This is a genomic window from Pseudomonas sp. K8 (genome assembly GCF_014889455.1).
In the GTDB taxonomy this organism is placed as follows: domain Bacteria; phylum Pseudomonadota; class Gammaproteobacteria; order Pseudomonadales; family Pseudomonadaceae; genus Aquipseudomonas; species Aquipseudomonas veronii.
Map to the genome: position 1 here is coordinate 1 of NZ_VJWO01000035.1, position 55,579 is coordinate 55,579.

Consider the following 55,579-nt stretch of genomic DNA (forward strand, 5'->3'; position numbering starts at 1 on the left):
GAGGTAGACTTTTTCGACTTTGGCGTCGGGACGCATCATGAGGTGCTGGCTCCGTAAAGAGATCGGGAGCACAGCATCAGGCTTCAATGGGCGGCTTTGAATGTGTAGGTGATGGATCGCTTACTTTCGATTCACCCCCCCCCTTCATTGACCAAGTGTTGAGCCCCCCACGTCATCCCGCCAAGAATGTTGAGTGTTATCAGGGATCAAGGCCCCTGCGGCCTGTGAGGGTTGTCCACTCACGCGGGACTGACGGCTCCTTACGACCAGGAGCTTGGGCATCTCATGATCCGGCCTCCTGGACACCGTTGCCGGTGGGCGGGTGGAGGTTGCGCTGGCTGACGAAACCAACGCCGCGAGATCCTGAGTCGGGTGAAGGCAGCTATGCGATGACCGGGGCATACCTGACTGTCAGTCAGGTGCAGTCCATTCCGTGGGCTGCGGCACCATCATCTGCATCGCTGTTGCTGGGAAAAATCAGGGACAGACCACGATTGATTTAGCGTCTATATATTTATTTGAGCCAGGAACCATGTCCTTTCCCCGAATTATTCTTGGTCCTAGTGGATGGAGACAGGCGTGAGGCCGATGGTTTTGAGGTCTTGGGGATTGGTCATTGGGCACCTCTGGGGAGGTGAATGGCCATGGCGTGCTGAATGGAAATGCAGATTTTTGGCTGGATAAAACGCTCATGTCAAAGTGAAAGCTGCCACGTTCGTTATCAGGCGAATGGGTGGCAGCTGTGCGCAGGTTGATAAACCGGATATACAGGAACCCGACAGGCCCGAAGGTCTCCCACACACAGTCGCCATTGCACGAAATTGCGGGCATAAAAAGGCGCCTGCATCTTGCCGGGGTATCAGTCCCGGTCGCTGATTTGGCAGCGACGGGATGAAGGAGAGCTTGATGTTTCTATGGCTGCAACCGTGAAAAATAAACATGTCCTCTTTTTCTATGGCTTTAATATGTTGGTGTTTAACTAAAGCTCTAGCTCGCTAAATTTAAAATTCCTGGGATATCCTGCTCCAGTTTGAGACTGTTTCCGTCATTTGTTATGTAGGACTTTAATATTTCATATCGAAGCTTATAGCTTAAGGGGTCATTCGTGCTTCGACTTGCATTGTTGTATGCAACAACAGCGGGATGATTTTTGCTGGCATTTCTGAAAGTTTCGAAACTGAGAATTTGATCGCGAAGGTTAACTATTCCTATATTGCGCGTTAGCCAATAATAAACGGGTATGACTCCAGAGCTTTTCAGGAGAGGATCGTTTTCTTTGAATATATGAAAGGCATCGGTCAGGCTTGATTTAACTCTTTCTGCACTGAGCGAAAATTCCGTTTCGGTCAATGCAGCTTCCAATGCAAAACGATCTAGGTTTATTTTTTTAGTTTCTACAAAGCCGCCGCGATGCTCAATTAATAGAAGTTTTGCTGCAACGTTTTCGCTTTGTTTACGAGTGTTAGAGAATGCAATAGATTTAGTCAAAAAATTAGTCTGTGAAATTTCACGTATTAACCTAGGAACCTCTCCAGTCATTGCGCTTCTGACTTCGGCGCCAGTTAATGGCTTGTTGCGGTTGAGGCGTACAAATAACTCATTAATCATATCTTCTCGGTTCGTAATCACCGACATGACGGTAATGTTAAAGTTTTCCACTCTCTGTGCGATTTTTGAATGTTTTTCTTTAAGCTTGAAATAATCCATTCCTGAAATATCTACAGGCTCATCACCTAGATAAACCATGTTTTTATTTAGCTTAAGTTTTCCATCTAGAAACTCAAATATCGCTTCAAAACGTTGCCGTCCGTCGATAACTGCATAAGGCTTTCCAGTTATATTTAAATTGCTGCTAACGTAGCTGAAGTCGGCAATATAAAATTTTGGAATGTCGTATCCGTTTATGATTGAGTCAATCAAATAGGCTTTGTCTGTTGAAGACCAAACACCGGGGCTGCGTTGGTATGGCGGAGATAGATCTAGTTGGTCTCGCTCTGAATGCCACCATGAAAGAGTAGTTGCTTGAAAAGGGCGAACAACGAACATAGACTTGCTCATTAGTTAAAATCCAAAGCTGGTTTTTATTTCAGATCCTAAGCCCGATAAATCGGGATATATGACCGAATGAGTATAGCCGATAGATAGTATTTTTTTAAATAGCTCTTGTTTTACTTGGTCGGCTACGATTAGGCAGGTAATGCAACTCTTTGCGTAGGTTGTGTTTTCCATGGCAGTAAGTCCCCGTCCGAATAGTGTGAAAGTCCCACGTTGAGCGACTATTCGTGGATTCGTATGATTTGAATAAATCGCAATCGGATCGGTCCTTGGTGCGAGGTCGTCAGTTAAGCTCTCAATAAATCTAACAGTTGCATTGTCTGCTGGATCGGGTATGCGAGGTAGGTTTATATTGTTCAGCGCTTGTTTCGTCCACTGTAAAGGATCTAATAGCCAAACACATGGGGTATTATTTCCTTTGGAACTCGATAGTGCAAAATATAATGCAATAAAAGGATTTTCAGACCAGTCGAGCAACCTGGTTGGTACACCAAAATGTTGGGCCATGAACATCCAGTCAAGTGGTGTGACCGGAGGCGCGCTCAAAAAAGGCGGACTGGTTTGTTTCAGTCTAGCTATAACTCGTCCCTCTAGCTCTATCGGATCTATGCTTCCATTCTTTACATCAGGATGTCGAAATAGCGATGGGGAAAGTCCGTGAGAGTAGTCCCCTGCTCCACGAAACCATCGAGGCCCCGGATTTTGCTCAATTGAAATTTCTATATGATTGAGGAACTCTGTTAAATTACTTATAACTTCTATTCGAACCATATATCATCCATTGATGGGCTACTTTCAAAAAAGTCACACTAGGTGTGTGCTAGTAATAATAATCACTCGGAATTATGTTATCACTCTGAGCCAAGAGTATACAAAACGCCATTACCCCGTCTACGACAACTTGGGTTTTTCGTAGAATGTCGGGCGCCTACTACCAGCTTTGGGTCTTGTAGGGCTTCCCTGCGCGGGAGAGGAAAGGGGACGGGCTCTGAGGAATCCCCACAAATCTATATCAAGTCGTTTGATTGGTTAACGAACAAGGTCAAGGAACGCAGCAAGCGAGTCAGGAGGGCTATGGGTAAGCCGCGTAGCAAGCGCAATCAAGACAAGGCCCATGTGCGACAACCCCCAACCCTACCAAACCCCAGAAACAGCAAAGCCCTCGCATCTCTGCGAGGGCTTCGTTTTGTGGAAATAGGGGTCAGACCACCATTATTGAAAACATGCTCTGACCCCTATTTTCACCGCCGAAGACGTCGCCGCCGGACCCGGTCGGCCACATGGGCGAGATCAGCGACATTGCCCAGGCGGTGGTTTACCTGGACAGCGCCAAGTTTGTCACCGGTAAAATCCTGCACGTGGATGGTGAGCAGAGCGCGGGTCACTAAGACCGGGTTTCCACACCGCGAAAAAACGAAGCCCTCGTAGCGATACGAGGGCTTTGTTGCATGAGCTGCAGGAAGGAAACCGGTTTGATCGCAGAAATCAGAAATCCCAGCGAGTGGTGACCATTACGTTGCGGGGGTCACCGTAGTAGGCGGTGTTATAGAAGCCGATGTTGGTGTAGTAGTACTTGTCGAACAGGTTGTTCACGTTAAGCGTCGCGGAGACGTTGTCGGTGATCTGGTATTTGGCCATTGCGTCAACCACCCAGTAAGCTTCCTGGGAGAACTCTTCGTAACGGCTCTTGCCACTGTTGTATACGTCTTGCCAGGCCTTGCCCTGCCAGCGTGCACCGCCGCCGATGGTCAGGCGGTCCAGAGCCCCTTTGAGTTTGTAGGAGGTAAAGAGGCTGACTTGGTCCTGGGGTTCCCAGGTCGAGACCTTGTCGCCATTCTCGTCGCGGATGATTTTGTGGGTATAACCAGCCTGTGCCTGCCAGCCAGGGGCCAGTTCGCCGGACAGCTCGGCCTCGAAGCCTTTGGTCTTGGCGGTAATGCCTTTGTAGGCATATGAAATGGCGGAGTTGGTCGGGTTGGCGTTGTACAGCGCATCTGCTTCTGCGCGGTTGGTTTCGTGCACTTCAAAGTAGGCCAGGCTGGTGTTCAACCCCCCGTTGAAGAACTCGCCCTTCACACCAATTTCGTAGTTCTTGCCTTCGTCAGGTTCAAGCAGCTTGTTCTCACTGTCGCGGTTATACACCTGCGGCATGAAGATTTCGCTGTAGCTGGCATACGCGGTGAAGTTGTCGTTCAGGTCGTAGGTGACGCCGGCGTAGGGCACGACCTTGCCGGTTTCAGTGGAATTGTTATCGCCTGTCAGCCAGTAGTTGGCTACGCGGCTGCCGAGGAAGACGTTCAAGTCATCCGTCAGGTTGAAGCGCGCGGCCATGTAGCCTGCGGTTTGCCGAGTGGTTTCATCAATGATTCTGGTCGGCTTGCCCCAATCCGGCTCTGCGAAGTTGCCGTCGAAGTTCCAGAAGTCGACGACGCGACCGTTGGCATGGATGGGGGAGCCATAGTCCTTGCCCCTCCATCGGGAGTTGGAGGCCGAGGCACCAATCACCAATTCGTGTTCACGGCCGCCCAGGCTGAATGGGCCACTGGCGTAGATGTCGCCAGAATCGGCACGGGTATGGCCGGTGAATTTGTTCGCATAGAGCGTCGACAGACCGCTTGCAGTGAATGGGCCCAGTTGGATCGCACCCATCGGTGCGTCATATCCAGTGAACTGGTGGGTATATTGGCCCTTCACGACCCAACCGTTCTCGAAATTGTGTTCCAGAGTGGAGAACACGCTCTGGGTGTATTGCTCCCAACTGCTCCACTTGGCGCCGTTGTTGAACGAGCGCTTTACATCGATGCGGTTACCGCTGCGGTCGAACAGGGGACGGCTACCCGACCAGCCAGAACCTTGAGGGTCGCTGTTCTGGTAGTCGAAGCCCACGGTCAGTAGAGTGTCTTCGTCGAGGTCTGTTTCCAGGGTACCGAAGTACACATTGGTCTTGCGCTCATAGCGGTCCACGAACGAATTCTTGTCCTGGTAAGCCGCCACGGCGCGGCCGCGCACGTTGCCGCTGTCGGTCAGCGGCCCGCTGACGTCGACCTGGGAACGGTAGTTGTCCCAGCTCCCCACACCCAGTTCCACACTGCCTTTGAACTCACGGGTAGGCTTTTTGCGGATTAGGTTAATGGTGGCCCCAGGCGCCCCGGCCCCCGTTAACAGGCCACTTGCCCCCTTGAGGATTTCCACGCGGTCGTAGATCGCCATGTCACTGAGGGTTTGCCCGGATGAATAGGCCGAGTTACGCAAGGTAGGGATGCCGTCGTATTGGAAGTTCTCGACCGAGAACCCTCGTGAGAAATAGTTGGTGCGCTCGCTGTCCAGGGTCGACAGGGTAATGCCTGGGGTATGGCGCATCACGTCATCGATGGAGTTAAGCGCGAAATCGTCCATGTGCTGACGGGTGATGACGCTGATTGACTGAGGTGTTTCACGCGGGGTCAGCACCATGCGGGTAGCCGTAGCGATGGTTCCTGGCGTGTAAGAGCCAGTGCCTTCGGTCACGGTTCCCAACTGGTTGGTAGTGACCTGCGTGGCCCCCAGTTCCAGGGCATCGTCGGTGCTGTTCGCGACCAGAACGTACCCGCCATTGCTCTGACGTTGCGCTTGCAGTCCACTGTTGGCGAGCAGGCGCGACAGCCCATCCTCGATGCTATATGAGCCTTTGAGCCCGGCCGTTGTGAGATGACGAGCCTGCTCGGTGTCGAACGAAATAGTAACCCCCGCTTGCACACCAAACTGGGCCAGGGCGGTACCCAACGGCCCGGGGGCGATCTGGTAAGCGCTTAGGCTTTGAGCCATGACCTGAACCGGCATTAGCGCCAGGCCAGACAGGCTGGCGAGGGAAGCGCCCAGTACGGCCAGGCGAACGGCGCGCGTCAGCAGCGTCGGGGTTTTGAGGGGAAGCGGGGGCATTCAGTGATCCTTCCGTTGTCATGGCAGAAACCCGCTATATCGCGGCTTATGTCATTGACGGATGAGAATCTAAATCAGCAAGGTTTACGGTTAAGATTCTGCGACGCAGGTTCACACCGGTTCAATGCTGGCCCAGTAACGCGTCAGGTAACGCACTTTTACCGGCAAGGATTTGCCCAGGTTTTCCAGCACTGTATCCGTATCATCGATGCGGAAGGCGCCCGAAATGCTCAACCCCTGAACCTCTGCGGCACAGCGCAACACGCCCGGGCGATAGCGCCCCAACTCCTCGATGAAGTCCCCTAGACGCCAGTCGTCCACGCTCAGCATTCCCTGCACCCAGGCGGTCGAACCCGCTGGCAGGGGGCGGGCGCTGCCCACCCGATCACGATCGAACGTGACCTGCTGGCCGGTTTCCAGGCGCAGCGCGTGATCGGCATGCCGCTGCGGGCTGACTTCAACCGCCGCCTCTAGCACACCGACCCGCGTTTGCTCGGGCAGTTGTCGCACACTGAACCGGGTGCCGAGCGCGCGCACGCCCCCTTGCGCGGTCTGAACCATGAAGGGGCGCTGGGCGGGATCCTTGGCGGTCTGCACAATAATTTCGCCACGGAGTAGCTGGATCAGCCGCTGTCTGGAGTCGAAATGGATGTCCAGTGCGGTGTCGGCGTTCAGTTCCAGTTGCGAGCCATCGTCCAGGCGCAGCGAGCGGCGTTCCCGGATGCCCGTGCGCTGTTGCGCCAGCATCGAGCGGTACGGCACCTGCTCAACGGCCAGCCATGAACCGCCGCCAACGGCCATCAGCATACCGAGCATTTTCAGTACGTCACGGCGTTGCGCTTGCGCTGCACCCAGGCCGGACAACGCCGCCTGCTGCGGCATCATCGCCCACTGCTGCTGAAGTTTTTCAACCCGCGACCAAGCGGCCGCATGTTCAGGACTGGATTGCATCCACGCCTGCCACGCCTGCGTGCGCGCTTCGCTGGCTGCACCGTCATTGAGCTGGACGTACCACGTGGCGGCCGCTTCCAGCGTCTCCAGGGTCAGGGGCGAGGACATCAGTTATCCACCAGCAACAGGCATTGGGTCATGGCGCGAATCAGATGATTCTTCACCGTGGTCACCGACACGCCGAACCGCTCGGCCGCCGCCACGTAGCTCAGCCCTTCGAGCTGCACCGCCAGGAAAATCTCCCGCGTGCGCTGGCCCAGCTCATCTAGCAGGCTATCGACCGCCATCAGCATCTCGATGATGGACAAGCGAATTTCCGGCGAAACATCCACCGGTTCCGGCCGCTGGGCCAACGCATACAAGTAAGCCTGCTCAATGGCGCGGCGACGGGATTTATCGATCAGCAGCGAACGGGCGATGGCGCTCAGATAACCACGGGGTTCGCGGATGGGCGCGTCATTGCGCGCCGTCATCACCCGCAGGAACGTGTCCTGGGCCAGGTCCGAAGCATCGGCGGCGTTGCCCAAACGCACACGCAACCAGCCTTTCAGCCAACTGTTGTGTTCGCTGTACAACCGATGAAGAGCCGAATGATCAAGCGCCGACATGAGAGAGACACCGAGGTATAAATGGTAATCGATCTCATTATCGTGATGGAGGGATTTTAATGCAAGGGACTTCCCATAGCACCCACTGAATGAAGTCCGTGGAAAACCTGATATCGCGGACAGGCACTCCACGTAAAAACGGGGTCAGACCCTTATTCCCCAGCCTCATCGGTGGGCGCTGGCCTGAATGACTCAAGAAGAGCTGAATACACACTCAGACTTCAGGGAAACAGGGGTCAGACCACCATTATTGAAAACATGCTCTGACCCCTATTTTCCTAATTTAGCCGTGAGCGCGAAACCGGTTGCCATCCAGCGGCTATAACTGGCGTAGGAACCCCGTCGATGGTTGGATCATCAGCGTAGGGTGAGACCCCCACACCCCTGCTTGAGGGTGTGTATATGAATATCAAGCGTACTTTCAAGGGCTGCCGGCAATGGTGGCCCTTTTCTTTATCTGTCACAAAAGTGTGTAGCGCTTGTATAGCTGGTCGCCGGGGGAAACGCTGTCCTGTCTTTTTTCATGGGGCTTGTTCACTCCCCATCAGGCGTCGTCTGCATTGTCTTCCATGATCGGCAGACCAATGCAACGATCAAATATCTGGATCAGCGGGCCATCGTCGCCATGAAATGACTGATGATTCGCTTTAATCCATTCTTGTTTGTCGACTTCCCACCAATTGATCTCGTAACCCGCGTTGATGATGATCCATTCGAACAGCATCCGCTGGGCTCGTCCGTTACCTTCTCGGAAGGGATGTGCGACGTTCAACGTACTGTAGGACTCGGCGACGGCTTTGAGCAGTAAGTCGCGTGAATAGCCTTCAAACCAGCCGTTGGACTCGACTTTTCGGAATTCTCTGGCGGCTTCCGGCTCTATGCGGTCAGGGACGCAGAACTGATTTCCACCTTTGCTGATCTTTACCGTCCGGATCTCGCCGGCCCAACTATAGATAGCCGAGAATAGGGTACGATGAATTTGTTTCAGAGTATCCAGGCTGTATGGCGGCTCTATGAACTCAAGCCGCTCTGCGGCAGCTTCGGTGAGATAGCGTTCGGCCTCGTTGAGGTCGTCCTCATCATGCAAATCAAGTAGGTTTTTGAGGGTACCTGTTCCCCGGTAACAGTAGGGATCCTGACCGACCCCGTATTTGTCATTACTACTCAAGCTTTGATTTGCCGAACGGCCATGAGCGCAGCTTCGCGAGTGGGAAGCTTGTGATCGTCATTTGGAGAGGTCGTAAAACCCTCGAGGCGCAAGCTGGCCGCGAAGTTGGATTTACGGTGTTTGGCGAAGTAGGCTTTTTTGGCTTGAAAACTCAGCTTTTCCACGTCTGCTCTCCACGGATGTGTGCCCGAGAGTATAGCTTATTCAACTAGCTGTTTGGCTCTGCATCAGCGCTACTCGTCGCCTTGGGAGATGCTCCCACCGAAGGCCGGGCTGGAAGGACATTTCGTCAGGCAAAAAAAAGCCTCGCATCGCTGCGAGGCTTTTTAATATGGTGCGGCACCAGACGAACGGTAGCTTTTGGCGAGGCCAGGTTTCCTGCGGGTTTAGACGTCGGTGGAAAATTTGGCGTACCCCGACCAGTAACTATAAATAAATCAGCTAGTTATGGCCTTCAGTGGAATCGAATCGGGATTGCTCCTATAGGATAATTAACATCCTTAATGCCCGGATAACGCTTCCTAAAATAATGTAATTTCAGTCTTCCAGATTCGCGCTGGAAGCGTTGTCTTATTTCTGCTCGAGATTTCTAGGCTGGCACAAGGCCATTTGGTATGATCGTGCCCTTGCGACTAACAAGGAAGTATGCAGCTGGATTTCACGAATGTTTATCTTGGGACAAGCGCACAGTTCTATAAAATTAAGAAAAAAATAACCAAAAAGAAAATATCTGAAGTATTTAAAGATATCTCTTCTGAGAAAATCGGTGGGTTCTTAATAAGAATTATCAAGGAAGAACTGGTTGTTAATCAAGAAGTTATTTTGTGTTCTGCAGTCGCCTATAAAATTGTTAGTGAACCCTCATTTTTGGATCAAACCGATATTCGTGAGGAGAAGTACGCGTTTGCCTTAATCGTAGAGTACGATTCAGCTGTAGCTATAATAAAGAAGCATGTTTCCTCGCTGGAGAAGAAGTTTTCCGAGTTCTTAGATGAGTTCGAGTATGAGAAATTTACAAATTTCCAAGGGCGAAACGACCCGGAGTATGAAAAAGTTACAATGAGTAACATGGCGATTTCGGATGCTGTCATTAGAAGCCGAGCGTATGAAGCCCGACGGCTAAATGGAATACTTTCGTCAAACTCATCAAGCCGTTCTATACCACAAAGTTTTAGAATAAAGGTGCAAGGGGATACGATTACTTTGACACCTAACGCGTCTAGAGTAACCCTGAGAGATAAACGATCTAATTTAAATGAAGTCGTAAGGTGGGTAATGGCCACGGTGCAGGAAATTAAAAATCTTGCAAACAAAAGCGAGTTCATTAATGGCTTTGCCTCACCTATTACGCTTGAGGAAATTGTCCAAAAAGGTTTCGAGCCTATCGCATTCTTTATTAATCTTGACGAATTAGATGAGCTAATCAGGTCCGGAAACTCCGCATCGGAAATAAAGGTTTTACGCGGTGGAGGTGAGGAGGCGATGTCCCCGCTTCAAATGAAGCGTCTATTCGATTGTTTCAAAACGCCGGCTAAGGTTGTGGCGGGAGGGACGATGGTTTTTAAAGGGAAAGAAGTTTCAGGCGCTGTAACTTTGCAAAAGCGGGTGGCTTCATTCAAATCAAAAATCACAGATAATATTTTGCTGTATATTGAAAATGAACAGTGCATGTCATTGACGAAATATATCAATACCCACAAGCCGTTTTCGATCATGTTTAATACTCCGAAGTATGCCTACTTCGGAAGAGACTGTTTCGAAGACAAGAAATTATTAAATAATTTGCCGGCGGTCTTATCTATTTTTAATCCTAACTACGATTTTTCTGGAGTTCGTAGTGAAAAGGAAAAGAATGAGGATAGAAGGTATCCACCAGGTATCGATAAATTTCCTGAGTTATCGTTGTTTCGGAAGGTTGAAGATTTAGTATGCCTGCCTGATGGGGTCACTGTATGCGACGATATGAATGACGAATGGGCTGACCATATTTTCTTTGAACCCAATGCTAATCCTCCGGCGATATCGTTCATACATTCAAAATTTGTTAAAGGTGAAAGTTACGGTGCAAGTAGCTTTCATGAAGTGGTTGCTCAAGGCCTAAAAAATATTGGACGCACATTCGCTGATACTATTGAATTTAGAGAAAAACATGATCGTGATTGGGCAGGTTTCTACGAAAACACTCAAATCACTAGAGTCAGAGGCGGAAAAAATTGGACAGATATTGAAAACGCATTAAACGCGATTACATCCAATCAAAACTCAGTGAGAAAAATAGTGTTGGCAACACCATTTTTAAAAAAGAGTGTATTGGAAACTCAATTTAATGAGTTGGCGCAAACAGGGACGTGTCGGCCGCATTATATTCAGTTGATCTGGCTGATCAATACTTTCATTGGTGCTTGTAAGGAATATGGTGTTCAACCTCATATTCTATGTAATCCATGAAATAAAAATATCTGAGAGGGATGCAGGTATGAAATATCAGTATAGTGAATTATCCCCGACGCAATTTGAGACTCTGGTAATTCACGTTTGTTATCGGCTGTTAGGTTTGGGCACTGAAACATTTTCTGATGGGCCAGATGGTGGGCGCGATTCCCGTTTTCACGGAGAAGCAGAATTGTTTCCAAGCAGATCAAAGCCGTGGAGCGGTTTAACTGTGATTCAAGCAAAACATACGCTGGCATACAATAAGAAATTTTCAGACCCTGACTTCTTTGGGGTCGCCTCGTCGGCTGTCAATGGTGAGATTTTAAAGATTAAGGGACTGATCGATAACGATGGTTTAAGTAATTATTTGCTTTTTTCAAATAGAAAGCTTCCAGGCAATGCGAATGAGGCCATCAAGAACTTTATCTCTTTTGAGACTGGCCTCGACAAACAGAATATTGGATTGGTTGGTATCGAGAGTTTTGAAAATTATTTGAAATTCTACCCCGACATTCCAGCTGCTGTCGGTTTAAACCCATTCGAGATGCCTTTGAACATAGAGCCAGATGACCTAGCTAGTATTATAGTAGGGCTTAGTAATGGCTTAGGAGGTATAACTAAACGCGACATATCTACCCGAATATTTAGAACTGATTTTGAAAGAAAGAATGAGATAAATAGTCTTTCTGATCAATATTCTAAGCTCATAAAAAGAAAAATTGAAGACATGTATCTCATCCAGGACTTCCTCGCGATGCCTGAAAACGATGATTTGCAGAGGCTATACTTAGGCGTATCAGAAGAACTGGCTGCGAAAATTATCGCTCTTCGAATCCCTGGTCAGAGTTTTGATGTTGTGCTAGAGAAGTTGATCGAACTGCTGTTGGAACGGGATGTTGAACTAAAAGGGAACAAACAGTTAACCAGATCTATGATGTATTATATGTATTATCATTGCGACATTGGAGATGATGATGTTGCTAATGCCTAATAAGAACTCTCATCCCGATCTCACTGTTCTGGCAGTGTCTGGTTTTTTATTGGGCTCCATTAAGAAGTCTAAATTTGAGAGCTATTCTGATTTGCTGGAAAAGCTTAATTCTTACGATGCTAGGGCAAATATTTTATTTAAACCGAGCTTGCAGTTGCTTTTTCTTTTGGGGTTGGTTGATTATCACCGTAAGTAGGGTTTTTAATAAGACCTTGAAATCGACAGATGCCCATAATTTAGGTAAAAGCAAACTGGCAGAACTTATTGATTTTTGTTTGTTGAAAGGGCGGCACAAGACTTTCTTCTTGTTTGATTTTTTTCCTGTGTTTGAAAAATATGAATTTTACATTGAGCTTAAGCTGAACTCCGGTGAGTTTTTAACTGTAAAACGCGGAGTATCAAAAAACACTCGAATTTTTTTAAGGAAACACTCAAAAGCTAAACAATGCTTTCGAGGTTTAGAAGATGCGCTCTGGGATTATAGTGATCTTGCAATCGACAAAGCACGCCTTGTTCTTGACTCCTACCTTAATCTCTTGGTTATTGATCCATGGAGTTATCGTGATGCTATCGCTTACTGTCTAAGAGGTCAGGATGATTACACGGATGTTTTTCAATTGGATAAGCATAGAGGGCAACATGTCTATTGGAAACCATATGTTGGACACCTTCTGGGATTTGACTCGCATTCGTTGAAGAGAAATTACTTGCTAAAGAGCGAGGTTGAGGCTCTGCGGGAGGAAATCGCTAAGCTAAAATCCGCTATAGGCTTGACTGCAGGCGATCAAGAAGAAACGATATTGAACCTGCTTGACGTGAAAAAGAATCAAGTTTCTGATTTGGAATGGCAGTTGGAGAATTTTAATTTTGATAGCACTGATGTGCTTTATATTGAAGAACTCGCGGATGGTATAAATTCACAGATAAGTGATCTTAATAATTTAAGATACTATCTTTCTGCACGGTTAAAGAAACTCAATAAGTCCTTGGCGTCGAGCGATGTTAAAATCGAGTTGGACAGTTTGTCTCAGCTTTTCGAGGAGTCGGGTGTTATATTTGATGGTCAGCTTAAGCGAACATTTGGGGAGCTGGTAGAGTTTAATCGTAAAATAACTATTGAGCGTCAAGGGTTTATTTTTCAGCAAATAGGGGAGCTGGAAAGCGAACTTGTTGAAATAGCTAGCTCTATTTCTGAGCTTAGTGAAGAACGCTCAAAGAAATTGGGGTATCTACGCTCGCAAGATGTTTTTTTAAAGTATCAAGAAGTGTCAGATCTTCTTTCTGAACAGAAGTCCTACATTTATGAGCTGAATCGAAGGTTGGAAGTGAACTCTTCTGTGAAAAGTATGGAGGCTGATTGTAGAAAGCTTATTCGAGAAAAAGATGAGGTTGTAGAGAAGATTAGGATGAATCGCGATTCGGTCATCCGGTCGAATGATGGAATCTATAAAGGGATCAAAGAGCATTTTGCGAACTTTGTAACGGAAGTATTAAATAAGGACGGAGTATTAATAACTGAGCAAAATGCTGAAGGGAATTTGGAATATTCGGCTGGTCTTTTAAATGGTCTAGGACGAATAACTGGAGAGAGTGATGGGCATAGCTACAGAAAAATGCTGTGTATAGGCTTTGATATCGCTGTCGCAATGGCGTATTCAAAAATGGAATTTGTGCGGTTCTTATATCATGATGGTGGGTTGGAGACACTTGACGATAGAAAGAAAATTGAGTTTATTGAGTACGTCCGAACAGCATCTAGTCTCTCTGGGATTCAGTATATTTTGACTACAATCGACTCCGACGTGCCAGATGGAGTTGTATTCTCGGAGTATGAACTAGCCCGCGTGCTACATGACGAAGGTAGTTCTGGCAGATTGTTTAATATACCTACTTGGTAGTTTGAGTTAGAGTTTTTTTGTATTATGGCCATTAAGGTCATTGATGCGATAATTTTTTCTGTCAGGGGGGGTAGTGTTTAAGACCCATTTTTTTCCTAGTCGACGAACTATCAGCCTCGAGGTTAGAAGGTAATAGTAATGGGAACCGGCTGTTTGTTGATTTAGAAACCAGGTGAGATGCTTGTGCTGCCACGTCCATGGATTATCTCGGTACCAGCGATCAGAGATCGCGGCTTGAATGGTCTTTGCTTGGCGTAGATGGCGCTGGCGTGTGGCATGCGACCCTGTCAGGACCCCCACCAGGAACAGCTCCATATCGAATGGTCTGATCATTGTCGACCACCAATGTAGGCCGATACCACGTCGATTCGACCATGCCCCAGTTCATAACTGATTTGTGAGCGTGCCTCTCGATCGAGTTGCAGATCTAGGTGGCTGCATCTGCCGCCGTTGATAGGCGCTAGGTGACAGGTGATCTGCTCATAGCGTTCGCATGCGTAAGCCGCGCGCAGTTCGTGGAAGCCTTTGAGGTTGTTCGTATGTAGGAAGTCTCGGACGGGTCGCACGACTCTCCGTTGGAAGTCGAAGTAGCTTTCGTTCGGTGCCAGCAGGTTGCAACTATCGTTGGGAGAGACCTGCTCGGCATAGCTGAGTGCTTCGTGGATTTGAACATTTACCTGAATCCAGCGAGGCGCAGATGCCCCCGAGCGTCCACCCTTGGTTCCATCCTGGATATTGATCTTGCCGTAATGTTTGGCTTCGCGCTTGAGGCGTGGTAGGTCGGCCAGAATCGCCTCGCGCAATCGCATGCCAGTGGCGCGTGCCAACTGCATAACGGCTGCGGCACGGGGATTCTGTTCGCAGAGCGCGTCGACGATCCGTTTCACCTGTTCGCGGTCTTGGCCTTGCGGCACTGAGCGACGAACACTGGCCCGCTGCATTCCCAACGCCTTGCTTGGGCTCGGTACTTTCACGGACTGATCACCGCGAAGCGCGGCCATGGTTCGGTTCACGCTGGACAATCGGTTTTGCGCGGTCGCGATGCCGATAGCTCCTTGTGCAACCTGCTGGCGTAAGTGTCCTGCGTAATCCAGTAAGGTCTGCCGATCAATCTGCTGCGCATCGTTAAATCCTGGTCCATCCTCCGACCGACACCACCGAACAAACGCCTGCCAGCGATCACTGTGCGCTTTGACCGTCCCGTAATGCCCACCGCCAAACAGATCTTTCAGCGCTTGCGGCCCCGCATAACTCAGTTGCCGTCCATAGCCAAAATTGCGCCCATCCCGTCTACCGACCAATGCCATGATCGAACTCCTCTCGAAGCCAAAACTTTTAAAACCTTCCCCACGTCATCCCGCCAAGAATGTTGAGTGTTATCAGGGATCAAGGCCCCTGCGACCTGTGAGGGTTGTCCACTAACGCGGGACTGACGGCTCCTTACGGCCGGGAGCTTGGGCATCTCATGATCTGGCCTCCTGAACACTTCCGAAGACGTGGCGGGTGGAGACTGCACTGGCTGACGAGACCGGCGCCGCGAGATCCTGAGTCGGGTGAAGGCAGTGATGCGATGACCGGGGCATGCCTGACTGTCAGTCAGGTACAGTCCATTCCTTGGGCTGCGGCACCATTATCTGCATCGCTGTTGCTGGTGACTTCGGTGTTTGTCACGCCGATTGTCACGAGGGGGAATGCCACAAAGCCTTGTACGAGTTGGGCTGCAGCAGCGGTAGGAGCGCCCGTCTCTTTCCGGGAGAAAGAGACGGGCGCAGGTTGGCGCAAGGAAATGGCCAAGCAGATAGGTTGCTGCAAGGCAGCTATGAAAGGGGGAAGTTGCCGCAGTGGGCACACTGGTAAAAGTAGGCATCCATCACATCGCTGTGAGCGTGCGAGCCGCCGGACGCTAATCGCACTTTGGGAGAACCACCACGGTGTGGCGTAGCCTTAAAGGTTCTGGCTACCTGGGTTGCTGTCAACGACAGCACTTGCCCGATCTTTTCTACGCCTGTGGATAATTTGGGTCAAGGCTCGAATTTTCGGGAACTCTGCAGCTGTGGATGAAATTATCCACCGGTGGAAATCAGTGGTTTTCCACAGACAGTTGCGTGGGCTTTAGATTTTTTAAATGAGGTCCATCCAAGCAGGGCGGCTTTGCAGCCCCGCTTGGATGGACCCGCGTGGAAGGGCGGACTGCGGTGATCTCATTGGCTTACCCACGTTTGGATGCGCCACGGCTATTTTGTAGGGCGGTAATGTTGTCACCGACCGGGTGAGCGAATTCGTGGGGCGTCACATGCCCATGGCGGTTGGCGTCGATGTAGTTGCTCCACCACGCCATGATCAGCCGGCGCTGCTCCAGAAATTCAGCTTTGTGGATATACGCGGCGCGCACACGGTTGCGTTCCTTGTGGCTCATTTGTCTTTCGATGGCTGCGTCGGTCCATAACCCGGACTCAAGCAGGGCGCTACAGGCCATGGTCCTGAAGCCGTGGCCGCACACGTCCTTGCTGGTGTCATAGCCGACGTTGCGGAGCATGGTGTTCACCGTGTTCTCGGATATGGGCTTCCAGTACTTGTGGTCGCCCGGTAGCACTAACTCTGAAAAGCGACTGAGGCTGCGCAGGCGCTCCAGTATTTCGATGACCTGCGGCGATAACGGAACCATTTGAATGTCGCCGTTCATCTTGGTCCCGCGCGTGGAGTTGCGTACCCCTTCAATCGGTGCGCGCGTATCGGGGATTTCCCACATTGCGCGTTGAAGGTCGAACTCACTCCATCGAGCGAAGCGCAGTTCGCTGGAGCGGACGAATACATGCAGAGTCAGCAGTACGGCAAGGCGCGTCAGCTCGCGGCCGTTGTAGTTGTCGATTCGGTGTAGCAGTTCGGGTAGGCGGTTGAGGGAGAGGGCCGGGCGATGGACTGTGCGCGGCGCGTGAATCGAGCCTGCCAGATCCAGTGCAGGATTCATGGTGATCTGCCGAGCCCTTTTGGCCCCGCGCATGATGGTGGATAAGTAGTTCTGTACCCGTAACGCCACATCCATGGTGCCGCGTTCCTTGATGCGCTGGGTGATCTCTAGCAGGTCATGGGTATCGAGTTCAGCGATGGGTCGTTGGCCGATCAGCGGGAAGACGTGGGTACGCAGTCGGCTCATCACGGTTTTTGCGTGTCCTTCGGTCCAGCGACGGGACATGTCGGCGTGCCACTCCAGAGCAACGGTTTCGAAAAGCAGTGCCGCTCGCTGGGCTACGATCTTGGCCTTCTTCTTTTCTTCCATTGGGTCGAGGTTGTCGAGCAGCAACGCCTTGGCTTCGTCTCGCTTACGTCGTGCGACGGAAAGGGTAACGATGGGGTAATTGCCGATGATGAGCGTACCTTCCTTGCCGCTGGGCTTGGTGTACTTCAAGCGCCAGGTCTTCACGCCATTGGGTTTGACGAAAAGGTACATGCCGCCGCCGTCGAACAGTTTGTAGGCGCGTTCGCGGGTTTTGGCCGTGCGGCATTGCAGGTCGCTGAGGGGGATCGCTAGACGTGGCATAGGGGTACGCGCTCCTGACCGGAAAATCGCAGTACCCCTAACATACCCTCGGGGAAGGGGGATTTTGTTGGATCCCGACAGAGGGTCCTGGAACGAAAAAACCCGCCAAAGGGCGGGTTTTCGGGGCTTCCAGAGCATTCAGTAGAATGCAATGGAGCCTAATGTGGTGCCGGCACCAGGAGTCGAACCCGGGACCTACTGATTACAAGTCAGCTGTGCTGATGAAGTAAATCATAGAGTTACGTAGTTTTTATGTACGTGAAGGGTAGGCTGCGAGCTGCATTAATCTAGGCCTGTCTACCTTATTGTACGTGGGCATGTAGCCAGATAGGCCCCCCCGGTGATATTGTTCTAGTACCATCCACAAAGCTAACGGAGTGCTTTGTGGATGGTACTGAAGCAAGAAGTTTTGCTCGGCACCTAGGGCATGAACCCTGGATCAAATGGCGACCTTCACGCCAAATCAGGATGAGTCAATCCCTCATGAATGAAAGATTCGACAACCCGCCCCTCGTTGAGCTCGTAGCTGAGCTCCGTTGGAAAAATCCTGCATCGCTGATGGCCATGCCACCAGGTTTTCCTGCTGGTTTTTCCTTTCCTGGAAGCAACGATTCTTTCGAGAAGCAACTCCCTACTGTTAACAGCGCTATGTCCGCGATTGGCTATGGCGCTTCTGAGCGTCTCATCCCCGAGGGTTTTCCAGCCCCGGCTGAGGCGCCAATCGTCAGGTACAGGTATAGCGCTCGTGGGGCGGTTGACTCAGGGCGCGAGCATTTGCCATCTACCTTGTTTCAGATTGGCACCGGTATCTTTACTGTGAACGCTGTTAAGCCCTACAAGTCTTGGGATGACTTCGCGCCAGTTGTAGAGCAGGGGGTCAGAATTCTGCTCGAATCCCAGCAAACTAAAGTGGAAGGCTATTCGCTCATACTTCGATATATCGATGCCTTCAAAAAGGACCTAACTGGTGATGCGAGCCATCTTCAGTTCCTTACGGACGTGTTTGGGTTCAAAATTGAAGTCCCGGAAATTCTTCGCGAAGTATCCAATACGGGCAGTGTTGCTTTGCCGGTTATGCAAATTACCGTTCCGCTCGCATTTGGCAGCTTGCAGCTTCAGATGGCAGAGGGTGAAATTGAAGGTAATAAAGGCTACATTTTGGAGAATGTTGTCGTGATTGAAGGGCTGGTTGGTGCAAACGTTCAGGAAATCATGGAAAGTTTTTCTAGCGCTCGCAATGTGATTCATAAAGTTTTTGTCGGGATCACAGAGCGGATAGCAGTAAAGATGAGCCCCATTGGAGGTGCGAAATGAGTGTTTACAGCACGAACATAAACTCTGCTAGATTTACCGCGGGCCAGACAGGTTATAGCCGCACATCCTCGCTGCCGAACATTATTAGTTCCGACCGCGGAGTGGTCCAAAAAAGCTATGATGCGTTGGGTCATGCTTGGGAACTAGTGAAGGCTGGTTGGCCGCTGCAAAGTCAGGTGCTCCCTAGCATCACAGTGCTTACAGATTATGCTTTCTCAGAGCGTATCAAAATGGTACATGCGCAGCCCAATCTAGAAGGCGTGTTAACCACGGAGATGGCTGCCAAGGCAGCGTGGATTGCATGGCTTAGCCAAAAGCTCGACGAGCGCTGCATTACTCGACTATCTCGTCTCGTCCGCTCGGAAGATGATTGGGATGGGGAGGGTTCTCGAGCAATGAGCGTTGCTGCTCTCGCAAACTTCTCGGCATTCATTGAGAGAGGCGTGCCCCTTAACAACAAGCCAAGCCTGTTTTTGGGCTCAGACGGGGAAATCGTAGCTAGTTGGCAGCTTGATAACGGTTCAACGCTAGACATGGCTTTTGGAGAGCAGCAGATCGAGTTGGCCACGGATGAGCACGATGAAATTTTTGCTGTCGATGATGCGAGAATATATAGCATCGTCGCCGAGCTCTGACCTCTATGAGTCTAGACGCGCAACCGGATGAGAAATATCCGGCACGGGAAGTGTTGCTGAGTGACAATGAAACGGTCATTCGAGCGATAGTAGAAGAAAAATGGGACGCAGAGACAAAACGAGGAGCTCCGTCCCTTTTTCAAGGCGCCAACGTGTCAGTGACACGAATTGATTTATTAGGTATTGCGCCTTCAATAAGCTTGGTCAAGGCTACGCTTGAAACTCCGGGAAGACCGGAGCGCGACGTGGCAGGAGTTGGTGAGATAAAGGTTTCGTTGTTAAAGCAGGTTGGCCTTGAAAAGCAGCCGGTCCTTAAGCCTGGAGACCCCATACACCTGCTGGTGTGGGAAGAGAAAACCCAAGCGAAGGGAGATCGTCCAGGTAATCCTCACCATGCTGAAATCGTGGCATACGCCGACAGTGAGCATACTAAGGGAAAAGAGAAGAAAATCACGCTTGGCTATAGCCGGATGCTTGCCAAAGCTGTGCATGTATACGCCATCGATAGTGCGGGAGCAGTTACCGGCGAGTCCCCGCCGTTAGACTGGACTAAAGCCGATGAGGCTCAGTAGTCAATCTGAAGACGGATTGACTAAGGGCAAACTCAGGTCGTATACATCCATCATAGATTCATCTTTGTGCCCTGATGCCTGCTGCTTGTCTGCCCTAGTGCCAACAGTGTCTGTAATGCCTTTGCGCTTAAAGTCGTGCATTCCGAACCGTTGTTCTTCTGTAAGTACCTTTTTTTCGATTGCCTGGCTGATCAGCCGCTGAAATGCGGTATCAAGGCCAGATTTCGACAGCGGTCCACCGCTAGCTGAAACAATCAGAAAGCGCTGTCCAGGCCGGAACGGTACTGGCTTCTTCATTCTCTCCCAAGTGCTGGTCCTCACAGCCTTAGCCGCATCCCAGGCCGCACGCAGTCGAGGCGTCCAACGGACAATATTGTCCCGGCTGCCCTTGCGGCGGTTAGTGAGCACGCCTTCGGCAAGTTCGTTCTCGTCAGTGAGCGTTATCGTCTCGATCCCGCGTAGCCGGCACAGGTACCCAATTTCCATCACATACCATAGGTAAGGTGAACACGCGCCTTTCTCGCCGCGCTTCAACTGGCCCTGTTGTTGCGCAAACTTAATTAGGTTCACCATCACGCTGGAGTCTGGCAGCCTGCGCTGCTTGCGTTCTTTCGGCGACTCAATGCCCTTGGCCGGGTTGTCCTTCACAAAACCACGGTTACGGCCCCACTGCATCACGCGGCGCAGGTAGCGCAGTGAGTGGGCGGCTTTGGAGGGGGTGCCATCCTGGGCTATCTTGTCGATGATGCGCTGGACCAGCGCCGGCGTAAATTTGAGCACCGCCAGTTCGCCCAGCGGTTTGCCAAGCTTCGTCGGAAACGCTAGAAGCACGTCGCGGGAGTAGACATAGTCGTCGTGGGTTTTATCGCTGAGGACCTTGTACTGGTCGCTCTTGTGGAACTCATCACAGAGGTATTGCAGGCTGTCGCGGTCTACGCCGTTGCGCTCCTCAATGAGGCGGTGAAGCTCTGAAAGCGTCACGTTGCCCGCGCAAAGGTTCTGCCGCTGTCGCCGCCCGGCCTCATTGAAATACAGGATGTACCAGCACCCAGCGCCCCTATGGTCGAAATACACCGAACGCGGCAAAGCCGTCTGGTCAATGTGCCCAGGGATGTTTGGATTGTGTTGGCGCTTTCGACCACGTTTCATACGATGTCCGCACTGTAGCTGTCGGTATCCACGGGTTTTAGCCCGCCCGCCTGGTTGATCAAATCCACCGTGGTCCATGGCCCCCTTCGCCCACTGAAAATTCGAATGCCTTGGGAGCGCAACGCTTTTTCAACGTCAGCCCGACGGCTATATCCGGTTACGCGTTGTAAGTCTTCAAACTCTAGTACACGGGCTGCGCTCATGCTGCCTCCACGGTTATTGGCTCCCAGGCCGACTCGCACAGCCCGTAGGCGCTGGAGCAGGCGGAGGCGTCAGTAGCAATCAGTAGGTCGTATTGGATGCCGCCTCGGGCTGTCTTGGACCATTCAACTGCCTGGCGAATGCTTGCGATCTCCATGACTTCAATGGCAGTCATGTCCGCGATAGAGCCTTTCGGATGCTTGGCATTTGATCCGGCAAAGAACGTGGCAGCACCGCGCTTGCTGGCCTGCTGGACGGTTCGCTCCCAGCGATCGATACGGTCAATCGCTTCAGGGAATCGAAGGGCAATTTCGCGTAACTCATCCTTGCGGCAGTTGATGCAGGGCATGCAGCCGACGCGCCCCATGCCCTGGGAATAAAGCGGATTTGGTTTGATACCCATGTAGCGGTGAGCTTCGAACACGGCTGGAATATCCCACTTTAAGATCGGCCGGTAGTTAAATAGGCCGTCACCAACTTCGTCGCACTCGGGCAAATATCGCCTGTTAAGCGATTCCTCTGCGCGCACACCCTGCCAGCTCAGAATCATGTCGCCGGCACCCATCAAAGGCATGACTACTTGTTCAAACATAGGGTCGCGTTTCAGCTCCATGGTGCAGAACTGGGCTTTGCGGCTAGGGAACCGGCCTTTCCAGATGCACAGGTCTAGGAACGGGTTACCGGTTGGGTGCAGCACGTCCAACGCTGCCAGCACTACCTCCTCTGCTATGCCTTGCGCCCGCCATTTCGATTCGATGAATCGGCGCTTGCCTTCGATACGCTGGGTGAAATCAGCACGCACGCGGGTTATGTTCGTGCGTGTAGCTTGTTCCAGGTAATCCAGGTACTCGTGGGTCTGTTGGTGCTCGTTGCCGGTGTCCGCGAAGACGGCCTGCAGATTGGGTGCCTCTAAGGCAATGGACCAGTAGCGTCGCCGTGCTGTCTTTGCCGCCGCTCACGCTGACGATGTTTTGCGTAGTCATTGGTGCACTCCCGAAGCAACGGCAACTTGCCAGGGTGGAGGTGCGTGCGGGACGATAGTACTTTCAAACGCGGCCAACTCTTTTTCGCGATATTTTGTAGCGTTACGCTTGAGTTGGATTAGCCTATCCACTTCCATTTTTTGAATAACTTTAAAGTCGCTACATGCTGCTAAAAAGCCCCCGATCAACGCTCCACACCGAGCAATCTCCTCTCTTGTAGTGGCGCTTCTCAGGTCTACCAACATTATGATTAGAAAGTACAAATCGCGGGTCGTTGGCCTGATAATATTTTTTTTGCGGACGCGATTGTTCCACTGTTCGGCCAGCAAAGGTTTGCAGTCCTCCTTCATGCTGTAGCGGATGTTGGTGGAGGCTCTGCATCGTTCGTGCTTGCATTCAATCCAATGGCCGCCGTCACCATCGTTTGCGAATTGAGCACTACTTCCGCAAAAGGGGCAGCGCAATAATGGAGCGATTTTCTGAGTATTCATTGATGCACCTCTCCTATTACATCCGAAACGATTGATGAGCGCGCGACGGCAGGAGCTTCTGCTCTGCGGGTTGTGCTCCGTCGGATTGGATCTCACACACGAATCTGTGTCGTTTCCGGTTGGGCGCAGTCAGCGCCTTGGTCAGACCTGGCACCACGTCGATGCATTGCTCGTAGGCGTGAGGTCCCTTCCAGCTATCAGCCTTCACCACCTGGCAGTCTGTACGGGTTGCGTCCACGCACAGGTACAGCAGTAGGAAAACGGTCATATTCCAACCTCCTGCTGGGCCACACTCAGCGCAATCGCCACCGGCTGCACCCAAACCGAAATGTTGCTGAGCATGAACGTCTCTCCCTCCTCGGAAAGCAGCAGCGTCATGCCGAACACGTCCGCCATTGCCCGTGCCGCCGCGCGCGGTACTGCGTTGCCAATCCGCTCCCGATGCTGGCCGTCGTTGATACCGTCCAGCCGGAAGACTCCCGCCTGTTCAATCTTCCGAACGCGCTGCATTCGCTCGATCTCATGGGCGGTCTGTGGATCTGCTGACCAGTGATCTTCTGGGTCAAACAGTGATTGCAGTGCGGCCAACTCCAGCGTGGTGAACGGCCGGTGCCAGGTCCCGTCGAGGCTGGTGATCATGCAGGTCAGCCGATCGTTGTGCGCCGGCATGCGCTGATCGGCAACTGACCAGCGGCCGTTATCGTGGCAAGCACTGGCGGATACGGCGCCGGCCGGTGCGCTGTATTCGACCACGCCGTAATGCCCGCCAGTCAGGTAAGCATCGCCCTTGTTGCGCGACATTCCTGGGCGAGGATCTGCGATCGATAACGCGCCGCTGGCGACCTGTTGCGAGCCAGTCACGGTCTTGGCGCTCTCGCACCAGGGCGTGATCCGCAGCTTTTGCGTGCTGGCATTCGGGTGCCATTGTTTGTAAGCGGGATCTGCCACGGCGAAAGCGCCTTGCCCGGTGGTACTGCCGGCGATGACGGTGCCGGCCGGCTTGCTGTAGTCGGTGACCAGGTACTTGCCGAAACCCTTGGACGGTTGCCGAGGGTCGGCCACGGCCTGCCCGCCAGAGCTCGGCCCGTGTCCTGCAGTGACCGTGCCGGCGGTTTGGTCATTGCCTACCACGCGGAACACATTATTGTGGCGCTCGCCGGTCATGCGCGGGTCAGCAACGCTGAGCGTCCCTTGCCCCGGGCTGCGCTGACCGGTTACGACACCGCAGTGGCGGTCATAGGGCAGCACGCCGAATTGGGTATACTCGAATTTATTGGTGGGTCGCGGATCTGCCACGGAAAACTTGCCGTTCATTGGGCGGCTCGCACCTGCAACCACCCCGGCTGTATCGTCCCAATCGACAACCCCGAGTACGCCGTTGTGGTAGTCAGGCACGATCACGAAGTCGCGCAGGTGCCCGTCCTCGATCGCAAAGCGACTCAGGCTGCGCCAATCCTTCCCTGCCTCGACCAAGGCCAGGCGTACCCATGTTTTCCACTGCAGCGCCGGCACGCGGTGCATCGGCCCAGCCTGATCGATATCGCCTGCCAGGGGCATGCGGCTCAGCACGTCACCGACGGCACGCAGGCTGCGTTTCTCTGGTTCGTACAGGAACGCCGGCACCTTCTCGACGTGCCTGGCCACCAGCAAGAAGCGCTTACGGCTCTGAGCCAATCCGCCAATTTCGCCACAGTCGTGGGTGGTTTCAGCCACCGCGTAGCCGTAGTGCCTTAGTAGCTTGGTGATCTGATCCAGCAAGTACCGGCCACGAGTGGCCAAGCGCGGTACGTTTTCGAACACGATCAGCGACACCGGGTTGTGCTTCCAGGCTTCGCACATCAGCCATACGCAACGCAACGTCAGCTCATTGAGCGCCCGGTATTTGGGCGTCTGGCTCATGGTCTCGGACAAAAGGCCCGAGGCACCCTTGCAGGGACTGCTGATGAACACTGCATCCGGATCTTCGTTTCCGGCAGCGCGGCGCAGATCCTCGGCGGTGGCTTCCTTCCAGCCGGCGGGAGGCTGCTGGCCGTGGTACGCCGTGAATTGCTCGCGTGTGAACAGGTCCATCAGCGTGCCAGGTACGCCGGTCATCATTTGGAAATCGCGTAACCCGGCGGGGTCGACGTCGACGCCGCCGAGGCAGCGCCATTCAGCTTGCACAGGTCCCAGGACCGGTTTGGAGTCGCTGAAACCAGCAGCGCCGCTGCCGAGGCCGCAGCAAAGATGGAAGTGGGTGAGGGTGCGCTTAAGCATGGGAGGTCTCCCGCGCGGCAAAGCAGCAATTCCCCGAAACATGCATATGCCCCACGACAGGCTGCGCGGGCGGGCGTCCCGAAGCGGTAAGCGTTGCATCACTGACCGCTGCCCCGCGCAGCTTTTCGTGGGGTATACGTGCCTCGGCAGTGGCGCTGGAAGGAGCAAGAATGCCTGCTGCTGCGCAGCAGAGACTGTTTGTTTCTGACGTGTCGACACCACTGGTGTTGCGGAGCAAAGCGGGCAGGGCGCTGGTGTTTTCCTGTTGGTTCTTCATGCCGCTTTCCTCCGATGTTCGACAGCGAGTTGGTCCATCAGGCGCTGGTGGTAGGTGAGTCGGGCTTCTGCGGCAGGCCATGGACGGATGATTTCGGCCATAGGTTGTATGCCGACCAAACAATCCCAGATAGCCGGATCGGTTGGCATGAGGTCGCGGCGTTCGGTGGCCAGCGCAATCAAGTCGGCCAGGTGAACGCATGCAGGAAGTTCTGCAGCAATGTCGAAGCGCTGGCACACGCGTTGCCATACCCAGTCTTCAAAGTCCTGGTATGCATGTATCCACTGCTTAAGTGGCTTGGTCATGTCGCCCAGGTACGCCTCTGGCGCGTCGTGGAGCAAGGCGGCGAGCTTGTGTTCTTCCGGCACCAGCTCGGCGACAATGCAGCTGTGTTGCGCCACGCTGTAGAATTCGCGGGTGTGCCCGTTGAAGCGGCAGAGGTGTGCCAGTGAGTGGGAGATGTCCCGGGGATCGATCATATCGGCGTCAGGCTCGAACAGATCAAAACGTTTGCCGGTGTGGGTGAGGATCCAGTTCATGCGGCCTCCTTCACGAGATCGGCCAGCAACAGGGCGTTGTCAGCTGCCTTATGCAATTCGCGGAGTGCGTCGTAACCGATCAGCGCTTTCAACTGCCGGTCGAACTCTTTGTTATGGCGAGTCATTACGCTCAGTTCCTTCATAGCCTTGGTGTACTGCTGTTGCAGTGTTCCAGCGGCCTGGGGCGTCAGACGCAGCATTGGGATTGGGCGGCTCATGCCGGATCCTCCTGGTGAAAAGAATCCAGCTCGTCGGCCATGCTCAATGCGTGGTCACGCAAAACGAGTGCTTGGGTGGCGTGGCTTTCGGATTGCAATGCGCGGAATGTATCGGCGGCGAGTTTGAGTTTTCCCGCGATGGCCGTCAGAATCTGACGGTCCTGGGGTTCCCTGATCAAAATCAGTTCCAGGCGTTCGCATCGGCGCGTGGCCTTTTCAAGAGCGGTAGCACTCGACGACTCGCCCTCCTCAATGCCCTCGATGTAGCCATTCGTGTGGCCATCGTCATAACCGTCAGCCCAGCCATCCTTCAAGCCGCCCCGATACCCGACCCAATACAAAATGGCGAGTGCGATTACGAAGGTGACCAGTGCGAAAACTTCAAAAAATGTCATGTGGTGTGCTCCTGTGGTGTCACTTAAGCTGGTGGTGGCAGCAGTATTGAAACGGGTTTATTCGTGATCAGGATCTGGTGGATCGGCCAGGCCACACATCAGCTTGGCTTGGTACGGCATGTAGCCTTCCTCGCGCAGATCGTCGTATAGGCGGTAGTCGGCGGCGAGATAGTTGCAGTGCCCGCAAAGTCGGTCGGGTGTTCTGTCCGCCGATAACTGTGCCCGGCACTGCCGGCAATAGTCTTGAAGTGACATGTCAGTTTTCCTCCGAATCGCTATGAGGTCTCGGCATGGCCTGGTCCGCCTGGTAAGCACGAATATCGATCAGCGCCGCGACATGCCTGATGTGTGCATAACGCAGAGCTTTACCGCTGAGATCCAAGGTGGTCACCGGCAACTGAATACGTCCGCTGTTGATTGCCTCGGTAAACGTCTTCTCGTTGATGTTTTTGAAGTAGTGCGCGTGTACCTTTTCCATGGGAATAAGCACATCGCCGAAGATGTGGTGCAGCATCTCGATGGTGGACGGATCTGGTGCGGGCAGCAGCCGGATTGGTTGCTGGCCGACGTTGGCGGTCATTTGGCCTCCAGGCTGGAGAGGTCATAGGCGTCGGCCCCCAGCTTGCAAAGGTCATAGGCGTTGTCTCGGAGAGCGCGCAGCACTTCCTCTGGGGAATTGCCGTACCCCGAAAGAATGGTCTTGCCGCTGTCAAACCCATGAGGGTTGTGGATGTAGACTGCAATTTTTGGGACTGCGCGATTAGACAGGCGGAACTCCGTGGTAACGGTGCTATTTGGATTCAGGGACACAACGTCCAACTGGTTTGCGAGTAGCAGTACAGCTGCATGCAGTTCTGGCAGGCTGGACAGCGTTGATGGGGGCGCATCAGCCGTTACCCCGGCCGCACTGCATACCAGGTGAGCGAAACCTTGGATCTGCTCAGCGGTTCGCTCGACGGCCTTTGTAGAAAGCAACTGGTTCAGCGCTTGATCAATCAGTTTGTGGTCCATGGCTTCTCTTCCTCTTAGGATGATTCCAGGCAATAAGGCAGTGTTTTTTCGTCAGATCGCGCAGGTGTTCCGGTACTTCGAGGAGCGCTGCATTGCGCTCCTCGCGTGTGCGCATGGCAACGATCTGGCGGGCATACTCGCGCGGCCATGCTTCTGGCTGTCTCATTACGCGACTTCTCGCGGGTCAGGCACGGCGGGTGGGGCTGGGCGCTCAATACCGATCTGCCTGGCCAGCCAGGAAATGCCAATGTCCGTCACGCGCGTGGTGCGCTTGTATTGCATGCCATACTTCTCGTGAAACCAGCGACTCTCACGGGTGACCAAAAAGTCTTTGGTAGTGGCAGGGTTGGTTGGCAGGTTGTGTTGATCCAGCAAGCCTTTGTCGCGCATGCGTTTCATCAGCTCGCGGTGACCCAAACCTAGGCGTTCGGCTACGCGTTTGAGGGATAAGCTCACGGCGGCACCTCATGCGGCGGCTGCGAGGCTATTGCGGTAGCCCTGCAGGAATTGATTGAGGTTTTCAGCCAACATTGCGTAGGCGCGCTGGTTGTCGGCGGGCAGGGTGAGTAGGCAGCCGGCGTCGTCGTCGATTTCGAGCTTGGCGATATAGCCGCCGCGTGGGTTGCGCTGGATCTGGAGCGAGGGCTCCAGTTCGTCAGCGATCAGATGGTAAATGCCGCGCCCACGTCGGATAGCCAGACGTAGGGTGGCCTCTATATCGCTGACAGCTTCATGTTCATCTACGTCGGGTACTCCGGTAGGGCTGCGGCCGTTGGCGATACCTTCGATAAAGCTCGCAACGCGTGTGGCGTTGTTTTTGCGGTGCTTATCGAGGGTGACTGACGTATTGAGCGTCCCGCAGATGCGCACCATCACCGTGATGCCGGCGGTGCACTGTTCGATCTCGACCTGAGCCGCTACGGATTGGCAGCCATCACACGAATGCAGGGTGTGATTGAACGTGCCGCTAAGGTTTACCTGAGCCTGGAGTCGAATGTAGGCGGCGTTGAGAGATAGTCTGCTCATGCTGCACGTCCTCCATCGTCAGGATCGAAGGGGGCAGGCTGCTGGCTTTTTGCGGCGAGCTTGGGTTTTTTGTTGTGAAGGATGACTATGCAGCCGGTGCTGGCTTGCAGCCGCTCAATCAGTTTTGGGTTGCTCGCGCACGCTGGGTGCACGTGTACGGTTGCTGTGGTGTGCATGGTGTTGCCTCACTCTGTGGTGGGAGAGTGAAGCGAATATCACACATTGAATTTTATCAATCAACACGATTTGTTATTTTTGAGATATTTTTTTTGCATTTGAGGTCAGCTCGATGTTTGAAGGTGGTGCGCTTTCGAGAGCAACCTATTGAATCCATTGTTTTTTAGCTATGTGTGGGGCGCTGCCGTATGTGAAGGGTTTTGCGAGCTTCATTCCAGGTGAGATACCCGGAGACATAATCAAATGGTTTGCTGAATTTTTGGAAGGGGCCACAAGAGGAACACAATTGCCCACCTCCTGCGGCTGAAAGGGGGTGGGTAGGTGATACCTAACTGTTTTGAAGGTGCTGGGGAATGGCTACCAATGCTACAAGGCGCCACCATGCCAAACGATGCGTCCGATTATCCTCAAGTGACCTATCTCGCTGTCGGTCGCGGGTTGGTCGGGATACTGCCTCTTATCCTCGTTGTCACTGCGTATGATCCAGCCACCAGTCAGACTTTGCACTAATCGCTTAATGATCAGTTCTCCGTCGGGCTTTAACATCGCAAAGATGCGCCGGTCTCTAGGCGTTACCTGGACGTCATCGATTAGAACCACGTCCTCGTCGCATATGGTCGGCTCCATGCTGTGACCTTTTGCGTAGATCACATGGAGGTTGCGCTCTTTTAAGGCCATACGTTGGAGCCAGTCACGCCTGAAGACCAAGCCGCCTTTAACTTCTACGTGGTCGTTTAAGTGGCCGCTGCCTGCAGACCCGTGGGCGGTGTACTGCGGGATCAATGCGTACTCATCGATCCTTGGAGAAACACCTACAGCCGAGCCATCTTCACCTTCGATGATGTGCATCAAAGGCTTATTTAGAGCTTCTGAAAGCGTGCGTAAATCGGCGAGGCTGGGCTCACGTTTATCCTTTTCATAGTTGGCGATTCGCCCCTGGCCATTTTGCCAGTCGCACGCGGCGGCTAAGCTTTTCTGGGTGTATTGAGCTTCGTTTCTATAGCGCGCAAGGCGCTGACCTAAAGTTTCCATATAGTAAAAATATCACGAATCGTTAAGAGAATTTAAAACTTAACGTATTGCAAAAATAACGTACCGTTGTTAATGTCTCTCGCAGTTCAACGCGGGGAATGGTCAATGAACAGAATTTCCACCCTACGAAGCGGTAAAGGGATCAAGCAAACGGCATTGGCTGAGGCTTTGGGGTGGTCTCAGAGCCGCCTGAGCAATTACGAGTCTGAGACACGCCTTCCTGGCTTAAGTGAGTGCCGTGCGATCACCAACGCACTCAATAAAATGGGTGTGGTGTGTGATCTGGATGATGTTTTTCCTCCAGATTTAGATTTATCTAAAGTGGCTTAGAAAAAAGGCGACCTAAAGGCCGCCCAGTTCCTCCCGGCACACACCACCACAGTGCTGTCGGGGCGCGATAAAAGTAGGCGGGCACACCACATGCTAAACCGCCTCCTTTTACCGCGCTGCCAAGGTACGGATACCTTGGGTTGCTGCCTCCTCCACCACAGATCAGGCAGCTGTTGCGCCAGGGGTGAGCGACGGATCGTTCGCCTCGGCACGGTGCCGGTTTTGATCTTGCGGATCTGACCGGCGTTTGGGCCCTTTCAAGCCACGCGGCAAATGTATCACCACTACATGCTGCGCGGCACTGGCAACTTGCAAGGATTAATGCCATGAGCCGAATTGCTTTGAATTCCCTTGATCGAGCGCGGCGGGAAGTCCTGCCCCTCGACTTGGCGCTTTACCACGCTGCCCGCGACTACCCCGGTGGCGCCGCCGCCATCGCTGTCACCACCGGCCGCAATCCCACCACCCTCCAACACAAACTTTCCCCAACCCACCCCAGCCATTCTGTAAATATTTACGAATTCAGCGAGATCCTTGAACTGACGAAGGACCGGCGCATTCTTGATGCGGTTCATGGCCTTGTCGGCGACACCATTTGGCAGGAACTGGCTGAGGCCTATACCAACGACATGCCAGAAACACTGACTACTGGCCTCGCTACTTACTTTAGACAGGTAGCGGACCTGGCCGACACGTGGGCAAGGAGCATCGGCGACGGCGTTGTCAGCGACAGCGAATTAGCTGAGATCCACCTGCAGGTGTTCTGTGGCATTCGCGGGCTTTTGGGGCTTTTCAATCGAGCCAGTTATGTCAACCAGGCAACACGGGGGCAGAGCGATGGCAAATCTTGCTGATCTGGCCAACGACCTGGTCGAGGAACGAATGGAGCGCGCACTGGCGACTAGAGATGCGTTGAGGGCTGAAATGGTCTGCCACTCTTTCCTGTACTGCGAAACGTGTGATGCCCCGATTCCATTAGCTCGACGAATTGCCCTGGAGGGTTGCACACAGTGCGTCAGTTGCCAAAATTACGATGAGGTTAGGAGGGCGCACAATGCTTGATGAGGTTCTTGGACAATTCGCTGATTACGGTCTGGAGCCAGAGCAACCACTGACTTTCGGCAAACTCACTCGCTGCAAGACTTCCCAGGACAAGGGTAAGGAAAAGAATGGTTGGTACGTGGCGCATGAGTACCACACCGAAAAGGGTGAAACGCTTATTTTCGGGAGTTTTGGTGACTGGCGCTCAGGTGAGACTCAGAAGATCAGGGTCAAGCCCGGGCGCATGTCTGTCGAAGAGCGCGAAGTTATGCGTGCACGGCAAGAAGATGCCAAACGCCGTGCTGCCGAGGTTGCGGCTAACGCGGCGCGTCGAGCGGCCAATCGTGCGTCGGGTTTGTTCAAACGTATGCCTGATAAGGGTAAAAGCGCTTATCTAGATCGAAAACACATTATTGGATTCAGAGTTCGTTATGCGTCGCGCACTGGGGCGGTGTTGGTCCCGATGTGCAATGTTCAGGACGATATTGTTGGGCTCCAGGTTATTTTCCCTTCCAAGCAGGAGGACACCGGACGCGACAAGATGTATTGGCCTGCAGGTATGTCTAAGGCGGGAGCCTTTCACTTAATCGGTGGGCATCCCGAACCGGGAGAGCCGTTGTTAATCTGCGAGGGGTATGCCACTGGCGCCAGCCTGCACATGGCAACCTCGATGGCAGTGGCGATAGCTTTTGACGCGGGCAATCTGCTCTCAGTAGCTAAGTCTATGCGTGCACGCTTTCCTGGGTGTCCACTGATTATCTGCCGCGATGACGATTGGAAAACCAAACGCCCAAATGGGACACCCTGGAACCCTGGTGAGGAAAAGGCCAACAACGCGGCTTTAGTTGTCGGTGGGCAGGTGGTTGCGCCGATTTTTTCCGGCGAACGTGAACTCAAGTGGACCGACTTCAACGATCTGCATGTTGCGGAAGGTCTTGAGGCCGTGCGCCGTCAGGTACTCGCCGTCGTAAAACCGCCTGCGGCAGGCGGCTGGAAGGACAGGTTGGCTCGCAGTGAGAGCGGGGCATTGATTGCGCACATGCAAAATGTGGAACTGATCCTCGGCAATGATGAGCGCTGGGCCGGGGTCATCGGTTTCTGCATGTTTAGTTCGAAGATCATCAAAATGCGTGCCGCGCCGTACGGCGGCGGTGTTGGCGAGTGGGCAGATATTGATGACGTGCGAGTAATGAAGTGGCTCGCCCAGCAGTACAACTTTAGGGTCAAGATGTCTCATGTCATGGAAGCAGTGAGTGTGGTTGCACACGATCATGCTTTTCACCCCGTGCGTGATTACTTGGGAAAGCTTGAATGGGACCGCGTGCCTCGGCTCGACAGTTGGTTAACTGACGTGCTGGGCGTCGCGCCAAGCGACTACAGTTCTAAGGTCGGTAGGCGCTGGCTGATTTCGGCGGTGGGACGAGTGATGTCTCCGGGCTGCAAGGCTGATTCTGTGATAATCCTCGAAGGTGCCCAAGGCGCTGGTAAGTCGACGGCGCTAGGCATTCTTGGCGGTCCGTGGTTCATGGATACGCCATTTGCGTTGGGCGATAAAGACGCCTTTCAGACCATTCGAGGTAAGTGGATCGTAGAACTCGGCGAGTTGGATAGCTTCAATAAGGCCGAGTCCACAAAGGCTAAACAATTCTTCTCAGCCTCAAATGATACCTATCGCGAAAGCTACGGCCGCAGATCTGTAGATGTGCCACGCCAGTGTGTTTTTGCGGGAACCACCAACCAGAGTGAGTACCTCAAGGACGCTACAGGTAACCGGCGTTACTGGCCGGTCGCTTGTACCAAAGTTGACCTAGACCTGATGCGTCAGATCCGCGATCAGCTTTGGGCCGAGGCCATGTTTTGCTACGAAGCCGGTGACATCTGGTGGGTTATTCGGGATGAAGCGCCGCTGTTCGCGGAGGAGCAGGAAGAGCGCTTTGTGGTGGATGAATGGGAGGGGCCGATTCTGACCTGGCTGGAGGAGTCACAGATTGGCGAGACGGCCACGGGCGCCGAGATTTTAAGCCAAGCGCTAAAGCTGGATTTCGGGCACTGGAACAAACCGGATCAAATTCGTGTGGGTGCGATTATGCAACGCTTGGGTTGGCTGCGTGTGCGCTTGCCGGCGCTAAGGAAAAGTGGGCGTCGGCCATGGGCTTACAAAAAGCCTGAAGGGTGGGGTAGCACGTCAGCCTTAGCGCAGGTTGGGGATGAGGAGCCTTGTTTCGATGATTAAGCGAATTGATGAAATGCTCAAGATCTGGGCGCAGGATCTGCATCAACTTTCTACTTTTACCGACAGTGGCTCTACCGGCGGCAACATAATCGCAATATTGATGGCATGTAAGGGCGAGTTGATACGTGGAACGCGGGGCAGTCGGGTGCTGCTGGATGAATCGGCGGATATTGAGCTGATCGTTAACAAACACTTGTCACCGGAGCTGGCGTTGGTGGTGGTGGAGCACTACTGCAACTTCGATAGTCTTCTCTCACAGAAGATGTTGCATTGTGGTTGTAGCGCGCCGACCTATTACCGCCGACTTCATGACGCCCATGTATGCATTGCCGGTTTGTTACTGGGGAAGGCAGCATGACTTCGATTTGCTCTGTCCTATTGGCCCGTTCGGTCCCATGCGTTTTTACCTCTAATGGACAGCTACAGGCCACGCGGTTAGCGGGTTGTCCCATAGTCCCATACAAATCACTACTCCCTTTGCATGTGTGCGTAGCGCGTCTGTACGTGCGCGTGCTTCGCGCACGCGTTTTATTCTTTTCTTTCTATAGGCGAGAAAAGGATAAAAAGAATGGGACTATGGGACGAGCCTTTAATTTAGGCTTTCTCAGCTGTCCCAAAGCGTTCAAAGTCTATGGGACATACGGGACACAGAACCAAAAGCGATAGCCGAATTAATGCGTTATCCCTGCGTTGTACCTGCTTCATACCTGCGTTGTACCCATATTGAACTGTGGCGTTAAAAACCTCTTGCTGCCATGATAATCCACCTGTAAAAAGTACCCATCTTCGATAGGTGCGACTGCAAAGAGCGGTACACACCACCACACAAAACCCGGCCCTCGCGCCGGGTTTTCGCGTTTATGAGGCCGGGAAATGACCAACGAACAGCAAGCGCTGGCAGAAATGCCGATCTGGTTAGTGATCGTCCTGGCCCTTGTGGGCGGTGTGTCGGGCGAGATGTGGCGAGCGGACAAGGAAGGGACGCGTGGCTGGGCATTGATCCGCCGATTGGCCCTTCGGTCCGGTGCCTGCGTGGTGTGCGGAGTATCGGCCATCATGCTGCTGTATGCGGCAGGCATGTCGATCTGGACCTCTGGCGCACTGGGATGCCTCACCGCCATGGCAGGCGCAGACGTAGCGATCGGGCTGTACGAGCGCTGGGCGGCCAAGCGCCTGGGGCTGCGTGAAGCACAAGCCAACGGTGAAGCTGGACCATAACCATCCAGAGGCAATGACCATGATGCGACTTGAGATGCGTGACAACATCGACAAGATCGTCAGGGAGATGCGTGGGCTTAGCAAGTCGAAGGTGCCGATAGCCGCTGCCAAAGCGCTGACCTTCACCGCCGAACGCGTTCAGGCAGCTGAGAAGGCCGAGCTTGAGCGAGTCTTCGATAGGCCCACACGGTGGACGCTCAACTCGGTCTTCAAGCGCAGTGCCACGACCAGCCGCCTGTTTGCCCGTGTATGGATCAAGGACGAAGCCAGCTCAGGCGTGCCCGCGTCCAAGTACCTGCCGGTGCACATTGACGGTGGCAACCGGCCACACAAGCGATTTGAGAAAGCGCTGATCCACTACGGCTTGATGCCAGCGGGCATGTACGCCGTCCCTGGTCGGCGCGCTAGGATGGATGGCAACGGCAACATCAGTCGCGGCCAGATCGTACAGATCCTGTCCGCACTCGGAGCAGCTGAGCGGGTGTCGGGCTTCATGGCCAACCGCACTCAACGCAGCCGGCGCCGTAACCGCAACGCACCGGACTATTTCGTGGGTCGACCTGGCAACGGCACCGGCCCTTTGGGTATCTGGCAGCGGATCGGCAACGGGGCACGGCCCATCCTGATTTTCGTCAAGCGCCCGACGTATCGGCGGCGCTTTGACTTCTACGGGGTAGCCAATCGCGTAGCGGAGGCCGAGTTCGAGCCGCTGTTCCGACGTGCCCTGGCACGGGAGATGGAGCGAGGCTAACCTCTTGTCGGCTTGTGCATTTCTCCTCAAAAAATGGCGATTTTTCAATGATTTGTCGGGGTTTTGGCTTGACAGGTCGACCTGCGACCCAAAATCAATGGGTCCTTCCAGGCAGCGGGGCCATCGGGGTAATTCGAACCCCGACTTTTTTGCAGATTCAACCCGACATGGGGGGTTCCGCTTCCCTCCCAGCAACAGGACCAGACCATGCCAACCCAACATGAAATCGCCGAGCACCTGGACATGAGCGAGCGAAATGCCCGCGATGTGCTCAAGGGCCTGACTCTGGATTGGCAAACGGCAAGCATGGACGAGATCCGAACAGCCTACATCCGCGATTTACGCGCGAAAGCCGCTGGGCGCGGGGGCAGCCAACTTGAGGAACTCAATAGAGCGCGGATCGATGACCTGCAGCAGAAGTCAGCCAACGGGCGGTTGGTGTATTACGAAAAACTGCGCTCATTGATTCCCTCCGGCGAGGCAGAGCGTGCGCTGTCTGACTGGGCCAGTTTCGCAAACCGGGAATACCTGGGCGGCCTTGAACGCATCATTCAGGAAATCGAGAACGTGCAGAAACTCACGGTTGATCGAACAGTGGTGGCCAAAGTTGCTGGACCTACGACCGAGCGAATTGCAGGCTACGCGCGAAAACTTGGCGCGGAGCTTGTCGGCAGCAGCGGGGAAATTCAACCCGCCGCGTGACATCCCGACCGCGCACTACCTGAGCACCGAGTTTTACCTGCCGGCTGAAAGCGGCGTGCTGCACGGCCTCTACGATTTCCAGTACACGCCTTACTTCCTCGGCGTTGCCGCTGCCCTGGATGATCCCCGGGTGAGCGAGGTCGACCTGATGAAAGCGGCGCAGATCGGCTGGACATGGTTCTTGATCGGCTACCTGTTCAAGTTCATCCATAACCTGCCGCGCCCGATCATGATCCTGTTCGCCAAGGAAAAGGACGGCAAAAACTTTCATGATGAAAAGCTCAAGTTCGGTGTGACGGCGAACACTGAGGTGGCCAAGCTGATGCCGGTCGACGTCAGCCGCACCTCGGGCAACCGTTGGGACCATAAGACCTTCCCGGGCGGATTCCTCAAACTGGTGGCGTCGAACTCTCCCGGCAACGTTAAGTCCACGTCGTCGGTGGGCTTGTCGGTGGTGGAGGAACCGGACGACACCAGCGACGATGTGAAGGGGCAGGGTGATGCGATCGCCCTGCTGGAGGAACGCGGCAAGCGCTACCCCGGCTCCAAGATGCTGGTGGGCGGCACGCCCGCGATCAAGGGCGCGAGCAAGACCGAAGCGCGCTTGGCGCAGACCGATTGCCGGGTGTTGCCGATCATCTGCCACGCGTGCGGCCAGTCGCATGTGTTGGACTTTGCCCATATCAAGTGGCTCGACATTGAAGAGGACGCCCAGCCACACGAGATCTATGGCCGTGCGGATCCAGAGACCGCCGGCTACGGTTGCCCGCACTGTGGCGAGATTTGGGACGACTACCAGCGCAAAGAGAACATCCGCAACACGGTGTTCAACGCGATTGACGAGGGCGACCCTTATTGCGGCTGGGTGCCAACCAAGCCATTTGCCGGTCGTGCCGGATTCATTGAGCTGAACGAACTGTACGCGTGCCTGCCCGGTACCAGCCTGGCCGACATCGTGCGGGAGAAACTCAACGCCGAACACCAGGCGTCGATTGGCAATCTGTCGTTGCTGATCAAGTTCGTGAACCAGAAACAGGGCCGTGCCTATGAGTACAAATCCGACCTGCCTGAGGCCGATAAACTGGCTGAGCGAGCGGAGGACTACCCGGAAATGTTTGTGCCCCTGGGGGGCCTGGTGATCACCGCTGGTGTCGACGTGCAGCACGATCGCCTGGCGGTGGTGATGCGGGCCTGGGGCCGAGGCGAGGAATCCTGGCTGATCTACTGGGGCGAGATCTACGGCGAGGTTGTGCTGCCTGACCAGGGCGTCTGGCTTGATCTGGAAAAGATGCTGTTTGCGCCGATTCCACACGCCTGCGGCGCCAAGCTGAGGGTGCTGGCTACTTCGCTGGATACCTCGGACGGCACCATCACCCAGGACGCGGCGTATGCGTTCTGCCGTAAGCATCAGCGCAACGGCGTGATGGCGATCAAGGGCGCGAGCGAACGTGGCAACACCCGCGACGATGAACGCCGGGAAATCTTCAGCGCGCCTCGGCAAGGCGTCGACACTGACAAAGAGCAAAAGGCCTCGAAGTACGGTCTGCGCCCTTACATTGTCGGCACGTCGCGGGCCAAGGATCTGTGGATTGAGGGCCGTCTGCCATTGACCGGTGACGGCCCTGGTCGGATGCACTTTTACAAAACGGTGCGCCCGGATTATTTCCGGCAGATCACCGCCGAAGTGAAGGCGCCCAGCCGGCGACACCACTATCGCAAGGTCTGGCAGAAAAAGGCCGGCCAACCCAACGAAGGTACCGACTGCGAGACGTACGCGTTGCACGCGGCCCGCTCTCTGAAAACGCACTTGATGCGGGAGCAAGACTGGGCAGGGCTTGATGCGCAGATCCGTCAGGGTGCCTTATTTGACCCACCCGAGCAGGATCAATCTGAGGCAGAACCCGCTCCCGAAACGGACGGGATCAGTCCGGCCCCCGAACCACCCGTCGAACCACCCAATCTCCCGCCCTCTGGCGGGAGAGTTGTTTCTGGGCGCCGTAGTGCAATGCGCGTGCTCTCTCAACGCAGGAATTAATTCATGGCTATCACCCTGGAACAAGCGCAGGGCCAACTGCAAGCCTGGCTCGATGCGAGCATGAAGGTCAGCCAAAAGCAGAGCTATCGCATCGGCACCCGGCAACTGGAATACGCCGACCTTGCCGAAATCACCAAGACGATCGACTACTGGCAACAGCAAGTTGATCGCCTGGAGAGCGGTCGCACTCGGGGGATCGTCCTGCGTGGGATTACGCCGCGATGAGCCGCGCACCGAAAGTGCCAGAGCCGACGCTACTGGATAAAGCCATCACCTGGCTCAGCCCCGAGCGCGGCGCCAAGCGCATGCACGCCCGGTTAACCATGACCGCCTTGGGTGGTTACAGCGGCGCGTCGAAGTCCAAGCGCACGTTGAGCGCCTGGACCCCGACGGCAGGTAGTGCGGCGGCAGATCTGCTGCCCGACTTGCCCACGCTTCGCGAACGCTGCCGAGATCTAGAACGCAACAACCCCATCGGCGGCGGTGCGATCAATACGGTGACGACGAAGACGGTCGGCACCGGCCTGGCGCTTAAGTCGGTGATCAATCGCTCGATTTTGGGCTGGGACGAAGACCAGGCCAGGGAGTGGCAGCGCAATACGGAATCGCTGTTCAAGTCCTGGGCGGAAACCACCAGCTGCGACATCACCCGCGAGCAGAATTTCTACGGCCTGCAGGATCTGGCCTGGCGGTCTGTGCTGAGCAGCGGTGATGTTTTTACGTTGCTGACTCACAAAGAACAACCGGGTCAGCATTACTCGGCGTGCATCCAGCTGATTGAGGCCGACCGGGTGTGTAACCCTAGCAACAAGGCCGACACGGAAGCCCTCACCGCTGGCATTGAGCGTGACGCCGATGGTGCACCGATCAAGGCTCATATTTTGCGCAGCCACCCGGGGGCGCTAGGCGTCAAAGAGCGCGTCTGGGATGACCGCCCGTTCTTCAATGAGCGCGGCGGGCGGGTGTTGCTGCATGTGTACCGGCGTCGTCGGGTGGGCCAGCCACGCGGTGTGCCGTACTTGGCGCCGGTGATCGAGAAGCTCAAGCAGTTGGACCGTTACACCGATGCCGAGCTGGAAGCGGCGGTGGTGTCTGCGTTCTTCGCCGTGTTCATCAAGCCAGGGCAGAGCGGCAATCTGAGCCCTCTGGCATCGGCCGTTACCGGCAACACCCCTGTCGGTGGTGATAAACCCGCCGGGCGGGACCAGGGCGGTTGGGACGGCTCACTCAGTGGCGGCATTGTCGCCGAGCTGGACGACGGTGCCTCGATCGATACCGCATCACCTGGTCGCCCGAACATGGCATTCGATCCGTTCGTGCTCGCCATGCTCCGGCAGATCGGCATGGCCCTGGAGCTGCCTTATGAGGTGCTGATCAAGCACTTTACCGCCAGTTACACCGCCGCGCGTGCTGCGGTGATGGAGGCTTGGCAATTCGTTCGCGGTTGCCGAGATTTTTTGGGCCAGCATTTCTGCCAGCCCGTGTACGAGCATTGGCTTGAAGAGGCCGTGGCACAGGGAGACATCGAGGCTCCCGGGTTTTTCGACCACCCGTTGCTGCGTTATGCGTACAGCGGGTCGCTATGGGTGGGGGATGGTCCTGGCACCGTTGATCCGCTCAAAGACATCAATGCCGCCGAAAAGCGCATCGATATTGGCGTCAGCACCCTCGCCAAGGAATCCATGCTTTACGACGGCAGCGACTGGGAAGAGAACCACGAACAGCGTGCGCTTGAAGTGAAGCGTAGGCGCGATGACGGCCTATCCGTGTCACCAACGGCTCGCCCCGAGGATGAGCCACCGGCCAATCCTGATCTTCCTGAACGGACCTAACTATGAGCGACAAACCAACCGATGCACCTCCCGTGCACCGGGTGACGGCGTTCGACCTGGTATCACGTGAGCCCTGGGCCATCACCCCGGACATGCTGCAGACCATCACCGCCATCGCCCGCCGGGAGCATGAAGGCCCAGAGGCCTTGGAGGCTAGGCAGGGCAAACCCTTGCAGAACAGCCGCGCGGTGACCCAGCGCGGCAATGTGGCGTTGCTGCCCGTTACCGGCCCGGTGTTCCGCTACGCCAACTTGTTTACGGCACTGTCCGGTGCGACGTCGCTGGATGTGCTGGCCAAGGAGTTCACCACCGCCGTCGACGATCCGCGCACCGACACCATCATCCTGGTGATGGACACCCCCGGTGGTATTGCCAGCGGCATCGCTGAATTCGGACAGATGATCCGTGCCTCGCCTAAGCGGGTGGTTGCGTATGTATCCGGCAACGCGGCCAGCGCTGGCTACTGGATAGCTGCAGCAGCCCATGAAATCGTCATGAGCCGCACCGGCGCAGTGGGCTCCATCGGCACGGTGCTGACGGTGCGCAAAAGCGACGACGACGGCAGTTTCGAGATCGTCAGCAGCCAGAGCCCGAAAAAGCGGCCTGACTTCGGTACCGAGTCAGGCCGCGCGGTGGCGCAGGCGCATGTGGACCGATTGACCGACATCTTTGTCGAGGATGTCGCCAACTATCGCGGCTTCACTGTTGAAACCGTTCTGGCCGATTTCGGCCAGGGCGATATGCGCATTGGCGCCGATGCCGTGGCATTGGGCATGGCCGACCGTGAATCCACCCTTGAACAACTCATCGCTGAGTTCAACAGCAGTCCTTCTGGAGAAAGACCTATGTCCACCGCCACCAACAGTAACGCACCTGCGCCGACTGCAGACAAACCCGTCATCAACCGCGAATACCTTGCCGCGAATCATGCCGAGCTGCTGGCCAGCCTGGAACATGACGCGCATGCCGCTGGTGCAGCTGCCGGCGCCCGCGCCGAGTGCGAACGCATCCAGGCGGTGGAAGCCGCCGCGCTGCCCGGGCACGAAGAGCTGATTGCCACACTCAAGTTCGACGGCAAAACCAGCGGTGCCGAAGCGGCGACCCAGGTTATCGGCGCCGAAAAAACCAAACGCGCCGGTGCTCTGGCCGACATTCGTGCCCAGGCGCCTGCGCCGGTGCCCAACGCGCTGACGCCACCGGCAGCCCCTGAGGCTGTGAAGGAGGATCCAGAGGCGCCGCTGGAGGAACGTGCCAAGGCGACTTGGGACAGCGACAAGGAGCTACGCGCCGAGTTTGGCACCTTCGAGGCCTATCACGGCTACCGCAAGGCCACCGAGCGGGGTCTGGTCAAGGTCCTGAAAAAGTAGGTACCGGGTAATTCCGCACCATCTTTAAGCAACTAAATTTCTTGGCTTTGGAGAATCCTATGCCTCTCACTCTCGATACCCCCCGCGCATACGAGATCGGGGACATCAACGATTTGTCGGTCGCGGCCGGTGTGCAGATTTTCGAAGGCTCGGCGGTTGGCATTGTCGCGGCCAACGGCCTTGCACGACCTCTGGCGGCAGGGGATCTGTTCGTGGGCTTCGCCGATCGCGGCGTCGACAATCGAATCGGTGCCGCTGCTGCAGCGCGTGTGCGTCTTCGCGAAGCCGGCAAAATTGAACTGCCCGTTACTGGGCTGGCGATCACCGACATCGGTAAGCCGGTGTATGCCAGCGACAGCGGCACGTTTTTGCTCACCGCCGCCGGTAACAGTCTGATCGGGCATGTTCACCGTTTCGTGCGTACCGGCGTCGGCATCGTCAAGTTCACCGCCCAGGCTGTCCCTGTCGCGGCGTAACGCATCACTCAATCCGTTCTTTTTTTCTGACCGTATCCTTCTTCAGGAGAATCACCCATGGGTGCTGAAGTACTTTCCAGCCGTGCCATCATCGGCATGTTTTACGAACTGCTCGAGCAGAATGTGGGGTCGAACTGGATCGACGCCGTGTCCAACCTGTTCGACTCCGACCAGGCCAAAGAAACCTATCCATGGATCGGCATGGTGCCGACCTTGCGTGAATGGATTGGTGGTCGCCACGCCAAGGGCTTTATCAGCGCTGATCTCGAAATCGAAAATCTGCATTTTGAGGCCACCCTCGAAGTGCTGGTCACCGAGCTGCGCCGCGATAAAACCGGACAATTGCGCATCCGCCTGGGCGAGCTGGCCGACCGCACCAACGCGCACTGGGCGCGACTGCTGTCGGTGCTGCTGCTCAACGGTGAAAGCCAGACCTGCTATGACGGCCAGTACTTCTTCGATACCGACCACGAAGAAGGCCAGAGCGGCGTGCAGTCCAACAAGATCACCACCGACATCTCTGAACTGCCAGCAACACTTCACGGGACGCCCAGTCGGCCGAGCGTTGAGGAGTTTCAGCAGGCAGTTGCCCGGTCGGTCACCCAGTTGACCAGCTTCAAGGATGACCAGGGCGAACCCATCAACGAACTGGCACGCGAGTTTCTGGTGATGGTGCCGTTCAACCTGCTGAGCGTTGCGCAGACGGCGCTCAGCGTGCCGCGCGGCACCAACATCAGCGAGATCGTCATGCCGGACAACGTGGTTGTCCGCGTGGTGGGTAACGTGCGCCTCAACGCCTGGGTCGACAAGTTCGTGACCTTCCGCACGGACGGTCGATTGAAAGCGTTCATCCGTCAGCAAGAGACCGACGTGGCCATGAAGGCCAAGGCCGAAGGCTCGGAGTTCGAGTTCGACAACGATGCCCATCAATACGGTGTCGACACCTGGCGCAATGTGGGTTTTGGGCGCTGGCAGTACGCCGTTCTTAACCAACTGGTGGCGTAAGCCTTTCGGCCTGACACCTCACTGAGGGCATTGATATGCCGAAATACCGCGTGGAACAGACGCTCACCCTTTATGGGGGTGAACTGATCCTGAATGCGGCCCAGGCCAGTGCGCGTGCGCACAACCTGGAGCCGGTCGCAAACAAGAAGGGCCGCTACACCATTGTGTCGCCCGTGCAGTTCAAAGCCGGGGAAGTGATTGTGATCCCTGGTGAGCCGGACAAGGCGTTGGGGCAGCGGTTGACGAAACTGGACAAGGTCGCAGGAGAGCGTAATGCCGAATAAATCCTACACGGTGCTATCTGGCTCCTTTCGCGGGCCAGATGACAAACTGACCGGGGCAGGGGGCGTGACAGAGTTGCCTGACGACGTGGCCGAGCGTTTTCGTCACCAGTTGGAAGTGTTGGTGGCCGAGCCGCCACCGGCACCTCCCGCTGCGGGCGAGGGCGGACGCAAGCCCGTCAAGGTGAGCCCTGATGCTTGACGAAGATCTCAGGGGCTTCCTTGAGGACTTCGACGTCGGCGGGATGGTTGATGGTCAGCCGTTTCTGGCCGCGCGGGATATGCCGGACGAGATCCACGGTATGGGTGGCACCAACAGCCAGTCCACCGGCTACGAGATCCTGATCATCACCGCCGAGGCCGAGCGCCTGGGCATCGACAACCCAAAACTGATCACCGTCGGCGGCGTGATTTTTCGCGTTCGTGACCGTCGGATGATCGATGACGGGGCCTTTAGCCTGGCCTCCCTCACCAAGGTTTAACCCTTATGCCCTCGATTCAAGAACGCATCGTCGCAAAGGCGCAGGCGCTGATTCTGGCCGCCGGTACGTTGGCGGCAGACCGCGTATATCGCAGTCGTACTGAGGCAATCAGACGGGATATGACGCCGGCGATCGTGCTGCGCCCTGATCTTGAAACGTGTGAGCGCGAAAGCGTTGCAGTGGATCGCAACCAGTTCGAGCTGACGGTGGAAATCATCGCCCGGGAGGACACCGACACAGGTGCTGCCTGGGACCAGGTGGCCGACTTGGTCAAGGTTGCCGTGCATGCGGTCCTGATGGCAGAGGACGCCTTTGAAGAGGCGGATCGGGTGCAGCGCTTTTATATCGACTGGATCGAAGACGAGGGCGACAACACCGCCGGCAACTGCATGGTGCGCTACCGCTTCACCTACCTGTGCAACACCGGCGACCTGACGGCCGGACCTACTTTTTACTGAGGAACACATTATGCAAATCGCATTCGGCAGCGGATTGTTTTACGCCACTCCGCTGATGGACGCCTATGGCAATGCCATTTCCGCGCCGACCCCCATCCTGCTGGGCATCATGCAAGAAGCCTCGGTGGATCTGTCGTTTGATTCCAAGGAGTTGTTCGGCAGCGAGCAGTTTGCCGTCGATGCGGCACGGGGCCAGGGCAAGCTGACGGGCAAGGCCAAGTCCGCACAGATCAGCCTGCTGCAGTGGAATCAGCTGGTGTTCGGGCAGACCCTGACCACCGGCCAGGTGTTAGTTCATCACTCCACGGAGCCCACAGCGGTGCCGGCAGGGGCCACCATCACCGTCGAGCCTCCGGCTGGCGGGACGCTCTCGGGTGATCTTGGGGTACGGGGCGCCGGCGCGATCCCTTACGTACGGGTACTGAGCGCGCCGACAGTAGGGCAGTACACTTTTGATGCCGCCACGGGGGAATATGCATTTGCTGCTGCAGACGTTGCCAAGTCGGTGTTCATTGATTACCGCTACACCGTTACGACGGGTAAAAGCCTGTCGGTGAAAAACCTACCCATGGGTGACATGCCGGTATTCCAGGGCGAATTGGTCCTGAAATACAAGGGCAAGACTGTTTACGTGCGCGTGCCGAACTTTGTCAGCAACAAGTTGGGTATCGCCACCAAACAGGATGACTACACCATCCCGGACTTTGAATTCACCGGCTACGCGGATGAGTTCGGAGAGGTGTGCTATTGGAGTGCCAACGAATGACGGTCGTGAATGTCCCCGGCGTTTCGTTCCCGTTTCCTGGGAAAACGCTCGTCATCCCACCCCTTGCGCTGGGGGATCTGGAGCAACTGCTGGAGCGGATCAACGCGGTGATGGCCGGCAACATGGACCGTGACAGTATCGCAACGGTGATCGATGCCACTCACGCGGCATTGCGTCGTAACTACCCCGACATTGAGCGCGCAGAAGTGGCAGCCCTTCTGGATCTTCGCAACATGCGTGATGCGCTGGATGCTGTTATGAGTGCCTCGGGCTTGGAGGTCACAGAGCCAGCACCGGGGGAAGGCCAGGCCCCTTCGACTGGGGCCAACTCTACGCTCACCTGATCGCCAGTACCGGCCAAAGCCCGGTCACGCTTCGGCGTGATTGGGACATGGTCATGGTGGGCCATATGACCGATTACTGGCGTACCCATCCACCGGTTCATGTCCTAGTCGCGGGTTATATGGGTTACAAGGCGCCTCAGGACGTCACTGATGCCCCCGATCTGGCGCGCGACCTGGCAGCGATGGCCGCAGATCTACGGGACGCTTTGCCAGAGCATTTGCGCAGTGGTTTAGATGCATTTGTCGGTGCACCTTCGACAATATAATCACCTATGCTGATGTTAGATTTTGTCCATATCTATAGGTCGTCGCTATGCGATAAATCCTAATCACAACTGAGGAGGACTTATATGCGATATGCGATGTTTTTTGCTATTACGGGAGTTTTGTTGTCAGGTTGCGCTGCTGTACCAGACGCCAAAACGGAGCAATTAAAGCAGGAGTATATGAGCACCATTCCCGTCTGCATCTCCGATAAAGACTGTGAGTTGAAGTGGAGTGCGGCACGCCGCTGGGTGCTGAGTAATGCAGGCTATAAAATTCAGAGTATCACCAGCGATTACATCGAGACATTTAATCCGCCAGAAGCATCTTCCTTGCTTGGTGCTCGGATTATTAAAGAACCTAAAGGTGACGGGACCTATCGTATTACTGCGGAGCTTTGGTGCAGCAATTGGATAGGGTGTCATCCACCAGTTTGGGAAGCCGCTGTAGATTTCAATCGAACAGTGAATGCCGCAAGGCTAAATTAGTTATTCAAAAACACATAAACCCGCTTATGCGGGGTTTTTGTTATTTGAAGTTTGAGGTTTCGGCATGGATAGAAATATCGCGTACCAGTTCACGGCCGGAACTCAGGGTTTCGACCGTGCCGTTGAAAGCATTGAGCGCAACATGCGTGACGCCCGGACGACATTTAGTCGCGAGCTGAGAGCGATCAACACCGAGATGGTCGGTAGTCAAACCCGGCTCGCTCGTTTTGGTCCGGCAGTGAATGAGGCGTTCTCCGGCGTCAGCACCATCATGCGCTCGGGCCTCGGCGGTGTGGCGGCTGGCATTGCGGGTGTGTTTGGTCTGGGCGCTTTCAAGCTTGGCCAGATCGTTAGCGATAGCAAGGACGCGGCGATCCAACAGGAAGCTGCTTACCGTGGCCTGGAAGCGGTGGCCAATCATGCCGGCGTCGGTATCGGCCGTGCCATGGATGAGGCCAACAAGCTCGCGTCCGATGGCTTGCTCAGCGTCGGTGACGCGGCCAAAGCCCTGCAAAACCTGCTCAGTCGTGGCTACAACGTCGACCAGGCAGTGGCGGTGATCAATCGCTTAAAAGACGCTGCAGCATTCAACCGGCAAGCCAATCTCAGCATGTCGGAAGCTGTGGTGTCGGCCACCGAGGGCTTGAAAAACGAAAACTCGGTGTTGGTGGACAATGCCGGCGTCACCAAAAACGTTGCCAAAATGTGGGACGAGTATGCCAAGAGCATCGGCACCAGTCGTGACAAATTGTCGGACTCGCAAAAGATCACGGCCGAATACAACGGCATCATGAAAGAGACCGAGGCCCAGGTCGGTAATGCTGCCAAGGCGGCCGATGGGTTGACCGGCAGCCAGGCCGAGCTCGACTCCAAAAGCAACCAGCTGCAGGTCACCATCGGCACCATCCTTGAACCGGTCTTTATCAGCCTGAATAAGCGGCTGTCGGAGACTGCCAGTTGGTTTAACAACCTGCTGAAAGGCATGACCGGCGTAGGCCTTACCGTGGATGAGGTAGCGGCTAACGTTGCGCGCTACGAAGCGATGTTAGGGACCGTCATTGCCGGTCCGCGCGGTGGGGGTGGCAAGGCCCAGTTGGAAGCCACGCTGGTCGAAGAGCGCCTGCTGCTGGAAAACATGCAGTTGGTGTCCAACAAGCTGGAAGAAGTCGACGCGGGTATGCGCTCCCGTTCCGCTCGCATCGAAGATCAGCGGCGCAAAGTGGCGGAGATGGCCGCAACCGGCAATACAGCCCTGACCAAAGCACCACAGCAGGGTAGGACAAGTCCGACCGCTTACGGCGTTGAAGTCGCCCGGTTGACCAAGCTGGAGCAGGCTTACGCGGCAGCGGTCGAGCATCGGAAAAAAGTGGTTGAGTCCACGACGCCCCCCAAAAAAGCGGATGACCCGGTGAGCGCGCCGGCGAAGACCAAGTCACGGGTCAGTGAGTGGGCAGAAGTATTGGACGCGCAGAAGGTTGCTCACGCCCAGCAGCAGGCCGAGCAGGGGACCTTCCTGCAGTTCTCCCAGCAGCAGGAAATGCAGTACTGGCAGGGCATCCTCAAACGCACGGATTTGAGTGCGGCCGAACGCTTGAGCGTTCAGCGCAATTACCTGGCGTCATTGAATGCCTTGCGCCGGCAGGACGAGGGCCAAGCCTTTGCCGATCTGCAGGCTCAGGCGCAGCAGTACCGCAACAATATGGACGCGCGCCTGCAGATCGCTCAGCAAACCTTGGAGCGCAGCCGGCAACTTTATGGTCAGGACAGTCAGGAATACCGCAAGGCTGCGGCTGAGGTGGTTGCTGTCGAGCGCGAAAAGCAGCAGCAAATCACCAACATGAAACAGCAGCAGCTGGCTGCCGATCAGCAGGCGCGGCTTACCGATGTTGCCCATGCCGAACAGATGGCCCAGCTGGATCTGCAAGCCAACCTGATCACCCAAGGCCAGCTGCTGCAAGCCCAGGCTGAGTTTGAAAAGCAACGGTATGCGATCGAAGCTCAGGCATTGGCCGAGCGTAAAGCGCTGCTGGAGCAGGATCCTGACCGCAACCCGGTCGCCCTGCAGCAGGTCCAGCAGCAGATCCTGGCGCTTGAGCAAACCCACCGCAACAGCATGGCTGTGATTGGCAGGCAGCAAACCTTCGAGTCGCAAAGCAACTGGACGGGCATGGTCGACAGTCTACGTACCAGTTGGTCTAGCGGGCTTACTGGAATCATCAGCGGCACCATGAGCACTCAGGGCCTGTTGCGCGGGATCTTCACCAGCATCGGGACCGCGTTCGTTGAGAACATGGTCACCAAGCCGTTGATGGCCTGGATGTTCGGTGAGACGGCTAAAACCGGTGCGACGGTGGTGGGTGTTGGCGTTCGAACGGCTGCAGAGGCAGGCGGTGCTGCCATGTCCGTAGCGATCTGGGGCGCAGCCACGATCAAAAACATCATTGCCAGTGCCTGGCAGGCCATGGCCGGTGCCTTTGCAGCCATGTCCGCCATTCCAATTATTGGTCCGATCCTCGGCGCTGCTGCTGCGGTTGCTGCAGGCGCATTCGTATTTGGCCTGGTGAAAAACGTTGCTTCGGCCGAGGGCGGCTATGACATCCCTGCCGGCACCAACCCCATGACACAACTCCACGAGCAAGAGATGGTGCTGCCCAAGCAATACGCCAACGTCATTCGCCAGGCAGCCAGCGGGGAAGGGCAGTTGGGCGGCTCTGGCAACAGCTATCACTACCACGACAGCAGCGGCCGGATGTCACCTGCTGATATTCGGCGTGGTGCCCGGGTGCTGGCCGAGGAAATGCAAAAAATGCGGCGCAACGGCGCCATCAAAACTTAGGGGGGTGAGATGTCGTTAGGACCTTTTTGGCCGGCGCGCTGGATCGCCAGTTACCCCGATATGGGCGCGGCGGTTGAAGGCGTTCTGCCGCGCCTGCCCGGGCAAACCCTGCTTTCAAAAAAGGCACCTGAGTGGAGTACCGGTGTGCAGAAGGCTGCCAGCGGTCGACGCCGGACAACGGCGTACTACCCGGCGCCGCTGTGGTCTTTCCAGCTGAGTTACAACGCCGTGCGCAAGCGCCCCGGGTTGGATGAGTGGTCGAGGCTGATTGAGTTCTTCAATCAGCGCAAAGGGCAATTCGGCGAGTTCCTGTTTTTTGATCGTAGCGATCACCTGGTAACGCTTCAGCGCTTTGGCACCGGGGATGGCACCACGCGAACATTTCAGCTGTCCCGGACGATCGGTCATTGGGTGGAGCCGGTGTACGGCGTCGTCAATGTGGACGTCGTCACTGTCAGTGGTGCTCCTACTTCAGCCTTCACTGTGGATGAGCTGGGGCGCATCACCTTTACGGTGGCCCCGCCCATCAATGCGGCTCTGGTGTGGAGTGGGGCGTTTTATTTTCGCTGTGCTTTCGATGCCGATTCGCTCGACGGGGCTCAGCCTTATCGCGCGATTTGGGAGCTCAAAAACATCGCGTTCACGAGTATCAAACCATGATCGATGCCACACCCGAACTGAAAGCCTTTCTGGCCACGGCGCGCAGTTTCGTCATGGCGGATTTGTACACGATTGCCCTGGCCAGCGGCCAGGTGCTGCGTTACACCGATGCGGGTTTGCAGATTTTTTATGGCGGACAGAACTACTCGGCCAGCGGGCCACTGATCAAGCGCACCGGCGTGCGTGCGGTGCGCGGGATTGAGGTCGACACGTTGAACGTGACCTTTACCGCCGGCATGGACGACACCGTATTCGGCGAGCCCTTGCTGCCATTCATTGCCGGCGGCGGTTTTGACGGGGCCACCCTGAACCTTGTTCGAGCGTTTATGGCGGACTGGCGGTCGCCCGTGGTGGGCACGGTCACACGTTTTATCGGGCGTGTCGCCGAGGTGGATCCTGCCGATCGCGAGCAGGCGACGGTGACAGTGAAGTCGCCGATCGAGCTGCTGGATACCAAGGTGCCCCGGGGCGTCTATCAGCCCTCCTGCCTGCGCACGGTGTACAGCGCTGATTGCGGAGTGAATCGCGCCCTGTTTGAAACCGTGGGTGTGGTCCAGGGCGGTAGCACGGCTCTACGTGTGAACTCCAATGTGCCCGCCTCTCAGGGCTGGTTCGACCAGGGCGTGATTCGTTTTGTGAACGGTGCCAATGCGGGAGTGATAAGGACCGTACGCCGATTCACGGCTGATGGTGCAGTGACGATGATCCTGGGACTGCCAAGTGTGCCAGTGGCGGGTGATCAGTTTCTGATTTACCCGGGTTGCCCACGGACGCTGGATGCCTGCACCAACAAATTCGGCAACCGAGCGCGGTATCGGGGTATGCCGTTCATTCCCGTCGCGGAGACATCGGTATGAGCCCGTTTGAAGTGCTGCAGCGTGATGCCGTGATCGCGCAGGCCGAGCGTTGGCTGCGCACGCCGTATCAGCACCGGCAGCACCTGCTGGGTGTTGGTGTTGACTGCGCCTGGTTGCTGATTGAGGTGTATCACGCCGCCGGGTTGATTCCCTTGATTGATCCCGGGGCTTATGCCCAGGACTGGCACCTGCATCGCAGTGAGGAGCGTTATCTGGGCTGGCTGGAGCTGTACGGCCGGCAGATCAATACGCCACAGCGTGGTGATGTCGCGGTCTGGAAATTCGGCCGGACCTTCAGCCACGGCGCTGTGGTGGTCGATGAGTACCGCATCATTCACGCCTATCGGGATATCGGCGTCGAGTTTGCAGACATGCGCGAGGAGCGGCTCTCCAGCCACACCGTGCGTTATTACACACTTAACCGGTATGGAGTCAGCGATGGGGGGCAGCAGTAGTACCATTTCCAACAGTGCAACACGCATCAACGCGCTGCAGATCCAGAGCAGTGCCAGTGGCAAGCCGATCGCCTGGATCGCCGGCCGCAATCGCATCAGCCCGAATCTCATTTATTACAGTGACTTCGAAGCGGTCGCCAAAACCACGACGAAAAAGTCGGGGGGTAAAGGCGGCGGCGGGGCCACCCAAAAAGACACGACCTACACCTACTACGCGGCCATCATTTTGGCCGTCGGGCGGGGACCGCTGGGTGCGATTCACCGCGTATTTCGTGACAAAGAGGTGTTTTCCTCACTGGCGCAGATTGGCTTGAACTATGCCAACGGTACTCATGATCAGACCGTGTGGGGTTTTCTTCAGACTCGCCACCCGGCTGAGGCCATTGGCTATTCCGATACGGCCTACGTGTTTTCCAGCAGGTACCTGCTCAACGATAACGCCGGCGTCCAGAATCATACGTTTGAGGTGGACGGGCGTTATCAGGTGCCCGGGTTGCCGGATGCCAATCCAGGCGACTTCCTACCCGGGTTGTTGCTCGATCCATTGGACGGAATCGGTTTTACCCCGGCATGGGTCGCGGACATGTCGAACTACCGCAACTATTGCTTGGCGGAAAACTTACTCTTGAGTCCGGTGCTCGACGAGCAGGCGCCGGCGAATGAGGCGATCACGCGTTGGTTGCAACTGACCAACAGCGAGATGGTGTGGTCTGCTGGTCAACTCAAGGTGATCCCCTACGGCGACCAGGCCGTCACCGGTAACGGCGTGACGTGGTTTCCGAACATCACGCCGGTGGCGGATCTGACCGACGACGATTTTCTTTCTGAGGACGGTGAGCCTCCGGTCTCGCTCAAGATCAAGAGCCAGGCCGACAGCTACAACGAAGTGTCGCTGGAGATCCTCGATCGCGATCACGAGTACAACACCGACGTAGTGCGTGCGCCTGATCAGGCTGCCATTGAGCAGTTTGGCTCCAAGCCGATGGACACCATCAAAGCGTACGAGATCTGCAATATCGCCATCGGCGCTCATGCGGCGCAGTTGTTGGTGCAGCGCAAGCTGTATGTGCGCAATAAATACGAGTTTTCCCTCGGCTGGCAGCATGTGCTCCTCGAACCCATGGACCTGGTGACGATCACAGAGCCTGGCTTGAACCTGCACCAGCGCCTGGTCCGGCTGATTTCGGTTGAGGAGGACGAGCTGGGTAAGTTGGCGATCGTGGCCGAGGATGCGTTGCTGGGCGTCGGCAGCGCACCCAACTATCCAGTGCAGAGCAAAAGCGGTTATCAGGGCAATCAGAACATCGCGCCAGGCCCCGTCCTAGCGCCCATCATGTTCAACCCACCCGAGAGCTTGCTGCCCGCCGGCACCTTGCAGATCTGGGGCGGTATTGCCGGTGTGGGTGAAGCCTGGGGTGGGTGTGAGATCTGGATCAGCGCCGATGGCGACAGCTACCGGTTAGCGGAGACGATTTACGGCAGGGCGCGCATGGGCCAGTTGACCGCAACGCTTGCATCCGGAAGCGACCCCGATACGGTCAACACCTTGTCGGTGCAACTGGCAGCGGCAACCGAGCTGGCAGCGGCCACGACCGCCGAGGCGGACAGTGGCGCCACGCTGTGTTGGGTGGCCGGCGAGCTGCTGAGTTACCGCGACGCGGTGCTCACCGGCGTCGGAGGCTATGAGCTGAGCTATTTGCGACGTGGACGCCTTAGCACATCGGTGTCCAGCCACTCGGCCGGTTCCCCATTCGTGCGGTTAGATGATGCGGTCTGGAAGTACAGCTACACGTCCGACCAGGTCGGCAAGACCGTATGGGTCAAGTTCCGTTCTTTTAACGTGTTCGGTCGAGCGCTTGAGGATCTGGCGGATGTCACTGCCTACAGCGTCACGTTATCGCCGGCTCGGGTAGCGCCTGATACCGCGCAAAACCTCGCCCTGGTGGGTGCCTTCGAGGCGCCGTACTTCACCGTCAGCTGGGTGGCCGGAGCTCGTGCCGAGGATCGCTTGGTACGTGTTCGTCACGCGGGCAGTAATGCCCTCCTGCGAGAGGTGGCGACCACCAGCACGGCATTCACGTACCAGCGTGAAGATGCGCTGGTGGATGGCGCGCTCATTCGCAGCTATCGGGTGGAGGTCATCGAGCGCAACGCTGCAGGCCAGGCTCAGTTGGTGTCGTTGTTGGTCACCAATACGGCGCCGGCGCCCGTTACGGGAACCGCCGCCACGGTCACTGGCACCACCGCGGATGTCAGTTGCGCAGCCAGTGTTGAGCCAGACGCGGCGGGCTATGTGTTTGTGTATTCGACAGAGGAAGACTTTGATCCGGCAACGGCAGGAACGGTCGGCTATCAAGGCGTATCACGCACCGGGCAGATCACGGGACTGACTCCAGACACCACGTATTACCTCTGCGCTGCAGCGTACGACACTTGGAGCAGTGTGCGCAGTCAACTCAACTTCGCCCCGGCGATCACCTTCAACACCTGATAGAGACTCATCATGCAACCTATTCAATTCTTTGCCGCGAGAGCTGAAGACGGCGTGCTATTGCCTGGAGCAACGGTGAGGGTGCTTGTCTCAGGGAGTGAGACCTTGGCGCCGCTGTTTTCTGACGCATCGGCGACGGTGGTGCTAGCCAATCCCATGCATGCCGATGCCAGTGCGCGGGTGTTTTTCTACACCACGGCGGCTCGCATCGATATTCAGATCGGCTATGCGGGGTACCGAGCGCCGCTGCTGCAGGGCATCGGAACCAGCGATCCAGTGGATATGATCAATGCGGAAATTGATCGCCTCAACCGCGATATGGTCGATGGGAAAGTGCATGCCACTGTCGCTGCAGGTCTTCTGGCGACTGTAGACGGCCAGTCTTTTTATGTCGAACCCACTTCGCCAGATATATCGCGCAGCCTGTATGTGCGGGTCAGTGCCACGGAGGCCAGGCACGTCTCCGATGACCCCTCGGTGGGCTACATCGCAGAGATAGACGTGCGCACCTCTGCGGTTGAGAGCGGCACGTTTAATGGATTGGAGCTGCGCTTTGTTCGATTGGCCGTAGAGTCCGGTTACACCTGGGCGCTGGTGGATTCGGTTGGACGCATGGCGCTGGGGTGCCGGGTGGATGGTTCACTCGTGGGCAAGTTCATGCTGCGCGATGGCACTGTCGATCGCAACACGCTGAAACTCGACCTCGACGGATTCATCGCCAAGGCGTTGGACCCTCAGTCGGGATATGCGTGGGCAGTGATCGATACCCTGGGCCGGATTGGGCTGGCTCTTCGAGTGGACGGGACCGTTACCGGTAAGTTCTTGCTCGGCACCGGTGCCGTCCCTCGTAAAGCGTTAGGGGCCGATCTGTCGGGCTTCATTGCCGTTCAACTGAGTCCAGAGTCCGGCTATGTCTGGGCCGTCGTCGATGCGGTTGGCCGCATTGCGCTGGGCATCACCACAGCCGGCAAAACGGTGGGTAATTTTGATATTCATATCCCTGATGTCACAGGGATCGAGTACCTCAAGCCGGTGCACGATCTGCTCTGTGTGGGAGATTCCCTGACAGCCAATAGCAGCCAGGTCACCTGGCGGGAGCAACTTGCTCCACTGATCAGTGCGCGGACCATTGTCAATGGCGGCATCGGCGGCCAGACGTCTCGCCAGATCGCCGCGCGTTTCGGCGCCGGCAGTGCGCTGCTGACCGTCACGGACAACCAGATCCCGGCCTCGGGTTCGGTGACGGTCACGGCGTTGAGCACCTTGTTGCTGTCCACGCCTGCGACCAACTCGGGGACCTACACGTTGAAAGGTACGTTGGGTGGCATCCACGGCACGCTGACGTGCACGCACAGTGAGACAGGCGACGAGTCGGACGTTTACACGTTTGCTCGGGATACCGCCGGAGACGCCCGATACAGCGCGCCCAAGTCGCCGTTTGTGCCCGACGTGCCCGGTGACGGGTTTTACACCGAGATCATCTGGATGGGCCGCAACAACCTCGACAACCTCGAGCAGATCAAGGCCGACATCCGGGCGATGGTGGGGGTGCAGAAAACCGTTGAAAAGCGCTACCTGATCATCACGCCGCCGCTGGGCGGCAACCCGACACCGGGCACGTCGACGGGGGAGGGGGTCGGTACCGCCACCTACAACAACTGTGTCGCGCTGGAAGATTGGGCCACCACCGAGTACGGCGATCGCGTGATCAAGATCCGCGAGTGGCTGATGCAGTTCAACGACGGCAGCGCCGACGATCTCGACGACGTGGCCAAGGGCGTGGTTCCACGTTCGCTGCGGCTGGACATCATTCACAACACCACGATCAGCAACGGGCATATCGCTCGTCGCATTGCCTATGAAATTAACCGGAGGTCCTGGTAATGGCCGGACAAAAAACCGTACTGGATGGCATCACCTTTACCGATACGACGTTGCCCATTCTGCGCTCCGATGCGTTGCTGAGTGCGGGGTCGCTCTATCTGTTCGACTTGGGGCACAGCTTGGGTGGAGTAAGCGGAGTGCCGGCAGCGGGAGCCTCCATTCCCAATATTGCTTATGCCGAAGCGGCAGCGGTGCTTGGCGCAGGCACTGAGAGCAGCTTGGCAGGGGTGTTCACTAGTAATGCGGTCGCAGCTGACGCTCTGTTTGAGCGGACGCCCAAGAAGGGCCTGCACGCCATTTACAGCCAGGTGAACAACACGGTGAATGGTCATGGTTCACAGATCAATATCGCAGCTGCGATCCGCGACTACATCATCGCGAACAAGACCCACCTGTTCTATTTCTCGGTATGGGCGCACCGGACACGTGCAGCACTCGCAACCGGTCACCGGTACATGGAGATCGGCAGCGGCGGCAACTTCCTGGG

61 protein-coding genes and 1 pseudogene (1 of these 62 cut by a window edge) are annotated in these 55,579 nt (G+C 55.6%); 37 read left to right on the plus strand and 25 right to left on the minus strand.

Going from position 1 to position 55,579, the window contains the following annotated elements; translation table 11 throughout:
- Positions 1-987: 987 nt before the first annotated feature.
- Positions 988-2,046, minus strand: a complete 1,059-nt coding sequence (locus INT12_RS21270) for a DUF262 domain-containing protein (RefSeq protein ID WP_193058997.1) — start codon at positions 2,044-2,046, stop codon at positions 988-990.
- A 15-nt stretch (positions 2,047-2,061) separates the two neighbouring features.
- Positions 2,062-2,826, minus strand: a complete 765-nt coding sequence (locus tag INT12_RS21275; RefSeq protein WP_193041225.1) for an FRG domain-containing protein — start codon at positions 2,824-2,826, stop codon at positions 2,062-2,064.
- Positions 2,827-3,323: 497 nt separating this feature from the next.
- Here INT12_RS21275 and INT12_RS21280 point away from each other — a divergent pair.
- Positions 3,324-3,443: pseudogene (locus INT12_RS21280) on the plus strand (3-oxoacyl-ACP reductase); the annotation flags it as partial.
- Between the two features lie 97 nt (positions 3,444-3,540).
- Here INT12_RS21280 and INT12_RS21285 read toward each other — a convergent pair.
- From INT12_RS21285 to INT12_RS21305, 5 genes are all read right to left on the minus strand, one after another.
- The gene (locus tag INT12_RS21285) at positions 3,541-5,973 is read right to left on the minus strand and encodes a TonB-dependent siderophore receptor (protein ID WP_193041098.1); all 2,433 of its coding nucleotides are present in this window, start codon (positions 5,971-5,973) and stop codon (positions 3,541-3,543) included.
- Positions 5,974-6,084: 111 nt separating this feature from the next.
- Entirely contained in the window at positions 6,085-7,032 is a 948-nt protein-coding gene (locus INT12_RS21290) for a FecR domain-containing protein (protein ID WP_046385024.1), read from the minus strand.
- On the minus strand, positions 7,032-7,532 hold the full coding sequence (locus INT12_RS21295; RefSeq protein ID WP_046385023.1) for a sigma-70 family RNA polymerase sigma factor: 501 nt from the start codon (positions 7,530-7,532) through the stop codon (positions 7,032-7,034). Before INT12_RS21295 ends, INT12_RS21290 begins: the two co-directional genes overlap by 1 nt.
- A 544-nt stretch (positions 7,533-8,076) precedes the next feature.
- Positions 8,077-8,700, minus strand: a complete 624-nt coding sequence (locus INT12_RS21300; RefSeq protein ID WP_193041097.1) for a Fic/DOC family protein — start codon at positions 8,698-8,700, stop codon at positions 8,077-8,079.
- Positions 8,697-8,864 (minus strand): YhfG family protein, encoded by a 168-nt coding sequence (locus INT12_RS21305; protein WP_090234743.1) that lies wholly within the window; start codon positions 8,862-8,864, stop codon positions 8,697-8,699. Before INT12_RS21305 ends, INT12_RS21300 begins: the two co-directional genes overlap by 4 nt.
- Before the next feature lie 481 nt (positions 8,865-9,345).
- Between INT12_RS21305 and INT12_RS21310 the strand changes: the two genes are divergently transcribed.
- The 4 genes from INT12_RS21310 (at position 9,346) to INT12_RS32060 (ending at position 14,022) form a co-directional block, all read left to right on the plus strand.
- The gene (locus tag INT12_RS21310; RefSeq protein ID WP_193058998.1) at positions 9,346-11,148 is read left to right on the plus strand and encodes a hypothetical protein; all 1,803 of its coding nucleotides are present in this window, start codon (positions 9,346-9,348) and stop codon (positions 11,146-11,148) included.
- 28 nt (positions 11,149-11,176) lie between these two features.
- Complete coding sequence (locus INT12_RS21315; protein WP_024645031.1) at positions 11,177-12,124, plus strand: ABC-three component system protein; 948 nt, start codon at positions 11,177-11,179, stop codon at positions 12,122-12,124.
- Positions 12,117-12,320: an ABC-three component system middle component 8 gene (locus INT12_RS32055; protein ID WP_413469019.1), complete on the plus strand. Its 204-nt coding sequence runs from the start codon at positions 12,117-12,119 to the stop codon at positions 12,318-12,320. The genes INT12_RS21315 and INT12_RS32055 overlap by 8 nt, the downstream gene beginning before the upstream one ends.
- 1,210 nt (positions 12,321-13,530) lie before the next feature.
- A complete protein-coding gene (locus tag INT12_RS32060) occupies positions 13,531-14,022 on the plus strand; it encodes a DUF2326 domain-containing protein (RefSeq protein ID WP_413469020.1) in 492 nt (163 codons plus the stop codon).
- A gap of 329 nt (positions 14,023-14,351) precedes the next feature.
- Here the strand turns inward: INT12_RS32060 and INT12_RS21325 are convergent, their stop codons facing one another.
- Both INT12_RS21325 and INT12_RS21330 read right to left on the minus strand, forming a co-directional pair.
- On the minus strand, positions 14,352-15,329 hold the full coding sequence (locus tag INT12_RS21325; RefSeq protein WP_169877120.1) for an integrase domain-containing protein: 978 nt from the start codon (positions 15,327-15,329) through the stop codon (positions 14,352-14,354).
- 902 nt (positions 15,330-16,231) lie between these two features.
- The gene (locus INT12_RS21330) at positions 16,232-17,560 is read right to left on the minus strand and encodes a tyrosine-type recombinase/integrase (protein WP_193059000.1); all 1,329 of its coding nucleotides are present in this window, start codon (positions 17,558-17,560) and stop codon (positions 16,232-16,234) included.
- Positions 17,561-18,043: 483 nt separating this feature from the next.
- Here INT12_RS21330 and INT12_RS21335 point away from each other — a divergent pair, with 483 nt between their 5' ends.
- The 3 genes from INT12_RS21335 to INT12_RS21345 are packed head-to-tail and all read left to right on the plus strand — an operon-like array spanning position 18,044 to position 20,081.
- Complete coding sequence (locus INT12_RS21335) at positions 18,044-18,874, plus strand: TIGR04255 family protein (RefSeq protein WP_193059001.1); 831 nt, start codon at positions 18,044-18,046, stop codon at positions 18,872-18,874.
- Entirely contained in the window at positions 18,871-19,509 is a 639-nt protein-coding gene (locus INT12_RS21340) for a hypothetical protein (protein ID WP_193040932.1), read from the plus strand. The genes INT12_RS21335 and INT12_RS21340 overlap by 4 nt, the downstream gene beginning before the upstream one ends.
- A 5-nt stretch (positions 19,510-19,514) precedes the next feature.
- Positions 19,515-20,081, plus strand: coding sequence for a hypothetical protein (locus INT12_RS21345; protein ID WP_193040933.1), 567 nt, complete (start codon positions 19,515-19,517; stop codon positions 20,079-20,081).
- On the opposite strand, the gene xerC is transcribed toward INT12_RS21345, so the two are convergent.
- The 16 genes from xerC to INT12_RS21425 form a co-directional block, all read right to left on the minus strand.
- Entirely contained in the window at positions 20,082-21,230 is a 1,149-nt protein-coding gene (xerC, locus tag INT12_RS21350) for a tyrosine recombinase XerC (protein WP_193059002.1), read from the minus strand. It abuts the gene before it with no gap.
- Complete coding sequence (locus INT12_RS21355) at positions 21,227-21,433, minus strand: DUF4224 domain-containing protein (RefSeq protein WP_053130888.1); 207 nt, start codon at positions 21,431-21,433, stop codon at positions 21,227-21,229. Before INT12_RS21355 ends, xerC begins: the two co-directional genes overlap by 4 nt.
- A complete protein-coding gene (locus INT12_RS21360) occupies positions 21,430-22,350 on the minus strand; it encodes a phosphoadenosine phosphosulfate reductase family protein (RefSeq protein ID WP_319017509.1) in 921 nt (306 codons plus the stop codon). The genes INT12_RS21355 and INT12_RS21360 overlap by 4 nt, the downstream gene beginning before the upstream one ends.
- Before the next feature lie 60 nt (positions 22,351-22,410).
- On the minus strand, positions 22,411-22,905 hold the full coding sequence (locus INT12_RS21365) for a Lar family restriction alleviation protein (protein WP_193040935.1): 495 nt from the start codon (positions 22,903-22,905) through the stop codon (positions 22,411-22,413).
- 16 nt (positions 22,906-22,921) lie between these two features.
- Entirely contained in the window at positions 22,922-23,173 is a 252-nt protein-coding gene (locus INT12_RS21370) for a hypothetical protein (protein WP_193059003.1), read from the minus strand.
- A complete protein-coding gene (locus tag INT12_RS21375) occupies positions 23,170-25,161 on the minus strand; it encodes a DNA cytosine methyltransferase (RefSeq protein WP_193040936.1) in 1,992 nt (663 codons plus the stop codon). The genes INT12_RS21370 and INT12_RS21375 overlap by 4 nt, the downstream gene beginning before the upstream one ends.
- Complete coding sequence (locus tag INT12_RS21380; RefSeq protein ID WP_193040937.1) at positions 25,154-25,438, minus strand: hypothetical protein; 285 nt, start codon at positions 25,436-25,438, stop codon at positions 25,154-25,156. Before INT12_RS21380 ends, INT12_RS21375 begins: the two co-directional genes overlap by 8 nt.
- Positions 25,435-25,977: a phosphohydrolase gene (locus INT12_RS21385; RefSeq protein WP_193040938.1), complete on the minus strand. Its 543-nt coding sequence runs from the start codon at positions 25,975-25,977 to the stop codon at positions 25,435-25,437. The genes INT12_RS21380 and INT12_RS21385 overlap by 4 nt, the downstream gene beginning before the upstream one ends.
- On the minus strand, positions 25,974-26,195 hold the full coding sequence (locus tag INT12_RS21390; protein WP_193040939.1) for a hypothetical protein: 222 nt from the start codon (positions 26,193-26,195) through the stop codon (positions 25,974-25,976). The genes INT12_RS21385 and INT12_RS21390 overlap by 4 nt, the downstream gene beginning before the upstream one ends.
- Complete coding sequence (locus INT12_RS21395) at positions 26,192-26,590, minus strand: hypothetical protein (RefSeq protein WP_193040940.1); 399 nt, start codon at positions 26,588-26,590, stop codon at positions 26,192-26,194. The genes INT12_RS21390 and INT12_RS21395 overlap by 4 nt, the downstream gene beginning before the upstream one ends.
- Before the next feature lie 57 nt (positions 26,591-26,647).
- Positions 26,648-26,845 carry a hypothetical protein gene (locus tag INT12_RS21400; RefSeq protein WP_193040941.1) on the minus strand — a complete coding sequence of 66 codons (198 nt, stop codon included), beginning with the start codon at positions 26,843-26,845 and terminating at the stop codon, positions 26,648-26,650.
- A 1-nt stretch (position 26,846) separates the two neighbouring features.
- Complete coding sequence (locus INT12_RS21405) at positions 26,847-27,170, minus strand: pyocin activator PrtN family protein (protein ID WP_193040942.1); 324 nt, start codon at positions 27,168-27,170, stop codon at positions 26,847-26,849.
- Complete coding sequence (locus INT12_RS21410) at positions 27,167-27,601, minus strand: hypothetical protein (protein ID WP_193040943.1); 435 nt, start codon at positions 27,599-27,601, stop codon at positions 27,167-27,169. The genes INT12_RS21405 and INT12_RS21410 overlap by 4 nt, the downstream gene beginning before the upstream one ends.
- 165 nt (positions 27,602-27,766) lie before the next feature.
- On the minus strand, positions 27,767-28,057 hold the full coding sequence (locus tag INT12_RS21415) for a phage antirepressor KilAC domain-containing protein (RefSeq protein ID WP_193040944.1): 291 nt from the start codon (positions 28,055-28,057) through the stop codon (positions 27,767-27,769).
- Between the two features lie 9 nt (positions 28,058-28,066).
- Positions 28,067-28,627: a hypothetical protein gene (locus INT12_RS21420; protein ID WP_193040945.1), complete on the minus strand. Its 561-nt coding sequence runs from the start codon at positions 28,625-28,627 to the stop codon at positions 28,067-28,069.
- 543 nt (positions 28,628-29,170) lie between these two features.
- Positions 29,171-29,836 carry an XRE family transcriptional regulator gene (locus INT12_RS21425; RefSeq protein WP_193059004.1) on the minus strand — a complete coding sequence of 222 codons (666 nt, stop codon included), beginning with the start codon at positions 29,834-29,836 and terminating at the stop codon, positions 29,171-29,173.
- A 105-nt stretch (positions 29,837-29,941) separates the two neighbouring features.
- On the opposite strand from INT12_RS21425, the gene INT12_RS21430 reads away from it, so the two are divergent.
- From INT12_RS21430 to INT12_RS21570, 29 genes are all read left to right on the plus strand, one after another.
- A complete protein-coding gene (locus INT12_RS21430) occupies positions 29,942-30,166 on the plus strand; it encodes a helix-turn-helix transcriptional regulator (RefSeq protein ID WP_154905387.1) in 225 nt (74 codons plus the stop codon).
- A gap of 326 nt (positions 30,167-30,492) precedes the next feature.
- A complete protein-coding gene (locus INT12_RS21435) occupies positions 30,493-31,020 on the plus strand; it encodes a phage regulatory CII family protein (RefSeq protein ID WP_167361132.1) in 528 nt (175 codons plus the stop codon).
- Positions 31,021-31,048: 28 nt separating this feature from the next.
- Positions 31,049-31,228, plus strand: coding sequence for a TraR/DksA C4-type zinc finger protein (locus INT12_RS21440; protein WP_319018067.1), 180 nt, complete (start codon positions 31,049-31,051; stop codon positions 31,226-31,228).
- Positions 31,221-33,440 carry a VapE domain-containing protein gene (locus INT12_RS21445; RefSeq protein ID WP_193040057.1) on the plus strand — a complete coding sequence of 740 codons (2,220 nt, stop codon included), beginning with the start codon at positions 31,221-31,223 and terminating at the stop codon, positions 33,438-33,440. The genes INT12_RS21440 and INT12_RS21445 overlap by 8 nt, the downstream gene beginning before the upstream one ends.
- Complete coding sequence (locus INT12_RS21450) at positions 33,433-33,798, plus strand: hypothetical protein (RefSeq protein WP_193040056.1); 366 nt, start codon at positions 33,433-33,435, stop codon at positions 33,796-33,798. The genes INT12_RS21445 and INT12_RS21450 overlap by 8 nt, the downstream gene beginning before the upstream one ends.
- A gap of 515 nt (positions 33,799-34,313) precedes the next feature.
- A complete protein-coding gene (locus INT12_RS21455) occupies positions 34,314-34,658 on the plus strand; it encodes a phage holin family protein (protein WP_065927355.1) in 345 nt (114 codons plus the stop codon).
- A gap of 34 nt (positions 34,659-34,692) precedes the next feature.
- Positions 34,693-35,409: a hypothetical protein gene (locus tag INT12_RS21460; RefSeq protein WP_193040055.1), complete on the plus strand. Its 717-nt coding sequence runs from the start codon at positions 34,693-34,695 to the stop codon at positions 35,407-35,409.
- Positions 35,410-35,616: 207 nt separating this feature from the next.
- Positions 35,617-36,111 carry a hypothetical protein gene (locus INT12_RS21465; protein ID WP_092484766.1) on the plus strand — a complete coding sequence of 165 codons (495 nt, stop codon included), beginning with the start codon at positions 35,617-35,619 and terminating at the stop codon, positions 36,109-36,111.
- The gene (locus INT12_RS21470; protein ID WP_226926272.1) at positions 36,074-38,146 is read left to right on the plus strand and encodes a phage terminase large subunit family protein; all 2,073 of its coding nucleotides are present in this window, start codon (positions 36,074-36,076) and stop codon (positions 38,144-38,146) included. The genes INT12_RS21465 and INT12_RS21470 overlap by 38 nt, the downstream gene beginning before the upstream one ends.
- A 3-nt stretch (positions 38,147-38,149) precedes the next feature.
- Positions 38,150-38,371, plus strand: coding sequence for a DUF6148 family protein (locus INT12_RS21475; RefSeq protein WP_074844112.1), 222 nt, complete (start codon positions 38,150-38,152; stop codon positions 38,369-38,371).
- Positions 38,368-39,978 carry a phage portal protein gene (locus tag INT12_RS21480; protein ID WP_193040054.1) on the plus strand — a complete coding sequence of 537 codons (1,611 nt, stop codon included), beginning with the start codon at positions 38,368-38,370 and terminating at the stop codon, positions 39,976-39,978. Before INT12_RS21475 ends, INT12_RS21480 begins: the two co-directional genes overlap by 4 nt.
- Before the next feature lie 2 nt (positions 39,979-39,980).
- A complete protein-coding gene (locus INT12_RS21485; RefSeq protein ID WP_193040053.1) occupies positions 39,981-41,345 on the plus strand; it encodes a S49 family peptidase in 1,365 nt (454 codons plus the stop codon).
- 59 nt (positions 41,346-41,404) lie between these two features.
- Entirely contained in the window at positions 41,405-41,821 is a 417-nt protein-coding gene (locus INT12_RS21490; RefSeq protein WP_193059005.1) for a cytoplasmic protein, read from the plus strand.
- Between the two features lie 57 nt (positions 41,822-41,878).
- Entirely contained in the window at positions 41,879-42,826 is a 948-nt protein-coding gene (locus INT12_RS21495; protein WP_065927361.1) for a Mu-like prophage major head subunit gpT family protein, read from the plus strand.
- 35 nt (positions 42,827-42,861) lie between these two features.
- The gene (locus tag INT12_RS21500) at positions 42,862-43,110 is read left to right on the plus strand and encodes a hypothetical protein (protein WP_193040051.1); all 249 of its coding nucleotides are present in this window, start codon (positions 42,862-42,864) and stop codon (positions 43,108-43,110) included.
- On the plus strand, positions 43,100-43,309 hold the full coding sequence (locus tag INT12_RS21505; RefSeq protein WP_193040050.1) for a hypothetical protein: 210 nt from the start codon (positions 43,100-43,102) through the stop codon (positions 43,307-43,309). Before INT12_RS21500 ends, INT12_RS21505 begins: the two co-directional genes overlap by 11 nt.
- The gene (locus INT12_RS21510) at positions 43,302-43,589 is read left to right on the plus strand and encodes a hypothetical protein (protein WP_193040049.1); all 288 of its coding nucleotides are present in this window, start codon (positions 43,302-43,304) and stop codon (positions 43,587-43,589) included. Before INT12_RS21505 ends, INT12_RS21510 begins: the two co-directional genes overlap by 8 nt.
- A 5-nt stretch (positions 43,590-43,594) precedes the next feature.
- Positions 43,595-44,047 (plus strand): hypothetical protein, encoded by a 453-nt coding sequence (locus INT12_RS21515; protein ID WP_193040048.1) that lies wholly within the window; start codon positions 43,595-43,597, stop codon positions 44,045-44,047.
- A gap of 10 nt (positions 44,048-44,057) precedes the next feature.
- Positions 44,058-44,813, plus strand: a complete 756-nt coding sequence (locus tag INT12_RS21520; protein ID WP_193040047.1) for a hypothetical protein — start codon at positions 44,058-44,060, stop codon at positions 44,811-44,813.
- Positions 44,810-45,157, plus strand: coding sequence for a hypothetical protein (locus INT12_RS21525; RefSeq protein WP_205895937.1), 348 nt, complete (start codon positions 44,810-44,812; stop codon positions 45,155-45,157). Before INT12_RS21520 ends, INT12_RS21525 begins: the two co-directional genes overlap by 4 nt.
- A gap of 65 nt (positions 45,158-45,222) precedes the next feature.
- Positions 45,223-45,423 (plus strand): hypothetical protein, encoded by a 201-nt coding sequence (locus tag INT12_RS21530; RefSeq protein WP_193059006.1) that lies wholly within the window; start codon positions 45,223-45,225, stop codon positions 45,421-45,423.
- 84 nt (positions 45,424-45,507) lie between these two features.
- Positions 45,508-45,909 (plus strand): hypothetical protein, encoded by a 402-nt coding sequence (locus INT12_RS21535; RefSeq protein ID WP_193040046.1) that lies wholly within the window; start codon positions 45,508-45,510, stop codon positions 45,907-45,909.
- 64 nt (positions 45,910-45,973) lie between these two features.
- Positions 45,974-48,745, plus strand: a complete 2,772-nt coding sequence (locus INT12_RS21540) for a hypothetical protein (RefSeq protein WP_193040045.1) — start codon at positions 45,974-45,976, stop codon at positions 48,743-48,745.
- 9 nt (positions 48,746-48,754) lie between these two features.
- Positions 48,755-49,405 (plus strand): DUF2460 domain-containing protein, encoded by a 651-nt coding sequence (locus INT12_RS21545; RefSeq protein ID WP_193040044.1) that lies wholly within the window; start codon positions 48,755-48,757, stop codon positions 49,403-49,405.
- A complete protein-coding gene (locus INT12_RS21550) occupies positions 49,402-50,262 on the plus strand; it encodes a DUF2163 domain-containing protein (RefSeq protein WP_193040043.1) in 861 nt (286 codons plus the stop codon). Before INT12_RS21545 ends, INT12_RS21550 begins: the two co-directional genes overlap by 4 nt.
- A complete protein-coding gene (locus INT12_RS21555; protein ID WP_193040042.1) occupies positions 50,259-50,717 on the plus strand; it encodes an NlpC/P60 family protein in 459 nt (152 codons plus the stop codon). The genes INT12_RS21550 and INT12_RS21555 overlap by 4 nt, the downstream gene beginning before the upstream one ends.
- The gene (locus INT12_RS21560; protein ID WP_193040041.1) at positions 50,701-53,208 is read left to right on the plus strand and encodes a phage tail protein; all 2,508 of its coding nucleotides are present in this window, start codon (positions 50,701-50,703) and stop codon (positions 53,206-53,208) included. Before INT12_RS21555 ends, INT12_RS21560 begins: the two co-directional genes overlap by 17 nt.
- 12 nt (positions 53,209-53,220) lie before the next feature.
- Positions 53,221-55,092 carry a hypothetical protein gene (locus tag INT12_RS21565; protein WP_193040040.1) on the plus strand — a complete coding sequence of 624 codons (1,872 nt, stop codon included), beginning with the start codon at positions 53,221-53,223 and terminating at the stop codon, positions 55,090-55,092.
- On the plus strand, positions 55,092-55,579 hold the 5' portion of the coding sequence (locus INT12_RS21570) for a hypothetical protein (RefSeq protein WP_193040039.1). 352 nt of this gene lie beyond the right edge of the window; 488 of the gene's 840 nt are visible here — the first part of the coding sequence; it begins with the start codon at positions 55,092-55,094; its stop codon lies beyond the right edge, outside the window. The genes INT12_RS21565 and INT12_RS21570 overlap by 1 nt, the downstream gene beginning before the upstream one ends.

Excerpts from the sequence above, each read along its gene's own strand:
- INT12_RS21555 (WP_193040042.1), top strand. The coding sequence starts at position 50,259 with ATGAGCCCGTTTGAAGTGCTGCAGCGTGATGCCGTGATCGCGCAGGCC.
- INT12_RS21485 (WP_193040053.1), top strand. The coding sequence starts at position 39,981 with ATGAGCGACAAACCAACCGATGCACCTCCCGTGCACCGGGTGACGGCG.
- INT12_RS21335 (WP_193059001.1), top strand. The coding sequence starts at position 18,044 with ATGAATGAAAGATTCGACAACCCGCCCCTCGTTGAGCTCGTAGCTGAG.
- INT12_RS21380 (WP_193040937.1), bottom strand. The coding sequence starts at position 25,438 with ATGAAGAACCAACAGGAAAACACCAGCGCCCTGCCCGCTTTGCTCCGC.
- INT12_RS32060 (WP_413469020.1), top strand. The coding sequence starts at position 13,531 with ATGAATCGCGATTCGGTCATCCGGTCGAATGATGGAATCTATAAAGGG.
- INT12_RS21270 (WP_193058997.1), bottom strand. The coding sequence starts at position 2,046 with ATGTTCGTTGTTCGCCCTTTTCAAGCAACTACTCTTTCATGGTGGCAT.
- INT12_RS21285 (WP_193041098.1), bottom strand. The coding sequence starts at position 5,973 with ATGCCCCCGCTTCCCCTCAAAACCCCGACGCTGCTGACGCGCGCCGTT.
- INT12_RS21515 (WP_193040048.1), top strand. The coding sequence starts at position 43,595 with ATGCCCTCGATTCAAGAACGCATCGTCGCAAAGGCGCAGGCGCTGATT.
- INT12_RS21425 (WP_193059004.1), bottom strand. The coding sequence starts at position 29,836 with ATGGAAACTTTAGGTCAGCGCCTTGCGCGCTATAGAAACGAAGCTCAA.
- INT12_RS21375 (WP_193040936.1), bottom strand. The coding sequence starts at position 25,161 with ATGCTTAAGCGCACCCTCACCCACTTCCATCTTTGCTGCGGCCTCGGC.
- INT12_RS21520 (WP_193040047.1), top strand. The coding sequence starts at position 44,058 with ATGCAAATCGCATTCGGCAGCGGATTGTTTTACGCCACTCCGCTGATG.
- INT12_RS21530 (WP_193059006.1), top strand. The coding sequence starts at position 45,223 with ATGACCGATTACTGGCGTACCCATCCACCGGTTCATGTCCTAGTCGCG.
- INT12_RS21480 (WP_193040054.1), top strand. The coding sequence starts at position 38,368 with ATGAGCCGCGCACCGAAAGTGCCAGAGCCGACGCTACTGGATAAAGCC.
- INT12_RS21355 (WP_053130888.1), bottom strand. The coding sequence starts at position 21,433 with ATGAGCGCAGCCCGTGTACTAGAGTTTGAAGACTTACAACGCGTAACC.
- INT12_RS21505 (WP_193040050.1), top strand. The coding sequence starts at position 43,100 with ATGCCGAATAAATCCTACACGGTGCTATCTGGCTCCTTTCGCGGGCCA.
- INT12_RS21385 (WP_193040938.1), bottom strand. The coding sequence starts at position 25,977 with ATGAACTGGATCCTCACCCACACCGGCAAACGTTTTGATCTGTTCGAG.
- INT12_RS21290 (WP_046385024.1), bottom strand. The coding sequence starts at position 7,032 with ATGTCCTCGCCCCTGACCCTGGAGACGCTGGAAGCGGCCGCCACGTGG.
- INT12_RS21395 (WP_193040940.1), bottom strand. The coding sequence starts at position 26,590 with ATGACATTTTTTGAAGTTTTCGCACTGGTCACCTTCGTAATCGCACTC.
- INT12_RS21445 (WP_193040057.1), top strand. The coding sequence starts at position 31,221 with ATGCTTGATGAGGTTCTTGGACAATTCGCTGATTACGGTCTGGAGCCA.
- INT12_RS21440 (WP_319018067.1), top strand. The coding sequence starts at position 31,049 with ATGGAGCGCGCACTGGCGACTAGAGATGCGTTGAGGGCTGAAATGGTC.
- INT12_RS21405 (WP_193040942.1), bottom strand. The coding sequence starts at position 27,170 with ATGACCGCCAACGTCGGCCAGCAACCAATCCGGCTGCTGCCCGCACCA.
- INT12_RS21525 (WP_205895937.1), top strand. The coding sequence starts at position 44,810 with ATGACGGTCGTGAATGTCCCCGGCGTTTCGTTCCCGTTTCCTGGGAAA.
- INT12_RS21475 (WP_074844112.1), top strand. The coding sequence starts at position 38,150 with ATGGCTATCACCCTGGAACAAGCGCAGGGCCAACTGCAAGCCTGGCTC.
- INT12_RS21455 (WP_065927355.1), top strand. The coding sequence starts at position 34,314 with ATGACCAACGAACAGCAAGCGCTGGCAGAAATGCCGATCTGGTTAGTG.
- INT12_RS21545 (WP_193040044.1), top strand. The coding sequence starts at position 48,755 with ATGTCGTTAGGACCTTTTTGGCCGGCGCGCTGGATCGCCAGTTACCCC.
- INT12_RS21295 (WP_046385023.1), bottom strand. The coding sequence starts at position 7,532 with ATGTCGGCGCTTGATCATTCGGCTCTTCATCGGTTGTACAGCGAACAC.
- INT12_RS21390 (WP_193040939.1), bottom strand. The coding sequence starts at position 26,195 with ATGAGCCGCCCAATCCCAATGCTGCGTCTGACGCCCCAGGCCGCTGGA.
- INT12_RS21430 (WP_154905387.1), top strand. The coding sequence starts at position 29,942 with ATGAACAGAATTTCCACCCTACGAAGCGGTAAAGGGATCAAGCAAACG.
- INT12_RS21495 (WP_065927361.1), top strand. The coding sequence starts at position 41,879 with ATGGGTGCTGAAGTACTTTCCAGCCGTGCCATCATCGGCATGTTTTAC.
- INT12_RS21540 (WP_193040045.1), top strand. The coding sequence starts at position 45,974 with ATGGATAGAAATATCGCGTACCAGTTCACGGCCGGAACTCAGGGTTTC.
- INT12_RS21340 (WP_193040932.1), top strand. The coding sequence starts at position 18,871 with ATGAGTGTTTACAGCACGAACATAAACTCTGCTAGATTTACCGCGGGC.
- INT12_RS21310 (WP_193058998.1), top strand. The coding sequence starts at position 9,346 with ATGCAGCTGGATTTCACGAATGTTTATCTTGGGACAAGCGCACAGTTC.
- INT12_RS21560 (WP_193040041.1), top strand. The coding sequence starts at position 50,701 with ATGGGGGGCAGCAGTAGTACCATTTCCAACAGTGCAACACGCATCAAC.
- INT12_RS21550 (WP_193040043.1), top strand. The coding sequence starts at position 49,402 with ATGATCGATGCCACACCCGAACTGAAAGCCTTTCTGGCCACGGCGCGC.
- INT12_RS21450 (WP_193040056.1), top strand. The coding sequence starts at position 33,433 with ATGATTAAGCGAATTGATGAAATGCTCAAGATCTGGGCGCAGGATCTG.
- INT12_RS21370 (WP_193059003.1), bottom strand. The coding sequence starts at position 23,173 with ATGACCGTTTTCCTACTGCTGTACCTGTGCGTGGACGCAACCCGTACA.
- INT12_RS21460 (WP_193040055.1), top strand. The coding sequence starts at position 34,693 with ATGCGTGACAACATCGACAAGATCGTCAGGGAGATGCGTGGGCTTAGC.
- INT12_RS21410 (WP_193040943.1), bottom strand. The coding sequence starts at position 27,601 with ATGGACCACAAACTGATTGATCAAGCGCTGAACCAGTTGCTTTCTACA.
- xerC (WP_193059002.1), bottom strand. The coding sequence starts at position 21,230 with ATGAAACGTGGTCGAAAGCGCCAACACAATCCAAACATCCCTGGGCAC.
- INT12_RS21275 (WP_193041225.1), bottom strand. The coding sequence starts at position 2,826 with ATGGTTCGAATAGAAGTTATAAGTAATTTAACAGAGTTCCTCAATCAT.
- INT12_RS21365 (WP_193040935.1), bottom strand. The coding sequence starts at position 22,905 with ATGAATACTCAGAAAATCGCTCCATTATTGCGCTGCCCCTTTTGCGGA.
- INT12_RS21565 (WP_193040040.1), top strand. The coding sequence starts at position 53,221 with ATGCAACCTATTCAATTCTTTGCCGCGAGAGCTGAAGACGGCGTGCTA.
- INT12_RS21330 (WP_193059000.1), bottom strand. The coding sequence starts at position 17,560 with ATGCCACGTCTAGCGATCCCCCTCAGCGACCTGCAATGCCGCACGGCC.
- INT12_RS21535 (WP_193040046.1), top strand. The coding sequence starts at position 45,508 with ATGCGATATGCGATGTTTTTTGCTATTACGGGAGTTTTGTTGTCAGGT.
- INT12_RS21315 (WP_024645031.1), top strand. The coding sequence starts at position 11,177 with ATGAAATATCAGTATAGTGAATTATCCCCGACGCAATTTGAGACTCTG.
- INT12_RS21500 (WP_193040051.1), top strand. The coding sequence starts at position 42,862 with ATGCCGAAATACCGCGTGGAACAGACGCTCACCCTTTATGGGGGTGAA.
- INT12_RS21345 (WP_193040933.1), top strand. The coding sequence starts at position 19,515 with ATGAGTCTAGACGCGCAACCGGATGAGAAATATCCGGCACGGGAAGTG.
- INT12_RS21420 (WP_193040945.1), bottom strand. The coding sequence starts at position 28,627 with ATGAGCAGACTATCTCTCAACGCCGCCTACATTCGACTCCAGGCTCAG.
- INT12_RS21400 (WP_193040941.1), bottom strand. The coding sequence starts at position 26,845 with ATGTCACTTCAAGACTATTGCCGGCAGTGCCGGGCACAGTTATCGGCG.
- INT12_RS21490 (WP_193059005.1), top strand. The coding sequence starts at position 41,405 with ATGCCTCTCACTCTCGATACCCCCCGCGCATACGAGATCGGGGACATC.
- INT12_RS21435 (WP_167361132.1), top strand. The coding sequence starts at position 30,493 with ATGAGCCGAATTGCTTTGAATTCCCTTGATCGAGCGCGGCGGGAAGTC.
- INT12_RS21465 (WP_092484766.1), top strand. The coding sequence starts at position 35,617 with ATGCCAACCCAACATGAAATCGCCGAGCACCTGGACATGAGCGAGCGA.
- INT12_RS32055 (WP_413469019.1), top strand. The coding sequence starts at position 12,117 with ATGCCTAATAAGAACTCTCATCCCGATCTCACTGTTCTGGCAGTGTCT.
- INT12_RS21325 (WP_169877120.1), bottom strand. The coding sequence starts at position 15,329 with ATGGCATTGGTCGGTAGACGGGATGGGCGCAATTTTGGCTATGGACGG.
- INT12_RS21510 (WP_193040049.1), top strand. The coding sequence starts at position 43,302 with ATGCTTGACGAAGATCTCAGGGGCTTCCTTGAGGACTTCGACGTCGGC.